Origin of the sequence: Acidilutibacter cellobiosedens, from assembly GCF_004103715.1 — a bacterium.
GTDB classification, from domain to species: Bacteria; Bacillota; Clostridia; order Tissierellales; family Acidilutibacteraceae; genus Acidilutibacter; species Acidilutibacter cellobiosedens.
In genome coordinates, this window is record NZ_CP035282.1 from 3,639,215 (window position 1) to 3,696,885 (window position 57,671).

Below are 57,671 nucleotides of genomic sequence, written 5' to 3' on the forward strand. Positions count from 1 at the left end.
TGCTCCAATATCACCTCATCTCCATAACGATATTTTTTGTCCTTTGGTATATGGAAATCTCGCCCTTTATTAACCTTTTCTGCTTTTGCCAGAAGTTCATCTTTTGGCAAAGCAAACATTTTTTTGAAACCCATCATTTTTCCTATACTTTTTGCTATTTTATAGCGAATACTCATTATGACTCCTCCCCGTACAAATGCGGCGGATAATCTATACCACAAACATAATCGAAGGTTACCACCGTCAGCTACGTAAAGTAACCAAAACTAAGATGCCTATCCAACTGACGATGCTTTAAGAAAAATCATCTATCTGGCCACTGTTGATATCTCAAAGAAGTGGACCATGCCAGTGCGAAATTGGGCCATCTGCCTTTCGCAGTTTATAAGTAGCTAGTTCTTACGAATGTACACTCTCTTGAAAGTCTTGATTTTATTGGCTTTTTGAACATGAAATTTGCTCTATAAGTTTTTCTAATGCAACTAAATTATGTTCCCATTTTAAAGTATCTTTTGCCTCTTTATATGTACACCATTTATAGTACTCATGCTCATCAGATAATTTTATATCTTGAACGCTGGCAATCTCAGCAGCAAAACATATATCTCTCATATCCATTAATTTACCATTTTTTGTTTCTCTATAAGTAAACGTATAATTTAAATCCATTATTTTTTTTATATTGTCTATTCCAGTTTCCTCAAATATTTCTCTAGCTACTGCTTCTACTGGTTTTTCATTATGTTCAACACCGCCACAAACTGGTTGCCAATAGCCACTCCTTTCCGGTATTCTTTTTAGAATTAAAGTTTTAAAAGGATTCTTTACAAAAACAAAAGCTTGTACATTTGTTCTATCTATCATTATTTTCCCTCGTAAATAGACTTTGTTTTTATGAAACATTCTAAAAAATATAGCACAATATTATTGCATGAATGAAATATTATCGCCAACAGTCACAATTTTTCGCATATCCGCAAATAGACTTACAAAAAACAGAGTTTTCATCCACAAAGGATATACCATATGCTGGTACTAAACCATAGGTCAGCAGTTTTACTACAAACGGTTTTTCAGGTGACAATTCATCAACCGAGGACAATATATATACCCAACATAGCTTTATAAATAGTAAATTATCACCTATAGCGGTAAAATATTCCCAGAGAGTAGAAATCCCCGAACGGTAATTCTTCAGATAAAGCACTACTTTCTGCCTTACAAATTTCTATTTGCTGTTATACTCATTTTATCATATAAATAAATACTTGTCATTTTCGTTTCTTCCTACACTTTTTTTTATTATACCACCGGCAGGGGAATCACAGCCATGACACCGAACTTCGAACCAACTTGCCCTGAAGTTGAAGGATAGCGTGCTAATGCAGGAATACGCCGCAGAAATGGGGCGGGACTGTACTTTAATAAAAACTAAACTATTTTTAGATATAATTTATTTTAAAAAAATATTAGTTAAAAATAAAATTGACTGTTATTTGACAAATTAATGTTCTATTAATACTATCTTTTACATGGTTTTTTTATAATTGCTCTAAATTCTAATGAAATTTTAATGTTTCACTAATGCTCCTCTAATTTTATTATACTATCCTATATATAAAGAAGAAAATAATTAATTGGAGGAATAAATATGAATATCACTCTTGAACAAATTGACATATTAAGAAAAAGGGCTAATGTAAGTTACAAAGAAGCCAAAGACGCATTGGAAAAGAATAACGGCAATATGGTTGAAGCTCTAACGTATCTTGAAGAGCAAAATAGAATCAAACCTGAAGGCATAAAAATCGGAGATTCTTCTTTTATCAACAGTATTAAAGAAGTCATACAAAAACTGAACAAAATCAAATTCGTTGTATCAAAGGATGAAAAAACAGTATTAAACATTTCTTCTCTTTTAGCAATATTGATAGGAATTTTTACCTTCCCCGTGTCCTTAATAATATTAATATTAATTATTATCACCCATCATAAAATACGTCTTGAAAAAGGCGATAATAAGGAATGGGGGATAAACAGCAAGATTGATAAAGTTAGTAACACTGTTAGTTCCACTACAGATAAAGTTATAAAAGAATTTAAAGAACTATAATAAGGATATAAACCTGCTGAATAAATATTCAGTGGGTTTATTTGTATGGTTTTAATATCACAAAAAAGTTATAATAGAATAGTAAAGAGAATCGTTTCTTGAGGAGAGGAATAGCATGGCAAAAAAAAGGATATTTATTATAGAAGATGAAATAAAAATCAGCAGATTTATTCAATTGGAACTGGAACATGAAGGATATATAACTTATATTGAACAGGATGGAAGAATAGGATTGGAAAAAGCTATAAATGGAAATTACGATTTGATTATACTTGACGTTATGCTTCCTTCATTAAACGGTATGGAGATATTAAGAAGACTCAGACAAACCTCTGAAACTCCTGTAATTATGTTAACTGCCAAAGATGATATAACGGATAAGGTGATGGTTCTGGATATTGGAGCCGATGATTATATCACAAAACCTTTTGCAATAGAAGAACTTTTAGCAAGAATCCGAGTAATATTCAAACGAAAGAATATTGTTCTACCATCAAATCCAAATATCATTCAAATTGATAGTTTAATTTTGGATACGGAAAAGTACCTTGTCACTTACAGTAATATTCCTATTGATTTAACTAAGAAGGAATTTGATCTGTTGAAATATCTCATGATAAATAAAGGACTGGTGCTCACCAGAGACAATATACTTGAAAAAGTCTGGGGATACAGCTATGCCGGAAATACCAATATAGTTGATGTATATGTACGTTATCTGAGAAGCAAAATTGATGATAAATATAACAAAAAATTCATTCATACTATACGTGGAGTGGGGTATCAGCTAAAAGATGAATAATCCGAAATCTTCTTTTAAAAATATACACGATATAATTTTAAAAATTATATCAATAATAAAATTTATATTTAACGCTATTAAACTCGCTATAATCGTATTACTGTTAATATTAAAATTTATGTCCAATTTGATATTTAAATTTATAGATAAGATCACCAATAAGCTTAGGTTTTCCATTAAATTTAAACTAGTCTTTACTTACGTATTTATATTCATACTGATATCAATTATAACAGATATGATAACTCTGGGAACTTTTAACTATTATGTTAATAGTGGAAAAATGCTTAATTACAGTAATTTCCTCTTTGGAATTTTGATTTTTTCTAATATAACAGGAATTATAATAGTTATAATGCTTAGTACAAAAAACAGCGAAAAACTTATTTCTCCTATAGAGAATTTAACTGATATGGCCAAAAAGATATCAATAGATGATTTAGACAAAAGAATTGACGTAAAAGGTTCTAAGGATGAATTAAAAGAGCTTGCTATAACTTTTAATAACATGCTGGACAGAATTCAAGAATCCGTTGAAAAACAAAATCAATTTGTATCCGACGCATCTCACGAACTCAGAACTCCTATTGCTGTAATACAAGGATATATAAATCTTCTTGATAGATGGGGAAAAGATGATAAAGCTGTTTTAAACGAGTCCATTCAAGCTATTAAGGATGAATCCGAAAATATGAAACACTTAATAGAAAATCTATTGTTCTTGGCGAGAAGTGACAAACATACTCAGAAAATACACAAAGAAAAATTTATGCTTAATGAAATCATTGATGAAATTGTAACGGAGACTAAGATGATTGATACTTCCCATATAATATTAATGGAAAAAAACGAAGAATTTATGATAAATGCTGATAAAAATCTCATCAAGGAAGCTTTAAGAATATTTATAGATAACAGTATAAAATACACCCCTCCTAAAGGGACCATTAAAATAAGTTCTTGGGTAAAAAATTATACATCAATTATAACAATTGAAGATACAGGGATAGGAATTTCTAGAAAAGATCTTCCTCATATATTCGACAGATTCTATCGAGCCGATAAAGCAAGAAATAGGGAAAAAGGCGGTACAGGTCTTGGACTTTCCATTGCAAAGTGGATAATAGAAAGCCATGAAGGAATTATAAATGTAACAAGTGAACAAGATAAAGGTACAAAAATTAAAATTGAACTTCCATTGGCTGTGTAAATAAAACTTTTAAAGTTAAGTTAACTTTAAAAGTTTTATTTATAATACTTCAGTAGAAGCCTTTTTTATTAAAAATAACAATATCATTCATTTAAATCCGTATGTTCTCCGGATACCATATATATAATGCTTTCACAAATATTTGTGACATGGTCCGCAACCCTTTCTATATACTGGCTTATAAGAAGAAAATAAGTTGATTGTTTAATCTTTTTCGTATCTTCCATCATTAATACCAACAGTTCTCTAAAAATCTGAGAATATAATGCATCTACTATGTCATCTCTTTTTGATATTTCTCTTGCTCTATCCATATCTTCATCCATATATGCAGATATACTATCTTTCAACATTCCTGTTACAATTTCTCCCATTCTGGGTATATCTATTAATTCTTTAATATATTTTTCTTTATAAATTCTCTTTGTAATTTTAGCTATATCAACACCATGGTCGGCAACTCTTTCTAAATCGGTAATTATTTTAAATGTTGCGGTAATTAATCTTAGATCCTTAGCTGCCGGCTGTTGAAGAGCAATAAGTCTCGTACAAGCTGTCTCTATTTCTACTTCCATTCTATCAATTTCATCATCTAAATTTATCACTTCTTCAGCCAACTTTGTATCCTGGTCTCTTAATGACTTAATGGAATCGTTTAAAGATTTTACTACCAATTCACACATTTTTAAAATCAAATCATGTAAATTTGCCAAATCCTTATCTAAATAATTTCTCGTCATGAATTTTCACCTCCATCTCAATTTTATCCGAACCTTCCTGTTATATAATCTTCGGTTCTTTTATCTTTAGGATTAAAAAATATATTTTCCGTAGAATCGAATTCAACTATTTCTCCCAGCATGAAAAAGGCCGTATCATCAGAAATCCTTCCTGCTTGTTGCATATTATGGGTAACTATTACGACAGTATAATCATTTTTCAATTGTCCAATTAAATCTTCTATCTTAAAAGTGGATGCAGGGTCAAGAGCTGATGTAGGTTCATCCATCAATAAAACATCCGGCTCCACCGCTAATGCTCTTGCTATACAAAGCCTCTGCTGTTGTCCTCCGGAAAGAGCTAAAGCTGATTTATTAAGTCTGTCCTTTACCTCATCCCAAAGAACCGCTTTGTTTAAACTTTTTTCTACGATTTCATTTAATTTTTTCTTATTCTTTATCCCGTGTATTTTAGGTCCATAAACTATATTTTCATATACGGACATAGGAAAGGGATTAGGATTTTGAAAAACCATTCCCACCTTTTTTCTTAAATCAATTACGTCATACTGGTTTATATCTATCCCGTCTAATTTTAAGGAACCTTCTATTCTAACGCTGTCTATTAAATCATTCATCCTATTTAAAGTTCTTAAAAATGTGGACTTTCCACAGCCTGAAGGTCCTATAAGGGCTGTCACACTCTTTTCTTTTATATTTATATTTATATTCTTAAGAGCATGAAAATCTCCGTAATACAAATTTAAGTTTTTAATTTCTATCTTATTCTTCGTTTCATTCTCTATCATTTTTATCCTCCTATGCTTTGGAAAGTTTTTTCATTAATTTATTGGCTATAAGATTAATTATCAAAACGGTAATTATTAATACTGTAGCAGTCGCATAAGTATTCCCTTGCGATAATCCTTCCGATGCCAATATATAAAGATGAACGGCCATGGTCCTTCCCGGTCTCCATATGGATTCCGGAAGCCCAAGAGAACTTCCTGCTGTAAATATAACCGCTGCCGTTTCTCCTATTACTCTGCCGATTCCCAATATTATTCCCGTCATTATCCCGGGCATAGCAGCAGGAATTACAACTTTATATATTGTCTGCCACTTAGTAGCTCCTAAAGCCAAACTTCCTTCCCTGTATGATACGGGAACTGCTTTGATAGCTTCTTCGGAAGTTCTGATTATAGTAGGAATTATCATTAAAGTAAGAGTAAGTCCTCCGGATACTATGGAATATTTTAAATTAAGAGCCACTACAAAGAATACATATCCAAACAAGCCAAATATTATTGAAGGAACCCCTGCTAACGATTCTGTCCCAAATCTAATGATTTTTAATATAATCCCTTCCTTTGCATATTCGGTTAAAAATATGGCCGCGCAGACTCCTATAGGTCCGGCTATTACGATAGAAAACAACGTAAGATATATTGTAGTTATAATAACGGAAAAAATTCCTCCTTCTCTCCCCATATTTTCAGGCTCTTTTGTTAGAAAATCCCACGATAAATGAGGTATACCATTAATAAGAATTTTACCTATTATTGCAACTAAAATTATGATAGTTATTATACCACAAAATTTTATTATACCAAATGCAAATTTTTCCGCTCTTTTCGTAGATGCAATAGAATTTTTATGTTCCATATCATCTTTCATTTGTTTTCACCTGCCCTATTATATATCATATTCGCTATAATATTTAATATCATTATAAATATAAACAATACAACACCTGTGGCAAATAAAGCTTTTTGATGTTCTGCAGATGCATATCCCATTTCGATTCCTATATTTCCTGTAAGAGTTCTTGCAGGAGATAATATACTTTGAGGAATAATAGCGGTATTTCCAAGTACCATAATAATCGCCATAGTTTCCCCAATAGCCCTACTCATTCCCAATACAACGGAAGCGGTAATTCCTGATTTCGCAGATGGAACTATTACGCGATATATGGCTTGCCAATGAGAAGAACCCAAACCAAGGGAACCTTCCTTATATGTAGAAGGCACAGCTTTTATGGCGGATTCAGAAATATTTACTATTGTAGGCAATATCATTATGGCAAGTATTATACTTCCCGCTAAAATACTAAATCCTTGATTATTAAATACCTTTTTAATAAAAGGAACGATTACAGTAAGTCCATATAGTCCATATATTACTGATGGTATTCCGGCCAATAATTCAATTGCGGGCTTTACTATCTTCGCAAATTTTTCATTAGCGATCTCAGCTAAATATACAGCACATCCTACTCCTATAGGAACCCCTAATATTAATGCCCCTAAAGTAGTAAGAATTGTTCCTATTATCATAGGAAGTATCCCATATTCATATCTTAAAGGTGCCCATGTTGTTCCCAATAAAAACTTCTTTATACCATATTTAATCATTATGGGAACTCCTTCTCTGAAAATAAAATAGGTAATTAATGCTAAACCAAATATGGCACTTAGAGCACATAAAAATAGTATAATTTCAATTAATCTTTCGTGAAATTTCACATTTTCACCCCTCACATTTATCCTTCTATTCATAGAGTATCTTAATATTTCCATGTTATTTCTATGTTAAAATTATGTTAAATTCATGTTAAGTATGATGCCCAAATACATATAAAAATTTTCATAAAAAAAAGCAGTAAACACTGCTTTTCTCAATGTCTCTGCCTTTTTAATCAAAACCTACTATTCTACTTTTAGATAATTATTCTCCTCTATTAAATTCTGACCTTCTTCACTTAATATAAAATCAATAAAATCTTTTGCAAGTCCTGTAGGCTCTTCTTTCGTTACCAATAAAAACGGTCTGGCTAATTTATAAGTGCTGCTGTATATATTATCTTCCGTACATTCATTTCCGTCAACTTTTAAAACCTTTAAATCCTTAGAACCTTCTACGCTGCCAAAGGAAGCAAATCCTATGGAACTTTCATCTCCCGCAACTGTGGTCATAACTGCTCCCGTTGATCCTTGAGTTATTGCTCCGGCCATAGTTTTATCAACTTTATTGCCATTCTCTTCAACTTCCAATCCCGTCAATTCTATAAAGGCTCCTCTTGTCCCTGAACCTTCCTCTCTGGTTACAACAGTTATCTTTCCTGATTTTCCGCCTATTTCACTCCAGTCTTTAATTTCACCTGTATAAATCTTTCTGATTTGCTCTGTAGTAAGATCTTCTACACTATTTGCCGGATTAACTATGACGGCTATTCCATCAATAGCTATTTTATACTCTTTTAACGACTTTTCTTCATCTTTAAGTTCTCTTGAAGACATTCCTATATCAGATGTTCCGTCCATTGCTGCCTTTATTCCTACTCCTGAACCTCCGCCCTGAATATCTATTACATCATTTGGATGAGCTTCTTTATATTTTTTAACCAATTCATCAGCTAAGGGCTGTACTGACGTGGACCCATTGACTAATATTTTTCTGGATTCTCCATTTGTCTGATCTCCTGCCGGTGCAGTATCATCTTTCTTCCCACAACCTGTAAAAATTCCCATTACCAAAATAATCACACACAGGAATGCAAATATACTCTTTGATTTCATTAATATTCCTCCTCAAAATTATTATTTCCATACTTCTCACTTTTTATTTACAAGTAAATTATAATCTCCCTCTGTTAAGAAATTGTAAAGCCGGAGTTAAAGATAGGTAAAATTATGAAATACTTATATTAAACTGTTTATCAGCCATTCCGCATCCCGTGCTATATAATCAATTCTATCTTTATATCTGTCGGAGTACTCAAGGATTAAATCCTTATTGGGAGTAAATGTCTTATATAACTTTATAAATTTTTCAAAATCAAAGCTGCCTTCTCTAATCCCGTTATGAGAATCATGAATCCCATCATTATTGTGTAAATGATAAGCTATGATTTTTTCTGTATTCCAACTATTCGCATTTACATGTCCAACATCTATTAATAAAGGAATTTAATGTTTGACCATCAAAAACATGGATTTTTTCTGGGCTGAAAATAACATTTATCTGTGAGCCATATTCATATTCCATATTATCTACCAGAGCTATTATCTCCGTTTTTCCAACATCTATATAAATCCCCTTTTTATTCCCGTAATTTTCCATATATTTTATTGTCCCTTTAACAGAAAACCTGTCTTTTGCTTTTGTTAGTATGATATCTTCTGGCCTTATCCCTATATATACTACATCTGAGCTATTTTTTTCAGATATAAGTTTACACCAGTCATCATGTAAATCATAATTTATTTCATTAAACCATATATCTCCGTGTTCATATCTTCCCTTAATTATATTCATAGGAGGTGAGCCTACAAAATTAGCTGTAAATACATTTTTAGGCCTCCTATATACTTCCTCCGGGGTTGACAGCATCTGCAATTCTCCTTTATTAAATAATGCTATTCTGTTACCTATAGTCATAGCTTCTGTTTGGTCATGAGTTACATATACATATGTTTGCTGAAAAATATCATGAAGTTCAACCAAGCCTTTTCTTGCACTGACTCTTAGCTGAACATCCAAGTTAGATAAAGGCTCATCTAAAAGAAAATAGTCCGCTCTCTTTACTATGGCTCTGGCAAGAGCAACTCTCTGCCTTTGACCACCCGATAATTCTTTTGGTTTTCTGTTTTTCAACCCATCGAGTTTCAGTAATTCTATAGCCTTTTTGTACCTTTTATCTATTTCTGCGGGACTTATCTTATGAACCTTCATTCCATATTTTATATTGTCTTCAACACTCATGTGAGGATACAGAGCATAATTCTGAAATACCATGGCAACATTTCTTTGCCCGCTTGGTACTTCGTTAACCTTTTTTCCTGCCATTATCAAATATAATGTCTTTCATTTAAACCCTCCTATTACTTTATACCGGAAAAAGAAAATGTATCTATTATATATTTTTGAAATACTATATATAAAATTAAAGGAATTATCATGGTAAGTACGGAGACCGCCATTGCTATCGTAAATTCCGTTCCTCCTTCGGAACTGATGAACATCTGAAGTGCCAAAGATAATGTATAATTTTCTTTCGATTTTAAAATCAAAACCGGCCATACATATTCGTTCCAAGAATTAATAAAGAAAATTATTCCGGTAGATGTAATAGCCGGTTTTGTCAATGGTATAACAATATCCTTTATCGTCCTCATATTACCAATATCCTCTAAATGGGCATATTCAATTAAGGATTTCGGTATGGTCCTCATGGCTTGGCGTATTAAAAATATCCCTAATGCATCAGCCATCTGAGGTAAAATTACACCAATTATATTATCTCTGAAACCCATAGCCGATATCGTCATATAATTTGGTATCATGGTAACTGTAAAAGGTATAAACATGGTGCTCAACAACAAATAATAGATAAAATTCTTATACTTTAGATTAAAAAAAACCAATGAATATGCTGTCAGAATACTGGTCAGTAATTTAAACAAAGTAACTGTAAAAGCTACCGTAAAAGTATTCATTACTATTTGAAAGAAAGGTAATCTTTTAAATACATATTTATAGTTTTTCAAAGTAAACTCTTCCGGTATTAAATTAAATACATTATTCATCGCATCTGAAATCGTCTTAAATGAATTTGAAATAGCAAATACAATGGGTATCAACAAAAATATCACTACAATCCACATTAAAACATGCCATTTTATTTCTTTCCTTTCAATTTTCATAATATGCACCTACTTCTACATACTTATATTCTAAATAGAGCAACAATCCAAATATTATCAGTGTCAATACAGAAAATTTATACTAATGTAAACGAAATTTTCTTATAGACTGTAAAAAAACCTTCTGTAAAGTTTAATTTCCATTACAGAAGGTCCTAATGATTATACTCTAAATATTACTGATTCATTCTCAAACATCTTCCTCGCAAAGATTGTAGCAAGGATAATATATATTATTGCCCAACTAAATGATAAAGCTATGTGGACAGGATTGTATATCCCCACTATCAACTCCTTCATTATACTTATCTGACTGACGATAGGTATATTAAAATAGGTAGTGGAAATACTTTTCGGGTCAATCATATAAGTTGCAAAAGCCGGAATCATAACCACTATGCTCAAAGGGCTTAAATAAGTCTGAGCTTCTTTAAAGGATCTGGCATAAATACTTATTGCAAGCTCTAATGCTGAAAAAATAAGAGTTAAACATATAGCCGAAAGAGAAATCATGATTATTGACAAAAATGTAAAATTGACTCCCTCCCCTAAAAGCTCGGTATTAAATCTCTGAGCTATAAATAATCCTAAGATAGATGAAAAAGTTCCTATTATCCCGGATATGGTTATAGCAAGATATTTTCCTATAAATAATGATGTTCTGTTAACCTGGGTCGTAAGTAAAGGTTCCAATGTCCCTCTCTCCTTTTCTCCGGCTCCGTTATCCGTTGCTGAAGGAAGAGATGAAGTAACGGAATATATGGAAAGCATTAAAGGAAATAACATTGAAAAAATCATAGCTCCCGTTCCTCCTTCTTGCGCAATTCCCTCTTCTTTTATATTTATAGGATTTAAAATAGATGGATCTATTCCTCTATCCTTTAACTTGTTTGAAACAATGGAGGCCGAATATTTGGATATTGTTTCTCTTATTATGCTCATTGCCATAATAGAGGTTTGATTTGAATCATCATAATTTACCGTAATAGATGCAACTTTGTCCTTAGAAATATTATCATCAAAATTTTCGGATATATTGATCAATGCTTTAATATCTCCTTCTTCAAGGGATTTTTGGGGATTTTTTGTTTCAATAATATTAAATTCAGAATCGTTTTTAAAAAAATCCACAATTGAAGAATCTTTCGATTCCGATACTAAAGCTATATCTACTCCATGTTCTTCAATACCCTTGCTGATATTTTTCTGGCTTAATCCCATAAAGCCATATATCAAGGGAAATATAATTATAGGTATGAGTATACTGGATATAATTGTTTTTTTATCCCTAAACATGTCTACAAGCTCTTTTTTCAATATAATAGATATATGATTAAAGTTCATTCTTATCACCTACCAATTCCATAAATACATCTTCCAGATTTTCATTATTAAAATGAGATTTCAACTCGGCAGTCGTTCCCATTGCTGCTACTTTTCCCTTATGAATTATTAATATTCTGTCGCAAAGTTCTTCTACTTCGCTCATAGTATGACTTGAGAATATTATTATCTTTCCCTCGTCCCTACAGGATCTTATAAAGTTATGAATAATCCTTGAGGAAGTAACATCCAACCCTGAGGTAGGTTCATCAAAAAGCATGATATTTGGATTATGAACTATAGATCTTGCTATGGAAACTTTTTGCTTCATTCCTCTGGAAAATTTTCCTACTCTTTTATCTATATATTCTGACATTCCCAGCATAACTGATATTTCATCAATTCTCTTATCTACTTTTTCCTTTTTCATATTATTCAATTCCGCAAAATATCTTATATTTTCTCTGGCAGTTAGTCTGTCATATACTCCCACTTCTCCTCCAAATAATATTCCTGTTTCTCCTCTTACCTTATCAGGCTGTTTCAAAAGATCATAGCCGTTTATTTCCGCCGTGCCTGAAGTAGGCCTAAGCATTGTTGCTAACATTCTAAGAATAGTTGTCTTTCCGGCTCCATTTTCTCCAAGAAGCCCTAACACATCCCCTTCATTCACCTGAAAGCTGACATTATCAACAGCCATAAAATCTTTAAACTTTTTTGTAATTCCCTGAACTTTAATCATATTGCCACCTCCATCATGTTAATTTATCCCCATAGTAAAATTTATAAAATCCGATAGTTTCAGTTTCTCCACATTCCATTCTCTAAATGGACAGTCTATTATTTTCAAAGGCAAACCTGGTTCTTCTATAAATTTAAAGAACTTTTTATCCAACCAAGGAGCAGTCCAAGGCCCTGATCTGCATATATAAATTGATTTTATATCTACCCCTTGAGAAATAGAAGTTCAAGTAGGATATTTAATATTAAATCTTTCATTTATCTCTTTAAAGTCTTCGGCCCTTTCAGCGCTATAAGGACTGTAAATAATATTAGCCTCATTAATTAAACCATCCCTAAAAAGCTTTCCAAGCCAATTGGCACAATTAACTTCAAAATTCAAGGATTCAATTCCTCCATAACCCAGATCCGAATGAGCATCAAAGGAATAAATCTCTCTAAGGTCACCCTCCTTAGCTATTTCATAGGCCATTTCATGGGATTCGGAAACTACTATCTTATGAACATTCTCTAATTGAAACTTTTCAACAATATTATCCCAGAAATCTTTTTCTTCACCTCCTATATCCATAGATTTCGTTATATCTATACCTTTAATATAACTCTCGATATATATTCTATACCAATGCTTTAAGATATTAGATTTGTTTTCCGCATAAGAACCCTTCCATTCCTTCATATAAGGCATAAAATAATCCCAATCTACAGTTAATAAAACACCCCCCATTCTTACAACCTCCTTTTAATAATTTATCTATATAATAATATAAGGAAAAAAGAAAGACAATATAATTTAAAAAATATTACTAATAACACTTTTTTTAGAAAATATTTTTAGCTACAGAAAAAATTAATTAAAAAGGTTTCTGTTGAAACACTAATAAATTAAGCAAATTAGGATTTCCTCATGGATTATAAAAAAGCAATTGATAAATATTGTTGAATACGAATTATCAATTGCTTTTATGAATATATATAAAAACTTGAAAAATGAATACAATTTTATATCGAGCCTATTACATATTTAAAAATCATCCAAAAATGACATGCACTCCCTGCCATTACAAAGAGATGAAATAATTCATGAAATCCAAATCCTCTCCACTTAAATTTAGGCCATTTTAAACCATATATAATTGCTCCTACAGTATAGAAGATACCTCCTCCGATTAGCCAACCTACTCCTTCTATCGAGACAACTTCTTTTAAGGGGAAAAAAGCAAGTACCACAAGCCATCCCATAAGAATATAGATAGTTGTAGAAATCCATCGAGGTACATCCATCCAAAGAGCTTTCAAGATAATTCCTCCAACAGCAAGAACCCAAATACTTATTAATAAACCCCATCGCCATTTCCCCGAAAGAGAAATCATACATATTGGAGTATATGTTCCTGCAATCAGAACATAAATCATCATATGATCCAACTTTCTTAAGATCCTGTTTACTTTTCCTTGAGCAGGGGACCAATGATATACCGTACTTGCCGTATACAATAAAATAAGACTTATCCCATAAACAATAACAGAAATCATATCTTTATATGTTCCTATAGGCTCTACATATTTTACTAATATCATAGTACCAAAAACAGATAAAACAGCTCCTATAAAATGAGTTAATGCACTGATAGGGTCCTTAATTTTTATATTCATAAAACCACTCCTTAATCTATTTATGTAATTTAATAGTTTTAAAAACCACTTTATAATATATATGTATTATAATATATTGTTATTGATACTTCAATATATTTTTTTATTTCAAAAAAAATTAATTTATTATATTGATATACGGTAAGGGAGACTTTATAATATAATAGAGGTGATATATATGACTTTTGAAAGAGAAGAATTGATAAATTTGATTAAGAAAAATATTTCTTTAAAACAAATAGATTTATCGGAAATTCCGGATATTGATTTATATATGGACCAAGTGACAACTTTTATGGAAGATAAATTAAAAGAATTCAAAAGGACGAAAGAAGATAAGATATTAACCAAAACCATGATCAATAACTATACAAAAAATAAAATACTTCCTCCCCCTGAAAAGAAAAAATATTCTAAAGATCATATGATGCTTTTAATATTAATTTATCATTTAAAACAGATTTTATCTATTGGTGATATTCATTCCCTACTATCTTCCGTAAGTGATATCTCCATTGAAAATTTATATAAAAACTTTACTGATATTCAATCAATAGAATGTAAAAATTTTTCTGAAGAAATGCCAAAAAAAATAGATGAATTGCAAAAACAAATTCATCCTAATGAAGAAAACTTTGATAAATTAACTTTATTTTCAATGATTTTTTTCTTGATAATACAATCTTCTTTAGAAAAGAGACTGGCAGAAAAGTTAATAGATACATTTTTTAATGATTAAAAATACTCTATACGGACATTTCCAATACTATGGGGCAATGGTCGCTTCCCATAATATCAGAATGAATGATGGAATCTTTTAAAAAGTCCTTCAGTCTTTCAGATATTATAAAATAATCAATTCTCCATCCGGAATTTCTTTCTCTTGCCTTTCTCATATAGGACCACCATGTATAAGCTTGTTCTTTCTGTGGATATAGATATCTAAAAGTATCAATAAATCCGCTTTCCAACATATTAGTCATCTTCTGTCTTTCTTCATCTGTAAATCCTGCATTTTTTCTATTTGTTTCAGGATTTTTTAAATCTATTTCTTCATGGGCTACATTAAGATCCCCACATAAAATAACGGGTTTTGAATTATCTAATCTCTTCATATATTTTAGAAATATATCTTCCCAGCTCATCCTATAATCAAGTCTCTCTAATTCTCTGCGGGAATTTGGAGTATAAGCATCAATTAAATAAAATTTTTCAAATTCTAAAGTTATAACTCTACCCTCCTGATCGTATTCATCAATTTCAATTCCATATTTAACTGATATAGGCTTGGACTTTGTAAATACAGCCGTACCTGAATAGCCCTTTTTCACCGCATAATTCCAATATTTATAGTAACCTTCTAATTCCAGATTTACCTGCCCTTCTTGAATCTTAGTCTCTTGAATACAAAATATGTCTGAATTCTCTCTATTGAAATAATCCATAAATCCTTTCTTCATACACGCTCTAAGTCCATTCACATTCCAAGAAATAAGTTTCACAATATTACCTCCTATCTATTCTGCATCTCCCTCTCTATCCGTAATAATTAAGAATAGCCTTCTTTATATAAATATTATAGCAACTATTATAACTTATTTGAAATAAAAAAAAGAAGTATCATGAAATTATTCTTAAGTAGATAATGATACTCCTTTCACGAAATAAAATTGTTATATTTATCTAATATCCCTTATTTAAATCAACTAAGTTAATAATTTTCTCTCCGGAAATATATCTTTTAAAATTTTCATATACTATATAAAATCTTCTTTCTTTTACCATTTCCGATACCCATGAGTTATGAGGAGTGATTATTACATTTTTCATATCCCAAAGAGGACTTTCTTTCTTTAGCGGTTCTTCTTCAAAAACATCCAATGCCGCTCCCCCAATTTTACCTTCCTTTAACCCCAATATCAAATCTTGCTCATTAATTATATTTCCCCTGGATATATTTACAATATATACTCCGTCTTTCATGCTCCCAATCACATCTTTGTTTATTAAATGGTAAGTCTTATCTGTATAAGGCATAGATACTACTACCACATCACACATACTTACCATTTCTTTAATATTCTCCGTTTTATAACATTTATCAAAATGTTCTACATCTCTCCCCGTAGTATTAAGGCCCAATACAGTTGTTCCAAAACTTTTAATTCTCTTCGCCCCTTCTTTGGCTATATCCCCTGTGCCGATAAAGCCTATTGTCTTGCCATATATTTCCGATAACCTAGTATTGACTTTCCATTCTTTTTTGTGCTGATTTTCATAAAATTCTCTGCTCTTTTTAACCATCTCAAGAATTTTAAGCACTATCCATTCCGATATAGGAATGCTGTATCCCCCTCTGTTATTAGCTAATAATATTCCCCTGTCCCTTATTAAATCCAAAGGCACTTGATTTATTCCTGCACTAAAAAGCTGTATAAATTTTAAGTTCTTCAACAATGAAATATCAAGAGATTGGAAAACAGCAAAACATGAAAGAACTTCTATGTCCTTAATATTCTCTGAAAATTTTACATCGTCTTCTTTTTCTACAATTATGTCATATCCTAAACTTCTTAGTTTATTCAATTTCTCCTCATCAAATTTTTCGGTTATTAAAGCTTTCATCCTTATCCCCTCCCATAATAATCTTTTTATAGCCCATAGAAAAATCTCATTCGTCTTAATTCATTAATGCTCCAATAGAAACCTTTTTTAATATTTACCCAATTACCTTCTTCATAATTATAGTTTATATATTTATATTTTTGTTTTCAATTAATTTCTCTTAACCATTATTGTGACCAATAGAAGTAATCTACCTTATATGAGCTACAATTTTTATGTAATAAATCCAATTAAATTTTTTAAATAGATATTAAAAAAAAGGGTATTTATAATAATACTTAAAAACTATAACAATGAGGAGGGCAAGATATGAAATTAAATAATAAAGTAGCAATAGTTACTGGAGCCGCTGCAGGTATGGGCGAAGCAATAGCCAAGGAATTTGCTAAAGAAGGCGCAAAAGTAGTAGTAAACTATTCTCGTAGTTCACAAGAAGCCGAAGCCATCGTTGATGAAATAACAAAAGATGGAGGAGAAGCCATAGCAGTAAAAGCTGATGTTTCAAAATCCGAAGACGTAAAACAAATGATAGAGAAAACCATAGATAAGTTTGGAAAAATAGATATATTAGTAAATAATGCGGGAATACTGGATGATTATACTCCAGTAGTAGATACATCAGAAGAATTATGGAACAGAATAATAGGAGTAAATCTAAAAGGCCCATTTTTATGCTCCAAATATGCAATTCCCTACATGCTAAAGGAGAAAAAAGGAGTAATAATCAATTTATCTTCAATTGCAGGGTTTGTATCCGGAGGAGGCGGGGCAGCTTACACTTCTTCCAAACATGGAGTAATAGGGTTGACGAAACAGATTGCTTATGATTATGGAAAACTGGGAATAAGAGCAAATGCCATATGCCCCGGAGCCATAAAGACAAGAATGACAGAAGAAATATTGAAAAACGATGACGCTCCTGTCATGGAAGCGATAAAATCCGTTCCCGCCGGAAGATACGGATACCCCGAAGAAATCGCAAAGTTAGCATTATTCCTTGCAAGTGATGATTCGGATTTCATCCATGGAACACCTATTCTTATTGACGGAGGATGGGTTGCAAGATAAATATAAAATTATAGGGATTGGTTAGCTAAAACTAACTAATCCCTATCTTAATTAAAGCTCTCAAATCGATGCCTGGAAATATCATATAACAAGTCATAGCGCCTTCCCCTGTGGCATCTTTCATTTTATATACAGTACAATCTTCACATTTCTTTATTGCAGTAATATTATTCCCGTAAAATACCTTATCTTCCAATGTAGTTCCTATTTATTTCACCTCCTCTTTCCGCTCATGAGAAAGCTAATCCTCATCATAAAAATCCAGATATGAATATTTCTTTTCGCCTTTTTTCCATCCTAATATACAATCCATATTCACGTTTTGTGCTGCTTTAAATATAGAAATATCTGCATTTTTGTAGTTTTCTTTAAGATGCTCAATTAATTCTTTTATTTCATAACGCTTATTTCCCGTCCTTTTGGCAGCCACCATACAAGCACAGTTTAAGGGCCATATTCCGCTATTCTGGATAAACCTTTTTATATATTTTTCCTCTATATAGTACATGGGCCTTATGAGTTCCATTCCCTCATAATTTCTTGATTTAAGTTTGGGAAGCATTGTTTTAAAATTCCCCGAACATAAAACATTTAACATAATGGTTTCTATAACATCATTGAAATGATGTCCCAAAGCTAATTTATTACATCCCAGTTCACTTGCTCTTCTATATAATGCTCCCCTCCTCATTCTCGCGCACATATAGCAGGGATAATCCTTAGCTATTTTATCGGTTATTTTAAATATGTCTGATTCAAATAAATCTATTGGTATATTTAAATATTTACAATTATCTATTAATAATTTTTTTATATCCGGATGATATCCCGGGTCCATTGCTATAAATTTCAATTCAAAATTAGCGTTTCCGTTTCGTCTCAGTTCCTGGAACAATTTAGCCATAAGCATACTGTCTTTCCCTCCGGAAACAGCTACCGCGATTTTATCTCCGTCTTTGATTAAATCAAATTCTTTAATAGCTTTTATAAATTTGCTCCATAAATATTTTCTGTACTTTTTAATTATGCTTCGTTCTATTTCAACTAACGGTTTTCTTTCACTAAAGGGAACCAATATTTCACACCCTTGTCCCGCTAATCCTTCCTCTTTATCCTTCACGATATTCTATTCACCTCTTGTTTTTAATCCAGCCTACTATTAGTTTATCTCAAAACAATAATAAAAACAAGATTCCTATCTGTTGTCTACCTTTTCAGGATACATGTCATGATAGAATAGTCTCTTTTCCGCTACCTCTTCCCATTTAGTTCCCTTTCTTCCATAATTACAATAGGGATCAATGGATATTCCGCCTCTTGGTGTGAATTTTCCCCATACCTCAATATATTTTGGATCAAGTAAGTTTATCAAATCTTTCATTATCATGTTAATACAGTCTTCATGAAAATCTCCATGATTTCTAAAACTGAAAAAATAGAGTTTTAAAGATTTGCTTTCAACCATTAACTTTCCAGGAACGTAGGAAATATATATAGTAGCAAAATCCGGCTGTCCTGTTTTGGGACAAACGCTTGTAAATTCCGGGCAATTAAACTTTACAAAATAATCATTCCCTTGGTGCTTATTTTCAAATGTCTCTAATACTGACGGGTCATAATCGTATTTATATTTAATTCCTTGATTCCCCAGCAATTTTATATCCTTTAACTCCTTTTCACTTCTTTCGCTCATTTATATCAACTCCCTCATTATTTTAATCTCTTTTTAAATTCTTTAACCATTATAACTCCGACTATTGACGGAATAACCTGACCTGTACATAAACTTACCGCCAATATTTTATAAGGTACGTTCAGTATAAAGGAAAGCCATATAGGCACAATTAGCCCCGGACCAAATATTATGGGAAGGGCTATAAACCAATCATTTAAATTAAAACGTTTAATCATATAAATTCCCGATGTAGTAACAATCCCAACTATTAGCCCTCCTATTATATCAAATATTCCTAATCCTCCCATAATCATATTACTTACCATATTTCCTATTCCCATAGGCAGTATAAGGAAAGGATACACTCCGGCAAAAGCATAAAGGGATGTTGCTATCCTGATCTGATATTGGCCGAAGGCAAAATTCTGAGTAAAGTACATGAGCACGATATAAAGGGCCATAAAAACTCCCGATATAGCTATTTTTTGAGTATTCGATTTAATTTTCATTTTTCTCCTCCTTAATTAAACAATAAAAAAAAGGCGCTTCCGCCTTATAAACAAAAATAAAAGATCATAAAATAATCTTTTGGTTCCTTAGTTTTGTTTAGAGACAGGATGGTTACGAACTGTCCTATTCAATTTTAAATATATCTTATTACTTTATAGTGAATAAGTCAAAGAAAAAACTCTCAATAAATATTTTTCTTTGAAAACTCATATATTGCAATTCCAACTGCAATGGGAAGATTCAAAGAATCTATATTATTAGTATGCTTTATGACAACACTTGTCCCTTCCTTTAAAAAACTATCATCCAAACCTTTAGCCTCATTTCCAAAAACCAAGGAAAATTTCTGATCGGCATTATGCTTTATATCCTTTATTGTTGAAGCTCCGTTAAGCATAAATGTATATATATGATGGCCGGGAAAAGAATTTTTATATTCGTCAAAGGAATTATAATATTTAAAGTTTAGTTTAAAAAATGCACCCATAGATGCCCTTATAACTTTAGGATCGAATATATCAACCCCCGGACTTACAATTGCTAAGTTATTTATTCCAAACCCTACCATAGTTCTGATGATTGTTCCCATATTACCCATATTACTTGGATTTACTAATACAATATGGGATTTATCTTCTTGCAAAAATAAATCATATTTTTCAAATATTCCTATAACATAACAATTTTCCTTAGGGCTTATTCTTGTAAAAAATTTATCGTTTGTTTCAGTTTGTATATCCTTATCCTTACAAAAATCATATATATCCGGCTGCCCTTTACTTCCTTTATAATTTGAATTTACCAATACTTTAATGGCCTTATCCGGTTTTGAATTAATTAATTCGATAGTGGGAAACTCTCCCAGGGCATAAGAATAACTATAATCTTTTTTATATTTTTTCAAAGCTATTGTCATATTTTTTCTCCCATTTATTAAAATCGAAAATAATATTCTTTCCTAAAAATCAATCATCTTCCGAAAATTTTAAAGTTCTTGTCAGCCTGTCATACCCTATTATAGAATTGGGGAAAACAGATTCCGCATTATATTTATATAATTCCGGTTCACTCATGGAAGGATTAAAGTGAGTGAGCAAAAGCTCTTTCACGTTTCCCCTAAGTGCTAATTTGGCTGCCTCTTCAAAAGTCATATGTTTATTCTTTATGGCCTTTTCCAAATCCTCTTTATCTCCATAACTTCCTTCACATATAAACAAGTCACTTTCCCGTATAAAATCAGGTATAGCATCAATTGGTCTTGTATCAGTAATATAGCTTATTTTAATTCCTTTCCTCTTCTTGCCCAGAACCATATTGGGTTCGTATACTTTATCGTTGTAAATTGCAGTTTCCCCATCTTGGAGAATTTTCCACAGATTCTTCGGAATTTCGTTTTTTATCGCTCTCTCCGGTTCAAATTTCGGTTTTCTTTTTATATAAAAGCTGTATCCTATACATGGAGACGAATGATCTAATTTTAATACCTCGATTGTCATATCTTTAATAATATTTAATTTTCCGTCAGGATTTTCTATTATGTTTATTTTATAGGGTAAATAAGGAACTACGGTTCTTAAGCCATTTATTATATGGGTTATTCCTTCCGGACCTATTATGGTCATAGGCTCCGTTCTTCCGCTGTTTCCTATGGTTGCAAGAAGTCCAGGAAGCCCTATTATATGGTCCCCATGACCGTGGCTTATACATATGGTGCCAATAGTTTTAAAACCCCATTTTAATATTTTCATGGATACCTGAGTTCCTTCTCCGCAGTCCACCAAAATTTTTTCTCCGTTATAATTCATAAGAACCGAAGAAAGATACCTGTTCGGTATGGGCATACTGCCTCCGCAGCCTAATAATGCTATATCTATCATCAAAAAACACCTCTTAAAAAGAAGTTTACTAATCATACTTACATTATACACAACATTTAACGAATTTACTATGTAAATAACAAAAAAACCTACGGGATCAACCATCCCATAGGTTTTTTATTGTTTACTATTTAACAGATTCCGCAGCTTTTATTATTTCACTTCTTGAGATATCTTTTCCATGCATATGCATTGAATAAAGCACTCCGTTATTTTCCCAATCAATATTTCCTCCATCGGAGATTATAGCATCTATGCCATTGATCTTCACTTTTTCTATCTTATCACCAGTAGACATTGAATAAGCGGTTTCTTCATCGGCAAACCTCTGCTGCATAAAAATCTGTTTCCCCGTTTCCTTATTGACAAAATATAGATCGATATATTTGCTGTCTTTTACAACTCCGTTTTCACCTTTATAGAATTCTGCCCTGTCAAATTCGTAGCCTTCCGGCAAATACTGTGGAAGAATAACCTTAAAGCAGGTATAATCATTTAATTTTTCTTGATCCTTAACTATCATATAGTTATCTTCTCTATTATTAACTTCATCAGATTCAGTTATTATCTTTCCGTCTTTAAAGTCAACAATTTTTTCTCCATCAGCCGTATATACTCCATCATCAGCATAAGATTTTGAAAACTCTTTTATAGGATTTCCGTCTTTATCAAAAATTTTGCCTTTTAATTCTTCCGGGATCTGGTATGTCTCCGGTTCTTCGATTTGTTCAACATTAATATGTTTTAAAGATATGCTGTTTACTATTTTCGCCAGCAGATCTTGAGCAAAGGATGTCTGCATCAAGGAAAAACATATTACCGCAACTGATGCTGCAACGGCAAATTTTTTAGTTTTATTTGATTTTCTCATTATTCTATCTCCTCCACAATTATTAATATTTTTTAAGGTCTTGATATAAACCATTCTTTTATCACTCTTTTTGCTGAAGTCCTTGTTTTCTAAAATACTGCCCAGCTTCAAAAGTTCTTTGTACTCATCATCATTAAATCTGACTACTTTTTCTGAACCAAAATAATTTTTCATACTTAATCCTCTCTTTCCATTTCCGCTCTTAATTTCTTCATAGATCTATAAAGCATTACCCCTACGTTAGTTTCCGTTATATTCAATATTTCCGCAATTTCTTTATTTTTTAAACTTCCTCCGAATTTAAGGGCTATAATGTTTCTCTCCTTTGAATTTAGGCCCTGTAAGGCCTCTAAAAGCTTATCATTAGTTTCTGACACTTCTAATATCTCTTCCGGAGTTTTTTCCTTCGATATCAGTTCTTTTATAGAATCAAGAGAAAAAAACTTGTGTCTTTTAAGACTTCTAAAATAATCATTTACTATATTTCTCGCTATTGAAAATAGCCATGTTTCAAAGGGTGATTTCTTTTCAGAATATGTATCTATCTTGATCATCACCTTTTCAAACACCTGACTTGTTAAATCTTCTGCTGAGCATTTACAATTAATTCTGTAGTATATATAGTTGTAAACCCTTTTATAATAGGTTTCAAAGATATATTCAAAATCTCTCTCTTCACACAATTTCTCTTTCATTTCCCTATTATTTAAAGTATTAGCTAAAACGGATTGTTGCATCTCTTTAAAATCCTCCTAAACTTTTTACTTAGCTAAGTAATTTTGTTCCTTGTTACATATGTTAATACGTACAATCTTTCATTCCATTACATATATTTTATATTTTTTTATTTTAATATGAAAGGATTCATATTTTAAAAATGAAATGAGCCCAACTGTTTATAAGTTAGGCTCATTTCATAAGTTATAAGTAATCTTCTACTATTTTACCTTTTTTAATAATTAAAAATATTTCTTTTAATGCTTCAATATCCTCAACAGGATTTCTTTTCAATATAATCAAGTCCGCAATTTTTCCTTTTTCTATTGTCCCTATTTCATCTATCCCGCAAGCCTCTGCGGCTCTGCCGGTTACTGCTTTGATTCCCTCTATATTTGAAACTCCCAAATCTGTAACAAATTTTACCTCCTCAGGCAGGCAGCCATGCATACTGTCCGTACCTAAAACAAAATTAATCCCTGAACTTACTATTCTGCTGTAATTTTCTTTTGCTATATCTCGGACTTTTTCCAATTTTTCTCGTATCTTAGAATTATTTCTGTCTCCATATCCCACTCCTTTATCGGAAAATATTATAAAGGAAGTTATTGTAAGCCACATATTATTTTTTATCATTTTTTCAATCTGTTTATCCGTCAACAGTGTTCCATGCTCTATACTTTTAACTCCCGCTTTAATGCACAAATCAATTCCTTCTCCCCCATGGGCATGTGCACAAACATATTTACCTGCTCTTTCACTTTCATATACGGCAGTTTCAATTTCCTCAAGAGAATAACTGGATTTGTTTAACACACTTCCTTCACTGCTTACTCCCCCTGTAACAAATATTTTCAGTTGATCTGCCCCTTTATGAAAATTTATTCTTGCCCTTTTTCTTATCTCTTCCAACCCATCCGTCGATGTAAGAGCATACCCGTGTCCGTTAATAGATGTCAAACCTATGCCGGATGCAAGTATTGAAGGTCCGTTTATCAATCCTTCATTAATTGCGTTTTTTATTTCGATATCTATATAATTTTCTTCTCCCATCACTCTCATAGTAGTTGTTCCTGCCTTAAAATCAGCTTTGATATTATTCAAACTTCTTAATATATTTCGAGAAGCCGGTATCTTCAATTGTCCTATCTGGTCACCAAGTTCCGGTATTACAGACAGATGAGTATGACAGTCTATCATACCTGCCATGGCATAGTAATTCCTTAAGTCCATTACTTGAACATCATCCAATTGTCCAAAATCATCAATTGTTCCTACATGTTCAATTCTTTCGCCTTCTATAAGTATGCAATCCTTTTCTATTAAATTGTCGGATTTTCCGTCAATTATTCCCTTCAGTTTTAATAATTTCAATACCATTCCTCCTCTTTAATTCAGATATACCAATGTTCTTCCTCATTATTATTTTTTATTATACCACTCATAATGTATTTTTGATTCAACATCTATTTTAGGTCTCTTTATAGACATACCATTGGGATATCCCACAGGTAAAATCCCTATGGGAATAACATTTGCCGGCAATTTTAAAATTTGTGATAACTCCTTTTCTCTAAATCCGGAAACATAACAACTTCCAAGGTTCAAATCGACTATTGTTATAAGCATATTTTCTATACATGCTGAACAATCAAGATATATTAATGTCTTCAACGATTTCTCTCCATATTTATTATATGATCTGTCAACATCTGCGCATATTACTATAAAAATCGGTGCTAAAAGCATCCATTTCTGAGGAATACCTTTTTGTTCATCTTTTCCAAGAAATGTCGTATTTACTATTTCCTTTTTTGTTAAATGCTCTCTAACAATAATAAATTCCCAAGGCTGAATATTTCCTGCTGTAGGCGCACAATTGCCTGCTCTTAAAATTTCCAAGATCATCTCATTTGACACTTCTCCTTTAGTAAATGACCTTATGCTCATTCTGTTAGTTATCGCTTCCTTTACATTCAATCATTTCACCTCCAAATTTATACGTTAAAAACAATTAGGAATAGAAGCAATTATACCTCTATTCCTAATTTCATAAAAATCATATTACTAATCTATATCCACACTTCATTAAGGGCTCTCAAAATATTTCCAGAAAGTATTTTCTCAATATCACTGTCAGAATAATTTTCCTTAACCAACCACCTTAAAATATTTTTTGAAGTTTCCGTAGGATTTTCTAACCCTTTTACATATTCTACTTCATTATAGTCATGAGTGCCTTGAGTACTCTTTGTTGACAGATGACCCGCATAGGCATGATGAAGCCCAACATGATCTCCATATAGAGTATCCGGCCCAAAGGCTACATGATCAACTCCCACAAGATTCTTTACATATTCAAAATGCTCCATAAAGGAAACTATGGAGTGTTCCCTGTTGTTATAAGTTAAGGTAGTATGAGGTGCCGCTTCAATTCCTATTACTCCGCCCTTTTCAGCACATGCTTTTAATACTTCATCCGGAAATAACCTTCTGCTCTCCCATAAAGCTCTTGCCCCTACATGAGTTAAAAATATGGGTTTTTGGCTTGCCTCAATTACATCAAGAGTAGTCTGCACTCCGCAGTGAGAACAATCTATGGCTATTCCAACCTTATTCATTCTCTCCACTGCTCGCTTTCCAAAAGCAGTCAATCCTCCGTCTCGATCCTCTTTAAGCCCGGAACCCAAACCGTTAGCTTCACTATATGCAACTCCCATGAGCCTAACCCCAAATCCATAGAGTATATCTATTCTATCAAGCTCGTTTTCTATCATGGCGGCTCCTTCAATACTTGGTATAAGAGCTATTTTTCCTTCTCTATGAGCCCTAATTATATCATCTACTTTTTCACACCTTATTACAAAATCCTGGTGGGCAAGGTCGCAAAGCCTTATTCCTAAGTCATAAAGCACTTCGTCCCATTTCCATCCGCTTTTAGATGTTATTGTACATGTACCGTCCATCATATTATCAAATACGGCATCCAAATAAGAATGAGATAAGGCTTCATAAGCAGCTCTTTCTCTTCCTTCTCTGGCGTATTCATCTAATTTGGTTAAATCCTTTGGAAATAACACCGGATGTTCATGTAAAGATATAATGATAAGATCTTTTGCAAGTTTTTTTACCCTTTTTTCCTCATCTTCCGAAAGAGGCACCAAATATTCTTCAACTCTGTTTAGTCCGTCACAAAGCTCAAAGTGTTTATAGTCTTCAGGTCCAAGGTAGTCGTATGCCTTGTAACCCTTGTATGCTGACTTAATACCCATTTATCCTTCCTCCTTGTTGTTTTTTATATCTACTTTTTATATACCTGACAAAGTGACTGAGGATCCACAAGTCCTTTTAAATCACTTGGGAATAACTTAAAACCATCAAAGGCATTGGAATATGCAAAATTATACTCCTGAACATATAAAGGAACAACTGGAACTTCCTTGATAAATTCTTCCTGGAATAAATCCATATTCTTATCAATATCTGCTTGAGTCGCAGCAAATTTTGATCCTTCCATATATTCATCCAGTTTAGGATTGTTGAGGCCCATGAAGTTAAGCTGAGCTGTTGAATGGAACAGTGTATACATGCTATCAAACACATCTTCGATTATTCCCCAGCCGCCCAAGTTAATATCAAATTTCTTTTGATTAAATACAAGATCGCTGTAAGTTGATTTTTCAAGAGGTTTTAATTTCAATTCAATTCCTACATCCTTTAAATTTGATACCAATATTTGTGCCGTCTTATCCAAATACATGTCATTACCATCATACATAAGTTCAAGAGATACATTTTTACCTGATGGAGAGTTTAATATTCCATCTCCGTCCGAATCCTTATACCCTGCATCAGATAGTGTTTTCTTAGACGTTTCCACATCAAACTGAGGTAATACAAATTCATCTTTTTGATATTCTTTATATACCGGCGAAATTGGTCCCGGCATTGTCATGCCATCACCTTCTAAGGCCATAGTAATGATTTTTTCACGATCAATTGCTTCCGAAATTGCTTTTCTTACTGCATTATCCTTTAAGAATTCATTCGTATAGTTAAACCCTATATACACGTATCCTAAGCTCGGTGTCTTAGCTACAGTAAAATCTTTATTGTTTGATAATTCTGCAGCAGCAGAATGAGGAATATCCTTGGCAGTCAAATCTATTTCACCTGTTTTTAATGCAAGTACCATTGTGTTTATGTCCGGATATATTCTGAAAGTAACTTTATCAAGATATGGTTTCCCTTCCGGGGAACCAAACCATTCATCCACTCTTTCTAAAGTATAATATTGACCCTTTTCATAGGATGAAAGTTTATAAGGCCCTAACCCTACAGGTTGTTCATTTGCATAAGTTTTAGGATCCTCTACTTTTTCCCAAATATGTTTCGGCACTATTCTCTGCCAAAATCCGAGAGTCGTAATAAAGCCGGGGTAAGGTTGCTTCAGCTGATAAACTATTGTCAAATCATCTGGAGTTTTAACTGATACAACTTGATCAAACACATCTGCCTGCCATTGTAATTTATACTCATACAATATATCTCCTGTAAATTTCACATCTGCTGACGTAAGAGGCTCTCCATCCTGCCATTTCAATCCGTCTTTGAGCTTAACCGTAACTGTTTTGCCATCTTCAGAAGTGGTTATACTTTCAGCAATATACGGTACTTTCTCTGCCTTTTCATTCATTATCATTAAAGTAGGATAGATGTTGTTAAGAATCCATGATCCTACCCTGTCATTAGATACTAAAGGATTAAGCATATCTACATCCGTAGTTATACCTACTTTCAATTCTCCTCCAAATTTGCTTTCTGCTTGTCCCCCATTTTCAGAGCCCTCAGTATCAGGCGGACTGTTATCTTTAGAACAAGCAGTTATAGAAAATATCATTACAAGTATCAACAAAAGTGCAACTAATTTTTTCATATTTTAATCTCCTCCTCATTTTTTAATATTACTTTACCTGGATATGATTCCAGTACTTTACCTTTATTTAATGCTATTTTACCGTTTACAATAACATATTCCACACCGTCGGCAGTTTTTAAAGGATCCTTATAATCTATCTCATCAGGATTGGGATAATAATATTTACCTATATTTATTATAGAGATATCAGCATCCTTACCTTCCGTTAACAATCCCTTATTCTTGATCCTGAACTGCTGAGCAGGCAGACTTGTCACTCTTTTTACTATTTCTTCTATTTTAATGCCTCCTTCTAAATACATATTAAAGAATATTGGAAAGGCTCCTCTTCTTTGAAGCTCATACCATGCATAGGGATCGTCTACTTCGCCAAATATTGTATCTGAACCAACCATTACTAAAGGGTTGTCAAGAATATTTTTTTCGTGAGTCTTATATGGAAAATCTCCCCTTACAGGGCCTCCCAACCAAAATGTGATGTTATCATTGTCATCTGCCAAGAGATCCAAAACCAAATCATCGGAATCTATCCCTTTTTCTGCAGCTATATCCTTAACGCTTCTATTCTCCAATTCCGGATTATCAGTATTTATAATTATGATGTTGCTCTTATCTTCTCCAAACAGGGATTCATCTTTCATGATTTCTTTTCTTCCTTCTTCCGTCTTCAAGGCAGCTTTTACACCTTCAATTCCCAAATCAAACAGTTTTGACGATGTTGCCATAATAAATTGTATAAGTCTGTCTTTTCTTGTACAATGTCCCGTACTTCTGGGAATAGTATCAGCAGCTATTTCTACCTTATTGTTCCTTGCCTCAAGGATTAAATCAAAGGCTTCAGGAACTGTAGGAGTCAAATGGGACACCTGAACTCTTACTCCCGATTCTTGTCCAATTTTTATTGCTTCTTTTACTGCTTCTTTAACTCCTAAATAATACCTGATATGAGATGCATATATACCATCGTATTCTTTTATAATCTTTGCGACTTCTATTAGCTCCTCCGTATCCGCATATCTGCTTGGTATATAGGAAAGACCTGTCGATATCCCAAAGGCACCCTGCTCCATCCCTTCTCTTACTAATCTTTCTATTTCTTTTCCTTCTTCGAGAGTGGGCTTCCTATCCTTTGAACCGCCCATAACACTCCATCTGATAGTTCCATGACCCAATAAGAAACCCATATTTATGTTTGTGCCTTTTCTGGTTACGCAATCAGCATATTCGGAAAAATTGTTCCATTTGGGATTATCTCTATTGTATTTTTCAACGGTTTCTTGAGCAATCAGTCCGTTCTTATACATATATTCATATATATTGCTTGAACTATAGGGAGTTATGGAATGACCGCAATTCCCACTAATAATCGTCGTTACTCCCTGTTTCAAGAAAACTTCAAATTTATTATCATTCAACACTATAAGCTCTTCATGGACATGAGGATCAATAAACCCGGGAGACACAAGATTTCCTTCAGCATCAATGATTTTATCGGCATCTCCCGAAACAGTACTTCCCACTTTTATAATTTTTCCGTTTTTAATACCTACATCTCCATAAAATCCCGGATTACCGGAACCATCCACTATAAAACCGTTCTTTATAATCAAATCATATTTCATTCTTATCGCCTCCTGGGAAATCCCTTAACAGCACCGTAAGTCTTGGGACTAAAAAATAATTTCGATTTAATTAAGGAATATAAATTATAAAGAGAAACTTTTGCGGCATTTACCACAGGGATATCGAGTTCTGAACTAAGTTCTTCGCTTATATCCATAAATGCCATAGACATACAGCCCAAAAGGAGGGAATCTGCTCCGTCTTTTTCCACTGCTTCCCTGCAAAGTTTTAATATTATTCTTTTAGATTCTTCATAATTGGTATTGACATCCATTACCGTAAGGTTTGAACTTTTTATGGAAACTAATCTGCTTTCCAATCCCGCATCTCTTACCTGCTTTATATAACCATAATTAAATTCACTTCCTACTCCGATTATGGAAAACTTATCTCCTAACATTGCAGCAGCATGTATAGATACTTCCCCGGGACCTACTACAGGTATATCTACCATTTCCCGTGCTGCAATAATACCGGGATCTCCGAAACATCCTAAAACGACTCCGTCATATCCATCATTCTCAGCTTTGGCAATTCCCTTAATTACTCCAGGTATAGACAAATATTCATCATAAAAGGATTCAATAGAGTCCGGTCCTTCATCTACTTCTCCGATATCCACTTTCATATCCGGCGGTGCTATTTTCCTTAAAATCCCCAACCTTCTGTTAAGTTCTTCGGTACCCAATTCCGTTTGGGAAAGAGTTCCCGGTACAATATACAAGACTTTCACTATTTTTACCTCCCATCATACATATACAATTAAATCTTCTAATTTTTTGCTGTATTTCGTAAGCAATAAAGGTTCTCCATCTGTTACAGCAACTGTATCAGAATGTCTAAACCCGGAGAGACCTTCTATATATATTCCCGGTTCACTGGACAACACCATTCCCGGTTTGATAATTGTAGGATCTCCTTCATCAACCCAGGGAGTCTCGTGTTCGCCAAGGCCTTTGCCGTGACCGGTTCTATGCCTTATATAATCCCCATATCCATTTTCCCTAATGAAGTCCATTACAGTTCTATCTATTTCACTGCAGGATTTTCCGGGAACCATCATGGTTGTAGCTAACTTTTGAGCTTGATATATTACATTAAATGCTTTTATTTTATCCTTTGAAGGCTCTCCTACAAAACAAGTTCTTTCGGTTTCAGTTCTGTACCCCTTTACATTAGCGCCACAACTAAGCATTACTGTATCTCCTTTTTCGACCTTTCTATTGGAAGGAAGTCCATGAGGTAGTGCAGTCCGCCATCCTGTAGGCAGCAATGCTCCAACGGGTCCTCCTGGCACATATATCACTTCATCAAGTTCATCAATCATTTTTTCTGTGGTCTTCTTTTCTAATTCACTTAATATCTCAAGTTCCGATACGCCCAATTTTAATGCCTCAAAACCTGCAGATACTGCATAATCAGAATAATATCCCGCAGATTTCAATAATTCTATTTCATAGGGAGATTTTATTATTCTCATATCATAAATTACATCTGAAACTTTTACTTCCTCAAATACTCCTGATAATTTCTTAAATAATTTGAAGTCGGTATTATCTACTCCAATTTTTTTTGTGTTGTTACCAAATTTTAATTCTTCTCCAATAAATTCAAATACGCCCTTCTTACCGGGATATTCAAAATATGTTTTTACACTATCAACATTAGGAACTCGGGTTGCTTCATCTTTCTCAAGCATAGGAACAAATAATTCAACCTTTCCGTCTGAATAAATAATATATGCAACAGGTCTTTCAGTCACAACATGATAAAATCCCATATAAAAAATATTGTAAGGATCTAATATCATAAAAGCATCTAATAAATTATCATTCAGATATTTAACTATTTTCTCTTTTCGTTGTTTTATTTCATTTACAGGTATGCCCACCAAATCATCTCCTTTTTTACTCTATCTTTCTCTTAACTTTGGATTCAACGCTTCTCTTATTCCCATTCCCAGAAAATTAAATGATATTACGAAAAACATTATAGCCAAACTTGGAAAAAGGGAAAACCACCAAGCCGATACAAAAGCTCCACTTCTATGAGCATTCTGTAATATTCTCCCCCAGCTCCATGTAATGGGATCCCCCAGCCCAAGAAAGCTGAGTCCTGACTCCGTCAATATTGATGTAGCAATTATTAGAGTCAAATTAACTAATATAGGCGCACTTGCATTAACCAAGACATGTTTTATCAATATTCTTCGTGTTCTTATTCCCAGAGATTTTGCTGCTTCAATATATTGCATATTTGAAACCTCTAACGTAGCAGCTTTCGTAATTCGGGCCAATGAAGGCCAACTGAATAATCCTATAACAACTGCCACTTTATTAATTCCATTCCCCACTACGGCCGCTATTATTATCATCAGCGGAAGTACAGGAATGGTAAGGAAAATGTCGGTAATTCCCATAGCCACAGTAGATATAGGGCCTTTAAAATATCCTGAAACAAGGCCTATGGGAACTCCGATGAATATTGAAACAATAACTGCAATAAACCCAACTTTTATTGAAGATCTTGCTCCCCATACAACTTCGGAAAAAATATCCAAGCCCATTGAATCAGTTCCAAATATATGTTGAGGAGAGGGGGAAAGAAGTATATCCTCAGCATTTCCATAACCTTCTGCAGGCTCAGCTATATAAGGAGCAAGTATTGCAACCATAAAGACAATCATAACACCTATAAATCCTATTACTCCTATTTTATGTTTAAAGAATATCTTCAAAGTCTTTTTCCAGTTGCCACTTTTCTTTGAAGAAAATCCTTTGATCTTTTTTTCCTTTATACATTCCATCTCTTTACCTCCTACTCCAACTTAATTCTTGGGTCTAAATATGCACATACAATATCAGCAATTATATTCATCATTATTACACTAAAGGCAAGTACAATAAACGCGCCCTGAAGAACTGGAAAGTCCTGCTGGCCAACTGCATCATATATCATTCTTCCTACTCCCGGATAAGCATATACTGTCTCTGTAAGGACAGCTCCTCCAACCATGCTTCCAAAGAGCATTCCCGCAACAGTTACAGTAGGAATCATCGCATTCCTTGCTGCATGTTTCCATATGGTTCTTCTTTCTTTCATTCCCTTGGACCGAGCTGTCCTTATATAATCTTCACTCATTATATCCACTATGCTTGCCCTGGAATAAAGAACATAGTTTGCCAAGTTAATCAATGTGAGAGTAAGAACAGGAAGTACCATGTGCTTTATTATATCTACATATAATTCCTTTCCGCCTAACCCCGGAGTAAATGCTCCTCCTATAGGGAATATAGGTATTTTGTATCCAAATAAATATAGTAAGGATATGCTTAGCCATGGAACAAATATGGATACACCCAGTATTGTAATTGCATTCACAATTTGATCAAATATGCTTCCCTTTTTATATCCCGAATAGATTCCCAATGGTATTCCTATAAACATTGTTATTATTTGAGAAGCAATCATTAATATTAATGTCCATGGTAATCTGCTCATTATAATTTTCGATACGGGCTGTTTATATATAAAGGACATCCCTAAATCTCCATGAACAAGATGTTTAAGATATAAAAAGTATTGAACTGTCAGCGGTTTGTCAAGACCAAAGTCTTGCAAGAGTCTTAATCTTGCTTCCTCAGTCATCCTTGGATCTATAAGCATTGTAGTAGGATCTCCAGGCATCAACCGTAAAATAAGGAAAGTCAAACTAACTGATATAAAAAAAGTTATAAATCCTTTAAAAAGTCTCTTTCTAATATACCTCAGCAATTTTCTCCCTCCCCTTTAGAATAAATATGGCATCGTATTAAATGTCCATCGTAATTTTTTAACTTCGGGTGAACTTCTCTACATATATCCATGCATTCAGGACACCTTGTACTAAACTTACAACCTTTAGGAGGATTACTGGGACTTGGTATATCTCCCTTCAGTATTATTTTATCTCCTTTAAAAGTAGGATCAGGTATTGGTATAGCAGATATCAATGCCTTCGTATAAGGATGCATAGAATTGTTAAATATATCATCCTTTGAAGCAAATTCCATTATTTCACCCAGATACATTACTAATATTCGGTCACTGAGATACTTAACAATACTAAGATCATGAGCAATAAATATATAAGTAAGGCCTAATTCATCCTTTAAATCATTAAAAAGATTTAATATCTGAGATTGTACTGAAACATCTAAAGCTGATACAGGCTCATCCGCAATTATTATTTCCGGATTTAACGCTAATGCTCTCGCAATTCCAATCCTCTGTCTTTGTCCTCCGCTAAATTCATGAGGATATCTATAAAAATAATTTTGGTCTAATCCGACTTTATCCAATATTTCTTCAGCCATTCTTTTTCTACTGTTTTTATCAAATAACTTATGTTCATTCATAGGTTCTATTATGCAGTCACCAACAGACATTCTTGGATTTAAAGATGCATAGGGATCCTGAAATATCATCTGCATGTCTCGTCTTATCTTTCTCAGGTTTTCTCCTTCCATCTTCGTAATATCTTTGTTTCTATATATTATTTGTCCCGAAGTAGGCTCAATAAGCCTTAATATACTCCTTCCTGCAGTGGATTTTCCCGATCCGCTTTCTCCCACAACTCCAAGAGTTTCACCTTTGTAAAGGTCAAAAGAAATATCATCAACGGCTTTGATATTTCCTGAAATTCTTCCAAACATCCCTTTCTTTATAGGAAAATATTTTTTCAAATTTTTGACTTCAAGTATTTTTTCCATAAATTCCACCTACCTTCAACTGATTTTCATCCAACAGGAAACTTTATGATCATTCCCCAAATCTACATAGGTCGGCGGTTCATTAAAGCATTTATCCTGAACAAATTCACATCTACAGGCAAACCTACATCCGCGAGAGAATTCTTCCGGTGAAGGGACTGTTCCCGGTATTGTATATAATCTTTTTCTATTTTCATTAATTGTGGGTAAAGACCTTAAAAGTCCAACCGTATAAGGATGGGCCGGATTTTTAAATAAATCATATACATTAGCACTTTCTACGGTTCTTCCAGCATACATCACCACAACATCGGTACACATTTCTGCTATGACGCCCAAATCATGAGTTATAAGAAGTACAGAGGAAGACAATCTGTCTTTCAGATTTTTCATTAAATGGAGAATTTGAGATTGTATTGTAACGTCAAGAGCCGTAGTAGGTTCATCCGCAATTAAAAGCTGAGGAGAACAGGCCATAGCCATTGCTATCATGATCCTCTGTCTCATTCCTCCTGATAATTCATGAGGATACTGATAAATTACTTTTTCAGGGGAGGGAATAGAAACAAGTTTTAACCTTTCTATAACTATATCCATTGCCTCCTTCTTCTTGATTTTTTTATGGAGCATTAGCATTTCACATATTTGATCCCCAATTCTATATACAGGATTTAATGATGTCATCGGTTCCTGAAATATCATAGCTATTTTTTCTCCCCTAATATTTATAATTTCATCCATTGGGCACTTAACTATATCCTTACCCTTAAAATTAATTTCTCCTTCCGTTATAACCGCATTTTGAGGGAGTAATTTCATAATGGACAAAGATGTAAGGCTTTTGCCGCATCCGGATTCTCCTACTATTCCTAATATTTCACCTTTTTTCATATTAAAAGAAACTCTATCTAATACATTGATTATCTTCTTGTCCTTTTTAAATCCTACGCTGAGTGAATTTACGGATAATAAATTATCACTCATTTTATTCCCTCCTTCATAAAGCTCTTAATATCTATTCATAATTTATTGAAATAAGATAATAAGCATAAATCATGCCAATCGTATCCTATAATATAAAAAATATATTTATTGACCAATCTATATATGTTAAAATAGTGGTTATATTTTTTGTAATAAAAATTGTCAGTATATTCGTTCATTTTTTCTGACTATTCAGAATACGTTTTCTCAATTTTATGTTTAAATATTTAGGTTCTCATTAAGGGGATTTTACATAAATAATTATCTAATTCCTCCCCTATATATTTATAAAAACTAAAAAAATTGCTCTATCTATTAAAGAATATATAAACCTTTAAAATATTTCATCTTTCATAAACAAAAAAATATATAAGGCCAATATGGAAGTATTGGTCTTATATATTTTTTTGTTATGATTTTTATTTAATGAAATTTAGGAATTCCTTTCCTTTTTCAGTTATAGTACTGCCTTCTTTGGTTTTCCCTATTGAAATCAATCCGCTATTTTCTAAATATTTCATTCTTATCCTTACTTTATCATCAGTAATATCCCTTCCTTTATTTTTTAAGTTTTTAAATATTCTATTTCTTCCGACTTTTTTATTTAAACTTTTATATTTAAGTAATTCTTCTAAAATATATTTACAGTCCTCAGCCCATTCTTTTTCTTTAAGTAAGTCTAATATATAAATAAATTCACTATTATCCTCTTCGCCATTACGGACTTCTTCGATAAACTCATCAGATAAATCACCTATAACGACTTCATCATGCTCTACTATGTTTTCGATATAATATACCATATTTTCAAGTTCTCTAACATTTCCCGGCCAAGAATGTTTATTAAACAAGTCTAATACTTCTTTAGTTAAATGCTTTTTACTTCCGTCTTTTTTAAAAAAATATTTAACAAGATATGGTATATCCTGCTTTCTCTCTCGCAAAGGTGGCACTCTAAAGCTAAGGACTTTTATTCTGTAGTATAAATCCTTTCTGAATTTTCCTTCTTCAACAAGCTTTTTCAGATTTTTATTGGTTGCGGCTATAATTCTTACATCTACAGGAATAACTCCGTTTCCGCCCAGCCTCATTATTTCTTTTTCCTGCAGAACCCTAAGTAACTGAACTTGTATATTTGGAGAAATGTCCCCTATTTCATCAATAAATAAAGTTCCATTATGGGCATATTCAAACAAACCGGATTTCCCTCCCTTTTTCGAGCCTGTAAAAGAACCTTCTTCATATCCAAAAAGTTCAGTTTGGGCAAGAGTTTCGGATAATGAGGAAAAATTAACGGCCACAAAGGGACCATCTTTTCTTTTCGATTCATTATGTATAGCCTGAGCAAATATTTCTTTCCCAGTTCCATTTTCTCCTTGTATAAGAACTGTCAAATCCGTTTTGGCAATCTTTTTTGCAATATTAATGGCATTTATAAGATTTTCATTTACTCCCACCAGGTCATCAAAAGTATATTTCGATATAAAGCCTTTTTTTCTATTATTTTTTCTTATTTCATATTCTAATCTTTGAATACGTGTTATATCATTTAAGCTCAGCACTATTCCATTTGCATTGTCCTCAGATTTGAGAAGTCTTTTGTTAAACATGACCTTTTTTGAACCAATTTTTATAATCTCATTACAATATTCTTTCATATTAAGAAACATCTCTGCATTTTTTCTTTCAACAGATAATTCAGAAATATTTTTCAAATTAAAGTCATTTTCTATATCCAATATCCTTTTGGAACCCTCATTAAAGAATAATATGTTCCCTGATATATCCATTACCACTATTCCCTCATTAATGACATCAATAACCGTTTTTAAAATGCTATTAATTTCGCTGATATATTTGTTATGCCTTAAAATTTCTTTCGCATACCTGGCTGTCAACAAGTTAGTTTCCTCAAGAGGCAAGCCAAGATTAAAAAATATTTCAACTAACGAAGATATATCTATAATTTTCACGCCTAAATCTATTACTTTTTTAACTCCACCGGGAACCAAATGGCTTCCTCCAGGAGTAATTGCTATTTTGGCATCTTCAACTTTGCAGCCAGGGTAATAAGGTATATACTCTAAATAATCAATACCGAGTTCTCTTAAAAGCTTTATGGTTTCTTCAGCCGTATAAGGATGGTTGCTGACTAACAGAACTTTTTCTCCCACTTTTATTTTCATGACTTCATTAAGCTTATCCAGGTTTATGGCTCTCCTCACTACTACAATTTTCTTGCCCGGAGGAACTAATTTTTCCACATCTTTAAATATAGCTTTACTGGAACATACTATAAGATCATATGCAGATAAATTAAACTCGTTTTCCCCATTAAGGTCAAATTTAAATGAATCGATTACAACTTCACCTTTAAAAACTTCATTTAATTGTTTCATAAAAGAATTCATAACTTTTGAATCAACGGTTATTAAGGCTATTTTTTTCATATACACCACTCCTGCTTCTCATTGGACTTAATCTTTATTTAATTATTATATCCTTCTTCAATATTTTTCATTTAATAGCCAATTTAATATTAAATTACTGTTTGTCATGTCAAAATACAAGCTTGTTTAAATTATTTTTATTATACATTTTTTCTATTATATGAACAATTGTAAAATTTACAAAAAAGAATGTTGTTTTTAGTATTTCTTTTATGGAAAGTTATAATATATTTAACTGTAATATAAAAATAGTCTTTTATGGGAGGCATATGATGAATATACTAAATTTATTTATTAGTTCTTTGGTACAGGCAATATTATTTTCAGCAATACCTTTTATTTGGTGGGCTATTACTTTAAGAAAAAATATTTCGTTTTTTCAATGGATAGGTTTGAAAAAAATATCTATTAAAAATAAAAAGAGGTATATTCTAATATTTGCAGGAACAATCCTAATATTTATTCCATCACTTGTTATTATAGCATTTGTAGGATCGGATAAAATGGCAACATCAAGATTTTCTGGGAAAGGCATATCTGCTTTAATACCGGAAATACATTACAAGGGCTGTTGTTTGGATTAATGCACGGAATAATGTTCTTTTCAACAGTCGGAATATTTTGGGCTTTTATCATTACTGTTATTACGGGAATATCAGGATATCTCATGGGATATATTAATGAAAGATATTCAGATGGTTCTATTATATCAAGCTGGATGTTGCATGGTACTGTGAATACATTAGCATCCATTATATCCATGTTTAATGTTTTAGAAAAGTTATAGCTGCTACACCTTAATCGGTATACACAGCTTTTTTGCTTTCCTATAAAGTTCTATTTATTAAATCCGTTAAAACATTTTTAGCTAAATTATAATAATCCGGTGCACTTTTAAATGCCCAACTACTTACTTCCAAACATAATGCTAAAAGATAATATATATTCTTTTCATAAAAATTCTTAGTTACTTTCCTATGACTTGTATATCCATTCAAATAGCTGTTCTTAGAACTTTTAAAATAATTATAAATCAACATCCTGGCCAAATCAGATTCGGGATCATTAGGATAGCTCATCTCAAAATCTACTATGCCACTTATTTCCCATGTGTTTTTACTATTTTTTTTTACTAAAATATTTCTTTCACTAAAATCATTATGGCATAAAGAAAAAGATGTAGGCTCATCGATATATCTTTCAAAATCGATTAATTTATTATAGGATTCCTTGAATAATTCTGTATCAGGATGATTTTTCGATATTGTTCTTTCGGCATATTTTCTATTTTTATCAATTGTAAACTCTCTGTAAGAAGAACCTCTATTTAAAATTCTTTGGTTAATATCCCAATCTCCGAAATAGCTCAATCTGCACATCTCATGATAATAGGCCTGGTATTCTCCAAGTTGATATAATAAGTTTTCATTCTGAATCTCATTCATTTCTTCTAATACATTTTCCAACGTTTGTCCCTCAAGCCTTGTCATCATAACCCAAGGTTTCCCATCGCTACTTATTCCATACCTTTTGACTATTGGTGTCATTAATGTCTTTGACTCCATATATTTTAATGAGGCTATTTCCCTTTCCCATCTCTCTTTTTTGCCGTATAACTTTAGTATGATATTATAATCCGGCAAAAGCATCACTTTATTCCGACCAAGTTCATCATTTCCCAAGGATATGTAGTTCTTCTTCCCTTTTAAAACTTCTTTTATCAAGTTTTCATTAAGTTCATCTATATTCTTCATATGTAACAATCCTCTCGTAATTGTTCATCAAAAATAAAAAACAAATTAAAATAAAATTGTTAATATTTTTTCATCAGCAAAATTTAGTTCATTTATGGTAAACTTCCCCTTTGCTTATTTTCATTCCTCTATATATTTGTTCCAATAATATTAGCCTCATCAATTGATGAGGAAATGTCATCTTAGAAAAAGAAAGTTTAAAGTCGCTTTTCTCCAGCACTTTTTCAGATAAGCCCAAAGAACCTCCTATAATAAATATAATGCTGCTCTTACCATCCGATAAGATATCATCGATTTTCTTCGAAAATTCTTCACTGGAAATATTTTGCCCTTGTATTGCTAAAGAAATTATATAGGAACTATTTGAAATTTTATTTAATATTCTATCGCCTTCTCTGTCTTTAATTGCTTTTATTTCCTTCTCACTTAACTTTTTAGGTATTTTCTCATCATCTATTTCCGTTATCTTAAGATTACAGTATCCAGAAAGGCGTTTAGAATATTCTTGAATGCCTTCTTGAAGAAATTTTTCTCTGACTTTACCCACTGCTATTATTTGTATATTCATATTTCTCTTAAAACCAGCTTTCTACTTCTCCCAATAATCCAAAGTTAGTTAAATCATAAGTAATGGGAGTAACCGTCACATAGCCTTCTTTTACGTAGTATCTGTCCGTATCGTTGCCTATACTTGATTTCTTCTCATCTCTTCCTTCAGTTTGGATAACAAATTTTTCTTCATTTTCGTCCTTTTCTTCAACATAATAATCATAAATAACTCCACCAATTCTGCAAACCTTTATTCCTTTAATTTTCTCATCTTCAATATTAGGAGTATTAATATTTAAGACTAAATTATGCTCAATCAATCTATCTCCTATATTCCTAATTATTCTACTTGTGTATTTTGCCGCTGCTTGAAAGTTACCATGGTTATCTTTAACCTGCGCAGATGTCGCAATAGAGGGAATTTTATACATATTAGCTTCAATGGCAGCAGAAACCGTGCCGGAATAAAGAACATCCGCGCCTAAATTAACTCCTACGTTAATTCCCGAAACAACCAAATCCAAAGGATCTTTAACTATTTTATCCAAGGCTACTCTCACGCAGTCAGCCGGAGTACCAGATATAGTATAAGTTTCTGATTTAATTCCTTCAATTTTTACTCTCTTCACAACAATAGGCTTTCTCAAAGTTATAGAATGACCCGAAGCACTTCTCTGATCATCGGGTGCAACTATGGTCAACTCATATTCTTTCTCCAATTCCTTGGCCAATGTTTGAATTCCTTCAGCATTAATTCCATCATCATTAACTAAAAGCAATCTCATATTTTTCCTCCTTGATATTAATTACTATACCTAATAATTTATCACGAAATTCACAATTTTATTATAACCCATAGGGAAAATCTATTCTACCTTAATATAAACTATACTAATATAATACTAAACTTTTATTATAATGTCCAAAATAAAAAATAAAGCTCCATCATTTTAAGATGGAGTTACTATCTTTATACCACCAGATATTTAGGCAGTCTGTCGCAATAATAACAAGCATGGGGACTTTGCCAGTCCGTAAAACTGACTTTATCAAGTTCGTATATGTCAGGAGATTGTTCATAAATTTCAATAAACTCATCTATGGCAATTTCTAAATGCTCATTACATACTACGTACACAAAATCATCTCCCATCCTTCATTATTATATTTAGAAAAGTCTCCTTCGTCTCACTCTTAGAATCAAATTTTAATAATCTATTTTAACTTAGTAAACTTTATCTCTTTTTTTATTTCTTTTCCATCTCTTATTATTGTAAGAGTAGCTTTATCATTTTTTTTATATTTATACAATAGCTTTCTCAATTGATTCATGTTTTCTACAGTTTGATTATCTATTTTTATAAGCACATCTCCATTTTTCAGTCCTGCTTTGCTCCCTGGAGAGTTAGAGGATACTTCTAATATTATTAGACCCGAATCCACATTTAAATCTATTCCCAGCTGATTTTCATATCTCTCTACCTCAACTCCCGTTATTCCCATATAAACTGTCTGGTAATCACCTTCCTTAATTACCTCTTCAAGTATAGGTTTGGCTAAATTTATCGGAAGAGAAAAACCCAGACCCTCTGCGGTTTGAATTTTAGCTGTATTTATTCCAATTACTTCTCCCTTTTCATTAAGAAGAGGCCCTCCACTGTTCCCAGGATTAATAGATGCATCTGTCTGTATCAAATCTTCAATTACAGTAGATGAATCAACTTTAATAGTTCTATGAAGACCACTTATTATTCCTGAAGTTACAGTTCTTTGAAAATCTAAACCTAAGGGATTTCCTATGGCAACTGCCAATTGTCCTACCTCTAAATTATCAGAGTCCCCTAAAGTTGCTTCCGGCAGTCCTGTAGCATTAACCTTTAATATGGCAAGGTCCAAGGATGGATCATACCATAATACATTTCCAGACTGTTTATCGCCATTTTCAAATAGCACCGTTATTTTTTTAGCTTGGCCGTCTCCTATAACATGAGAATTGGTAAGTATATATCCGTTGCTGTTAATAATTATCCCTGAACCTATCCCTTCAACTTCTCTTGCCCAAAAAAAGTCTCTTACTACTTCAACTGTGGTAATTCCCACTACACTATCCATGCCTTTCTTAACAACAGCACTTACTGGGGTTATATCATAATCAGGCGTAATATTCACATTCTGAGGAACGCTTATATTTTGTTGAGCTTTATAGATATCAGGAACAGGAATTATATTCCCATACAAATAATTAGGTGCAATATATGCGGTAATTACTCCTCCTATAACGGCTGCAATTAAAGCCACAACAAAATAAGAAAAAAATCCCCCTCTTCTGGGCGGTTTTCTATTATATCCTGAGTAATATCTAATGGGGGAGTCTCTATCATCCATTAATTTGCCTCCTTTATCACAAATTATATACCTTAGTTGTTCTGTCTCTGTAAGTAAGATCCAAAATAATATCTTTATGTATATTTATTCCCGTACTTTCTATTATATTTTTAACAGTATTATAAGCTAATAAAGGAATATTATTCTCCTTGCTTAAATGTCCGAGAAGCACAACCTCCCTTTCTCCCTTCAAAACCTCCTTAAGAGTAATCCCTGCCGCTTCATTTGAAAGATGGCCTTTCTTACTTAGAATTCTTTGTTTCAACGGCCAAGGATATTTTCCTTCCTTTAGCATCTTTATATCATGATTTGATTCGATTAGATATAACTGAGAATCCCTGATTTTTTCTTTCATATTATCATTTACCCATCCCGTATCTGTAATAATACTTATTTTTGTTTTTTTATTATATATACAATAGCCTACAGGATCTACGGCATCATGAGATGTGGAAAATGTACAAAAATCCAAATCCTTCAGTTGAAATTCCTCTCCCGTTTCAAATACCTTTATATTTTCATCTTTTAGTTTTCCTAATTCCCCATCCATAGAAATCCACGTTTTCTCGTTGGCATATATGGGAATGTCATATCTCCTTGATAATATTCCTATTCCTTTTATATGGTCAACGTGTTCATGGGTCACAAATATACAATCAATAGTACTGGGGTTGACTCCAATTGAAGAAAGGAGCTCTTCGATCCTTTTTCCGCTGAAACCTGCATCTATAAGAATTCTTAAATTTTCAGTTTCAACATATTGGCAATTTCCGCTGCTGCCACTAGAAAGAGAACAAAATTTTATACTCATAATTTTTCCTCCAAGTTAACCTTCCTTAATATCTGCGCCTAAATTCAGTAATTTATCTATAATATCCTCATATCCTCTTTCTATGTGATATGCCTTATTTATTTCAGTAACTCCATTAGCGGATAATGCTGCTACTATTAGTGCTGCTCCTCCCCTTAAATCTTTGGCTTCCACGCGAGTTCCCATAAGGTTTTCAACACCTTTTATGACAGCAATTCTACCGTCTACCAATATATTTGCTCCCATTCTTTTCAGTTCATCTACAAATTTAAATCTTCCGTCAAATATAGTTTCCGTAACTACGCTGGTTCCTTTTGTCTTTGAAAGAAGAGCAGACATCAGTTGCTGCAAATCAGTAGGAAATCCCGGATATGGCAATGTTTTAATATCAACACTCCTTAATTTCTTATTTACAGTAACTCTAATAGATTCTCCATATTCCGTTACTTCTACCCCCATTTCTCTCAGCTTTGCCGTTACCGGTTCTAAATGCTTTGGAATAACATTATTTACAATTATATCTCCCTCTGTGGCAACTCCCATAATCATATACGAACCTGCTTCTATCTGATCCGGAATTACGGAATAATTACATCCCTTAAGCCTTTCTACTCCTACTATTTTAATAATATCCGTTCCTGCTCCTATTATTTTCCCTCCGCAAGCATTTATAAAATTAGCAACATCTACTATATGAGGCTCTCTTGCTGCATTTTCAATAATGGTTATTCCTTCTGCTAATGTTGCTGCCATCATAATATTAATGGTAGCTCCAACACTTACTACATCTAAGTATATTCTATTCCCTCTTAATTTATCAGCCTTACATTTTATAATTCCATGATCTATTTCAACTGTAGCGCCAAGAGCTTCAAATCCTTTAATATGCTGATCAATAGGTCTCACCCCTATATCACAGCCTCCCGGATATAATACTTCGGATTCTTTAAACCTTCCCAATCCCGCTCCTAAAAGGTAATAGGACGCTCTCATTTTTCTATTGATATCATCTGTTAATTTGCATTTTTCTATATTAGTTGTATCTATCTCCATAGCACCTTTTTCGATTAATTTTACCTTTGCCCCAATCTTAATCAATATCTCTTTTAAACAATCCACGTCTCGAATCATAGGTAAATTTTCAATTATGCATTTGTCTTTAGTCAGAATCGTCGCTACCATAATAGGTAAAGCTGCATTCTTAAAACCGCTTATATTAACTGTACCTCTTAATTTATTTCCACCTTTTATGATTATCTTTTTCATAAAGTTAAAACCCACTTTCTTATAAGGAATATTGTTAATTGACTAATAACATTATTATATCTCTTAAGAACAATAAAATCTACAAAAAGTTAAAAGCATTTTCTCGAAGAAAATGCTTAAAAATTCTCATCTCTTTTTAATATTCATCCAATATGACCTCATTACCGTCACTGAATTGAATTCTCCATGCAGGTACTGCCTTTCCTTGTTTGGTTTTTTCCGGTTCATCTACTTCCTTATGTTTTACAGGATCAAAATAATAGCAAAGAGATATATCGTCTATAGTTTTTCCATAAATATTTTCCATAGTAAGCAATGTAAGTATTGCTTTAGGGGCAGTGCTTATATAAATTTTGTTCTCTGAAAGCTTCTCTTCATTAAGCCAAAGTCTTTCAAATCTTTTAACTCCCCTTTTATCTATCTGAAAATTAGTATATGATTTTTCTATATATATTCCGTTGTAAACCTTAGAATATTCTAAAAAAAATACTCCATTACTTTCTTTTTGAAAAGTCAATTTCATATCATCCTTAGAGAACCCTTTTTCTTCTAAAAATTTCTTGCTGATATAAATTGCCTCTTCTTTATCTAAAGAAGGATACTTCTCCTCTTCATCATCATTTAAGTATAAAATATTTTTCCCATCCGTAACAATAAGTTTTTCCTTTCCTTTCTCAAACAAAACTACCCCTTCGTTTACAGTAACACCTTCTGCCGTGTTGTTAAAAAAACTTTTGTTTAAATCCCCCGGAGTTCTTTGTTCATATTCCACAGTCATTATACCTAAAGAAGGTATTTCTTTAGGGATAGCGGTATTTAAAGTGATATCCTTCTCCTTTAACAATTTTGCTACGTCTGTTATAAAATCTTCTTTTAGCGTAGGCTCATCTATTCTTTGGCTATTGAACAGTGCATATCCTAAAACAATATTCGTAACTATAAAAGCTATTATTAATATAGTTTTCGCCTTTGACCAGTCCATTTTTACTCACCATCCACCTACTCCTTAGAAAATTTCTCATAAACCACTTGACCTGTATAAACATCAAAAGCATAAATTCTTCCGCTTATTTTTATTACCCAAACCGCTGTAAGTTTTTCTCCCCTTTCAGCCTTACATGGATCTAAATAAGCTAAATATACATCATCTATGGAATTCATAATTTTTATATTTAAATTCTCTTCTATTTTGTTTTTTGTTTTTAAATCATTATCTTCTATATATTTTCCTTCTATATAAGAATAATTTAAATCCAAAACATCAAAAGCAGAGAGCATTTTGTGATCTGATTTAGAACTTGAGACAGATATATTCATATCCTTTCTGATTAAACTCTTATACGTTCTTACATAATCATTAAAAACTTCCATATAAATAAAACCATTCATATCATCTTTTTCTAACAAAACAGGATAACCTTTTAATTTGTATTTAAATGTAAAACCATAGCCCGAATTCCCATCAGATTTTATCTCGTTAACTTTAGAGAGATAAATGCCCTTTGGAGAAGATACATGAGCAGAAATAAAATCTGCCGCTGAGTTTAAACTTATATATAAATTTCTTTTCTTAACCGTCTTTTCTAAAGGACAAAAATATTCAAGAACTCCATCTTTATAGATCTTCAAAAATTTTTGATTATCTATATATATCATGGAGCCATTATCTTCTGTTATTTCCCTTATGTAATCAATATTTTTGTTAAAAAATCCCTCTACAATATTTTTTATTTCTTCTTCGTCTTCAATATTTATTTCATTTTCTACATACAATACAGGTAATTCATTGATCATCTCATAAGGCATATATATATTATTATCTATCTCTAAAGTATCTCTCATAGAATAATAATAAGTATAATCTTTGTTTTGCTCAACTCCATTAAATAATTCCCTTAAGTTTTTCATCTCAATATTAAAGTTATAAATTTTAAAATAATTACCGTCTTTACCTAAGATAATAAAAGGAGAATTTTTTTCCATACTCAAATATATACTGTTAACTTCTTCTACATTTTCTGTAATATCATTAGGTTTGTTTATATCCAATACCTTTGCCAATATATAAACATTTATATCTTCGGGGAAATAGAAAACCAAGGACCTTTTATTAAAATCAGAAACATATTCCTCATCAGATACCTTTACAATTTCAAAATTTTCAGAAGATAAGACCTGCTTTAATATTTCTTTGGAACTTGCCCATAATTTATATTCCTCATCAGAATAAAAAACAGTATGGTTTTTTTTATTAAAATTCAAAACATATTTAGTGGGATTTAGCATATCAGGAAAAATATAATTAACTTTTGCCGATTCGTCACTTTTAAAAGAAGATACAAAATTTTCAGGAACAGTTATCCATAATTTCCGAGTGAAAAAAAGGCTCATACAAACTAATGACGCAAGGAGAAGAGTTTTAAGTCTCTCTTTTATCATATAATCATCTCCTGATATTATGACTTACTTTCCCTGAACTATAATATCAGTTATATTTTCCCCACCGATCTTTTCTAAAGATTCTGCTGCCTGAGAAACATCGCTTACGTAAATTATTTTTTCTACTTTATGGTCTGAATCTATTTTAAAGGTAACAATTATTTTGTTAACCCCTAATATTAAATCCAATTGTTTACTAAAAAGTCCCATATCTCCGACTTTAATAGTATCACTAAATAAAGATACATAATCCTTATCCTCTGGTAATTTATTCAAATTGAAATTCTTTCTGGTCAAATCTGTAGTAGCCAGAACTTTTATCTCCACAGTGGTTCCTGCGGGAGCTTTCCCAGATAAAAGCACTACTTTCTCGGTAGTTGCAAAAGAATTTTCTTTAGGCTCAATTACTTGATAATTATGAACTTGCTGGTTGGATTTTGCTTCTATTATAATATTATTATTCGTATCTATTCCACTTGCCATTACTACTACATTCATTGAAAGTATTCCTATTAAAATTAATATACTTACTATTGATTTCTTTATCATCATTTTTTACCTCCCTTGCATCAATTTTATTTCACTATCGTTTTAATTATAAAATAATAGTATTACAATTGTATTACAGCCTAATTAAAATTGAATTACACATCTTTATTTAATGGTAATATTATATCTACTTCCGTTCCTTCTTTATATTTGCTTTTTAATATAATGTTCCCCTTATGTTCTTCTATTATTTGCTTAGCAATGGAAAGTCCCAATCCTGTTCCTCCCAATTCCCTGCTTCTTGCCTTATCTACTCTGTAAAACCTTTCAAATATTCTTTTTTGATCCTCGTCAGGTATCCCTATTCCATTGTCTTTAACGCTTATAATTACTTTATCATTTTCCTGTCTCGCTTTAATTCTAATTTCCCCATTATTAGGAGTATATTTTATGGAATTTGACAGCACATTCAATATTACCTGTTCAATGCCGTCTTTATCAGCAACAATATCTGATATATCTTTTTCAATATCAATCGAAAGAGTATGACCTTTATCCTCAATCAAAGGTTCTAATTTTAGACAGACATCATCTATTACCTTTTTAACAGATAAATTAACTTTCTTCCATTTTGTTTTGTTATAATCAAGATTTGATAATTGAAGTAAATCGCTTACAATCCTTGCCATCCTATCACATTCATTATCTATTACAGAAAAAAATTTGTTAGAAAGCTCTCTGTCCAAATCATAACCATTCATTAAAGTTTCCGTATAGCTTTTAATAGTAGTGATAGGAGTCTTTAATTCATGAGAAACATTTGCCACAAATTCCTTTCTCATATTATCTAATTTATGTTCCTTAGTTATGTCTTGAAACACTATAATCAATCCTGCAATATTATTTTTTTCATTTTTAAAGGGAGCATATCCCATTTTATATACTTCATCGTGTATTTCAATTATTTTATCGCCTTCAATTTTATCGGTTTTTCCTTTCTCAAACATTTTAATACTTATTTTATCTTCAGGAAAAGGTATTGTTTTTTTAGAATCCTGAATATCATCATAATTTAACCCCAAAACTTTAGATGCTATAGGATTGACATGGATTATATTTCCGTCTGTATCTATTGCCACTACCCCATCTGTCATATATTTAAGTATGGTGTTCAGTTTACTTCTTTCTACATCCATTTCTTCAATAGTTGATTTAAGTTTCAATGTTAAATAATTAAACATATTAGCAAGTTGTCCTATCTCATCATCGGATTTAACTTGAACAAATTGTTCAAAATCTCCCTTAGCCATCTTTTCTGCCTTCACAGTAACATCCTTAATGGGTCCTGTGATACTGTTTGCTATTAAAAATCCTAAAAATATCGTTATTCCTAATGCAAGAAGGGTAGCATTAGTCAAAATAGTCTTAAACTCATCTATCGTTTGATATACATCTGACAAATCACTGGTCATATATAATATTCCTTTGACTTTACCCACTTCATTAAACACAGGATAAGCAATATGCTTTGTTTTGATATTCTCATTAAAATCGGTTTTTAATCCTTCATTCTTCTTCCCATCTAATGCCTTAAGTATTAATGTTGGATCAAGGGATTTATACGATAATGCGTTTTGAACATTTGCCGTATCATAGTTTTTAGATGTAGATGCAATTATAGTCGGTACATCTGCATTATTTATTACATATAAAGTTTCTCTTCCGTCTAATCTCCATTCATTGATAGTCTTTTGAATTTCTCCTCTTACACTTGTCCAATCATCTTCTGTAATATAGCTGGAAGCTGAAATAATTGTTTCTACATGCTGGTTCATAGTATCAGTAATATGTTCCAATTGCTTGGTTTCGGTTCTTTGAATTATAAATACTGCTACTATAACCATAGCAATAAATACCAATAAAAAATATACTAATATAAATTTCCATTTAATGCTTGAAAACATTTATTAGCCCCTCCTGAAGTAGTATCCTATCCCTCGTTTTGTAAGTATATATTTATAATCTCCATTTCCATCCTCTATTTTTTCTCGCAATCTCCTCACCGTTACATCAACAGTTCGTATGTCCCCATAATATTCATATCCCCAGACCTCTTGCAAAAGTTGCTCTCTCGAAAATACCTGTTCACTTCGTTGAGCTAAAAATTTTAATAGTTCAAATTCTCTTAGGGTTAAATCTAAAACTTTCCCATTTTTTTGAACTTCATATTTGTTTAAATCTATATATAAATCTCCGGATACAATAATTTCTCCCCCGTTTCCTTCGCTACTTGAAAAATCAACTCTTCTTAGATTTGCTTTAACCCTAGCTATAAATTCTCTCATACTAAATGGCTTTGTAATATAATCGTCTGCCCCCAATTCGAGGCCCAATACCTTGTCCACTTCTTCTTCTTTAGCGGTAAGCATAAGAACAGGTGTTTTTAAATCCTTCCTTATTTCCTTCAATACCTGAAATCCGTCCTTCTTTGGAAGCATAATATCTAATACTATCAAATCAGGGCCACGTTTATATGCTTTATCTACTGCCTCTTCTCCATCATAGGCTGTTTCTACCAAAAATCCTTCTTTCTCTAAATTAAATTTTAAAATATCCGCAATACTTTTTTCATCATCAACTACCAATATCTTTCTACTCATTAAAATCACTCCAAATTATCAATATTTAAGTTATTCTATATCTTTGATATTAACTTTAAGAACAGTATTAACCGAAGAATTAATATTGTGCCCCTGGGAGAGATCGTCTAACAAGGCATTAAGTTTATCAAATCCGTAATTATCTATTATATCTTTTAATACTTCATAAGATTTTCTGTAAGCAATTTTTTGATCTATTCCTTCAAAGTTTTTATTTAAATCCTCTAATGTAATTCCTTTTGTTTGACCTTTCCCCATTTCCCATGAAAACCCTATAGTTGCCTTCTCCATATAAAGAGCAATTCCCTCTGTAAGCCATTCAGGATAATTTCCCTTGGTCTTACCGTCTATTATAAAATGAACAAACTCATGAACTGCAGGAGTATTTTCTCTATATATATCCTCCATATTCTCTCGTTCATCAATCCATGCTCTTGGAGAAAGAATACTTATTATTCCGCAGGTATATGCTCCTACCGGGGGCTGCCCCTTATTTAAGCCTATTATATCCATCAGCGTTTTCCCATCTTCATAAATAATCACCGTAACCCTCTCCTGAGGATAATACTCGAACTGCTTACAAATATAATTATAATTTTCTTCTAAAATTTCCCCTGTAGTTTTTGCCCATTCACTGTCTGATTCTTTAAATTTAATATTAAAATTTTTTGTATATAAAACGTTATATTCTTCCGTTCTTCTAAGTATCTTTTCACTTATAGCCATTTTCGTTAGAGGATAAAACCATATTTTAAAATAGCTGTTGCAAATGAAAACAAGAAACATAAATATTAAAAAAACCGAAGTATAAAACAGAACTTTCTTCAATGGAAATTCCCCTTTATTTATCATATTATTAAAAAATTTATATATATTATTGAAATATCCAATTAAATAATATATAATAGTTAAAGAGGGGAGTAGCTTAAATCAATCAGTCGTCAATACGGTTAAAACCCGGCTAATTGTCCTACTTTATTAGGTAGCAAGACCTTTGTTTAAATAAATTTTCCGTTTGAACAAAGGTCTTTTTATATGCTCTTATATAGATTTTATCAGTTTATTCAAAAAGGTTCAACCATATTCCACAAACTGTTATATTTAATCTTCTCTCACCAAAACTATACTATATTATATTAGAAAGGGATGAATTTATGAACTGGTACAAGGAAAGTATCGAAAGTACCCTGGAAAAATTGGATACTGATCGATACAAAGGATTAAGCGAAGAAGAAAGTAAAAAGAGAATAGAAAAATACGGTTTAAACGAACTAAAAGAAAAAGATAAAAAAAGCTTTCTATCCAAGTTAATCGCTCAATTTAATGATTTTTTAGTTATTATATTAATTGTTGCCAGTATTGTATCTATGCTGGTAGGTGAAAAAACAGACGCATTAATAATAATTGCTATAGTTATTGTCAATGCCATATTAGGTCTGGTGCAAGAAGGAAAGGCAGAAAAGTCATTAGAAGCTCTTAAAAAGATGGCTTCTCCTTACGGAAAAGTATTAAGAGATGGACATGTCATCCATATTCCTTCAAATAAAATTGTTCCCGGCGATGTTGTTCTTCTTGAAGCCGGAGATATTATTCCCGCTGATTTGAGACTTATAGAAAGTTATAATCTCAAAGTTGAAGAAGCTTCCCTTACAGGAGAATCCGTTCCTGTAGATAAGGATGGGGAGAAAGTTATATCTGAAGATGCCGGCATCGGAGACAGAACAAATACAGCCTATATGAGTACAGTAGTAACTTATGGAAGAGGAAAAGGTATAGTAGTGGGAACAGGAGAAAATACAGAAATAGGAAAAATCGCTACAATGATACAAACCTATGAGGAAGAAGCAACTCCTCTACAGAAAAAACTGAATCAATTGGGTAAATATTTAGGAATGGGATGTATAGTTATATGTGCATTAGTATTTTTAATGGGAATAATTGAGGGAGAAAACATCTTAGATATGTTTATGGTCTCCGTCAGTTTGGCTGTCGCAGCTATTCCTGAAGGACTTCCTGCAGTAGTAACCATAGTCCTTGCATTGGGAATGAACAAAATGGTTAAAAGGAATGCTATAGTAAAAAGGCTCCTTGCAGTGGAAACCTTAGGGTGTACTACAACTATATGTTCAGATAAGACAGGTACTTTGACTCAAAATGAAATGACCGTAGTAAAAACTTATACCATTAATAATTTAACTTCTGTAACAGGTAAGGGATATGCTCCTGAAGGAGAATTTATATCCGAAAAAGCTAAAATTGTTCCTCAGGAAAATAAAGATTTAAATTTACTTTTATCTATCAATGTTTTATGTAACGATGCTACCCTTGAATTGTCTCAGGATAATATCTATAAAATAGTAGGTGATCCAACAGAAGGGGCATTGGTTACTCTTGCTGAGAAAGGTAATCTCAAAAAGAAAGACATGATGGATAAATATCCCAGAATAGCAGAAATACCTTTTGATTCAGATAGGAAGATGATGACTACATTCCATGAAAATTATCCTATTGGAAAGATAGTATCCTTCACAAAGGGTGCTCCCGACATAATTGTTGACAGGTGTAATAGGGTTTATATAAATGGAGAAATCAGACCTTTAACGGAGGAAATCAAAAAAAATATACTTGAAATGAACAATTCTTTTTCAAGAGATGCATTAAGAGTCTTAGCTTCCAGTTGCAATATTTATGATGAACTCCCCAAGGATTTAAGCTCAGAAAATATAGAAAATAACTTGATATTTGTAGGTCTGGTTGGAATGATCGATCCGCCGAGAAATGAAGCTATAGAATCCATTAAATCATGTAAAAATGCCGGAATTAACACCATAATGATTACGGGGGACTATAAGGAAACTGCCTTTGCAGTGGCTAAAGAACTGGGATTGGCCGAAAATATAGAAGAAGCCGTAACAGGTGAAGATCTAAATAAAATGAGTGACGAAGAATTAAAAGAAAAAGTAAAGAATATTAAAATATATGCCAGAGTTTCGCCTGAACATAAAGTAAGAATAGTTAATGCTTTAAAAAGCAACGGAGAAATTGTTGCTATGACCGGAGACGGAGTAAATGACGCATTAGCTCTTAAAAAAGCCGACATCGGGGTTTCCATGGGAATTACAGGAACCGATGTGGCAAAAAACACAGCGGATGTTATACTTACTGATGATAATTTTGCAAGTATCGTTTCAGCAGTAGAGGAAGGAAGAATAATATACTCTAATATTAGAAAATTCGTCTTCTTTCTGTTATCCTGTAATATTGGTGAAATACTCATAGTATTCTTAAGCCTATTATTTAATGTTCCTGTACCTCTAATTCCTATACAGCTTTTGTGGCTAAATTTAGTTACCGATAGCTTCCCTGCATTAGCATTGGGAGTAGAAAGAGGAGAACCGGATATAATGAACAATTCTCCAAGAGATCCTAAAGAGTCTATACTGAATAAGTCCATGATTGTAGGAATTGCAATTCAAAGTATAGCTATAACTGTTGCAGTACTTTTAGCATACAGATGGGGGTTGAAAGTTTATGGATATGACAATTTAATTATGCCAAGAACCATAGCCTTTACAACCCTTATACTTTCTGAACTGATAAGGTCATTTTCAAGCAGGTCGGAAAGATACACCCTGTTTAAAATAGGTTTCTTTACAAATAAGACCATAATATATGCAAATTTGATTTCTTTATTGCTTCTGTTTGTAGTATTATACATCCCATTCTTGCAGACTGTATTTAAAATCGATACAATGGCTTGGAGAGAATGGAGTGTTGTATTAAGATTCTGTCTTATACCTATTATAGCCGGAGAATTAAATAAAGTCACATTAAAAAGTATACATCAAAAAAATTAACTGACTTTAAGCCAATGAATAAAAATTTCATTGGCTTATTTTTTATACTTTATATAGGAATTACACTCCGCTTAATATAATTTATTAAGCTGATTTTAAAAGGGCTATTTAATTTATTTTTTTATACATTTTTATTTTTTTATTATCATATTATCAAGTAAAAGCACATTTTATTTTTTTCAGCATAAATTAGAACAAGGAAGGTGGTTCTAATTATGGAAAAAACGAATAAACCTAAACTTTGTCCTATATTGAGCGCAAAAATATCATCTCAGTCAATAGAAAAGCTGCCTGTTATAATTCAGATGAAAGACAATAATGCTGATAATATAAACAATTTGGCTTATGGACTGGAAGGTGAGAAGAAGAAAGAATTGCCCTTGATTAAGGGAATTGCATGTAATTTAACCACAGACCTTATATACAAATTAGCGGAAGACCCAAATATTGAGTATATAAGTTTTGATTCAAAAGTTTTTGCTCTTCTCGATGTTGCTACAAAATCAATAGATTCTAAATATCCCCATGACCAAGGATATTTAGGTCAAGGAATCACTATTGCCGTAGTAGATACAGGGGTTGCTCCTCACAACGATTTAATTAAACCTAATAACAGAATTGTTGGCTTTAAGGATTTTGTGAACAATAAAACCACCCCTTATGATGATAATGGTCATGGAACCCATGTTTCCGGTATATTAGCAGGCAATGGATATTCTTCGCAAAAAAAATATCAAGGTGTCGCCCCTGAAGCATCCATATTAGGAGTAAAGGTTCTGGATGAAAGCGGAAGTGGAAATACTTCCGATATAATCGATGCAATTTCCTGGATAATAAAAACAAAGAATGAATATAATACAAAAATAATAAATTTATCTTTAGGTAGCCCTGCAAATAATCCATGTTCCTCAGATCCTCTTTGTAAAGCCGTAGAGCAAGCTGTAAATAATGGAATATGCGTTGTTGTCGCAGCAGGAAATAGTGGTCCTGCCTCTAAAACCATATTATCCCCTGGAATAAGTCCTAACGTCATTACGGTAGGAGCCATGAATGATAGACGAACTTCTGGTACTCCTAAAAATACTATACCCTCTTTCTCAAGCAGAGGGCCTACAAAAGAAGGGTTAAATAAACCCGATCTTGTAGCTCCGGGAGTAAATATAATGTCTTTATCAAATACACGTCTTGATGGATATATTTCCTTAAGCGGAACCAGTATGGCAACTCCTCTTGTATCTGGAAGTATAGCTTTGATACTGCAAAAACAAAAAAATTTATCTCCTAAAGAAATCAAAAATATACTTATGGATTCTTGTGTTGATTTAAAAGATAATCAAGAAAATCAAGGCTCTGGAATGGTCAATTTAAAGAAAATATTTCATTCTTCGCAGGAAAATAATCTCGAAAATTCATTAGAAAAGGAAACTCCTTTTTCTAATTATCCTCACAAAGACAATTTTACAGAAAAAATTATCATTTTATTGATAATATTCTTACTTCTTGACAGGAATGTTTAAAGGCGCATAAATATTGGTACGGTATGAGTTGAGATATTAGGGATGAACCCTTAATACCTCAGCTTTTTTCATTAAATCTACATTCAGAAAACAGCCTAAAGATAAAAAAATGAAATTCATTAGGTCAAGTATAAATCAGGGTAAATAAGGCTTTCCTATGGGTTATAATAACAAAAGGACACAGGATAACTTGTTTATCCCGTGTCCGCTCTTTAAAAAAACTCAAAGCTTTCTTTTTTAATTTAAATAATTCAAAGGATTTTTATTAACCCCATTTTTAAGTACTTCAAAATGTAAATGAGGTCCGGTAGTTCTTCCTGTACTTCCTACCTGGGCAATTTTTTGTCCTTTATAAACTTTATCACCCTTTTTAACAAGTAATTTACTACAATGCCCATATTTTGTTATATAACCGTTTCCGTGATTTATTATAATCAAATTACCATAATCACCACTATAACCACTAAAGGTAACTTTTCCCCCATCAGCAGCAACAATAGAAGTTCCAGTCTTAGCTGCTAAGTCTACTCCTTTGTGCATTCTTCCATTTCTCATACCATACCTTGAAGAAATAAATCCTCTTGTAGGTAATCGGAATACCCCCGTCGCTATAGTCTTAGGAACTTCTTTTGTACCTTTAACTATTACTTCATCCAATGGTTTTTCTATTACTTCTTCTTTTATTATTTTCTTTTCTACTTCTACTCCGTTATGTTTTATAATTTGTGCTACAACTTGGCTCTTTCCTTCTTTTCCTTCTACCTTTGTCTTCTTTTCATTTTTATACATAGAACTATTTAATTCTATCTTTGTATCATAGTTTAAACTTTCAGTATAGTTCACCTCTTCTACTGTAACTGCCGTAAGAAGGGGTTTTGGAACTATCAAATTAACTTTATCGCCTGGGTAAACTTTTTCCGGATCAACGCCAGGATTTGCCTTTATCAAATTATCAACAGTCATATTATACTCTTTAGCTATAGTCCAATAGCTCTCTCCAGCTTCTACTATATGTTCTTTAACCTCATCCGTTCCCTTCTCTATAACAGCCAAAACTTCATCTTCGGTTTTTATCTGAGGCATAAATGTCATAACTTTAGTAGTCTTCACATTTTCCAACAAATTAATTTTTTCAATATTGGAATTTTCATTCTTTGCATTATTGAAGCTTTCTTTAAATCTCTTTATAATATTTTCTGCTTCCTGTTTTGATTTTAAAACTCCTACTTCTTTTTCATTAATTAATAGAGCATACCCTCCGACAAGAAAAGTTAACTTAGAATTTATAGCCTTTCTTAGATCATCATGAGAACTTAATTCTTTATCCTTTGAATGGACATTTTGAAAATCCAAATCTTTATTTATCAGCACATCCATATTATATGTATTTTGAAGTTTATTCTGGATTTCATTCATTATATCCGAAACTTCTTCTTTTGTTCTAACTGTTCCTATTTTATCCTCTCCCAAATATACTGCATAAGCTCTTGTCCTCACTTCATTGATCTTATAAATTGTTAATCCAAAAGTTGAAATGACAATTACCATAAAAATAGGAAGAACTTTTTTTAAACTAATATGT

59 protein-coding genes and 1 pseudogene (2 of these 60 running past the window's edge) are annotated in these 57,671 nt (G+C 32.3%); 10 read left to right on the forward strand and 50 right to left on the reverse strand.

Translation table 11 applies throughout. From position 1 onward, the window contains the following. On the reverse strand, positions 1-176 hold the beginning of the coding sequence (locus EQM13_RS17560; RefSeq protein ID WP_206172756.1) for an alpha/beta hydrolase. 736 nt of this gene lie to the left of the window's left edge; 176 of the gene's 912 nt are visible here — the first part of the coding sequence; it begins with the start codon at positions 174-176; its stop codon lies off the left edge, out of view. 11 nt (positions 177-187) lie between these two features. Between EQM13_RS17560 and EQM13_RS17565 the strand changes: the two are divergent. Further along, positions 188-396 (forward strand): annotated as a pseudogene (locus tag EQM13_RS17565) (transposase); the annotation flags it as partial. A 36-nt stretch (positions 397-432) separates the two neighbouring features. Here the strand turns inward: EQM13_RS17565 and EQM13_RS17570 are convergent. Both EQM13_RS17570 and EQM13_RS17575 read right to left on the reverse strand, forming a co-directional pair. Then, the gene (locus EQM13_RS17570) at positions 433-864 is read right to left on the reverse strand and encodes an NUDIX hydrolase (protein WP_161567307.1); all 432 of its coding nucleotides are present in this window, start codon (positions 862-864) and stop codon (positions 433-435) included. Positions 865-943: 79 nt separating this feature from the next. Beyond that, positions 944-1,207, reverse strand: coding sequence for a hypothetical protein (locus EQM13_RS17575; protein ID WP_128753387.1), 264 nt, complete (start codon positions 1,205-1,207; stop codon positions 944-946). A 444-nt stretch (positions 1,208-1,651) separates the two neighbouring features. Between EQM13_RS17575 and EQM13_RS17580 the strand changes: the two genes are divergently transcribed. From EQM13_RS17580 to EQM13_RS17590, 3 genes are all read left to right on the forward strand, one after another. After that, positions 1,652-2,113, forward strand: coding sequence for a DUF4342 domain-containing protein (locus EQM13_RS17580; protein ID WP_128753388.1), 462 nt, complete (start codon positions 1,652-1,654; stop codon positions 2,111-2,113). 115 nt (positions 2,114-2,228) lie between these two features. Then, positions 2,229-2,915, forward strand: coding sequence for a response regulator transcription factor (locus EQM13_RS17585; protein ID WP_128753389.1), 687 nt, complete (start codon positions 2,229-2,231; stop codon positions 2,913-2,915). Between the two features lie 355 nt (positions 2,916-3,270). Beyond that, positions 3,271-4,125 (forward strand): HAMP domain-containing sensor histidine kinase, encoded by an 855-nt coding sequence (locus EQM13_RS17590; RefSeq protein ID WP_240662962.1) that lies wholly within the window; start codon positions 3,271-3,273, stop codon positions 4,123-4,125. A gap of 83 nt (positions 4,126-4,208) precedes the next feature. Here the strand turns inward: EQM13_RS17590 and phoU are convergent, their stop codons facing one another. The 11 genes from phoU to trhA form a co-directional block, all read right to left on the reverse strand. Beyond that, positions 4,209-4,865, reverse strand: coding sequence for a phosphate signaling complex protein PhoU (phoU, locus tag EQM13_RS17595; protein ID WP_114219108.1), 657 nt, complete (start codon positions 4,863-4,865; stop codon positions 4,209-4,211). A gap of 23 nt (positions 4,866-4,888) precedes the next feature. Further along, the gene (gene pstB, locus EQM13_RS17600; protein ID WP_128753391.1) at positions 4,889-5,653 is read right to left on the reverse strand and encodes a phosphate ABC transporter ATP-binding protein PstB; all 765 of its coding nucleotides are present in this window, start codon (positions 5,651-5,653) and stop codon (positions 4,889-4,891) included. Positions 5,654-5,663: 10 nt separating this feature from the next. Next, positions 5,664-6,521, reverse strand: coding sequence for a phosphate ABC transporter permease PstA (gene pstA, locus EQM13_RS17605; RefSeq protein ID WP_240662963.1), 858 nt, complete (start codon positions 6,519-6,521; stop codon positions 5,664-5,666). Beyond that, positions 6,518-7,372, reverse strand: a complete 855-nt coding sequence (pstC, locus tag EQM13_RS17610; protein WP_240662964.1) for a phosphate ABC transporter permease subunit PstC — start codon at positions 7,370-7,372, stop codon at positions 6,518-6,520. Before pstC ends, pstA begins: the two co-directional genes overlap by 4 nt. 183 nt (positions 7,373-7,555) lie before the next feature. Further along, entirely contained in the window at positions 7,556-8,425 is an 870-nt protein-coding gene (locus EQM13_RS17615) for a phosphate ABC transporter substrate-binding protein (RefSeq protein WP_128753393.1), read from the reverse strand. 349 nt (positions 8,426-8,774) lie between these two features. Beyond that, positions 8,775-9,695: an ABC transporter ATP-binding protein gene (locus EQM13_RS17620; RefSeq protein WP_071139455.1), complete on the reverse strand. Its 921-nt coding sequence runs from the start codon at positions 9,693-9,695 to the stop codon at positions 8,775-8,777. A 35-nt stretch (positions 9,696-9,730) separates the two neighbouring features. Further along, entirely contained in the window at positions 9,731-10,552 is an 822-nt protein-coding gene (locus EQM13_RS17625; RefSeq protein WP_128753394.1) for a carbohydrate ABC transporter permease, read from the reverse strand. Positions 10,553-10,714: 162 nt separating this feature from the next. After that, positions 10,715-11,896 (reverse strand): ABC transporter permease, encoded by a 1,182-nt coding sequence (locus EQM13_RS17630; protein ID WP_071139457.1) that lies wholly within the window; start codon positions 11,894-11,896, stop codon positions 10,715-10,717. Next, a complete protein-coding gene (locus EQM13_RS17635) occupies positions 11,886-12,617 on the reverse strand; it encodes an ABC transporter ATP-binding protein (protein ID WP_071139458.1) in 732 nt (243 codons plus the stop codon). Before EQM13_RS17635 ends, EQM13_RS17630 begins: the two co-directional genes overlap by 11 nt. A gap of 225 nt (positions 12,618-12,842) precedes the next feature. After that, the gene (locus EQM13_RS17640; protein WP_200796045.1) at positions 12,843-13,343 is read right to left on the reverse strand and encodes a hypothetical protein; all 501 of its coding nucleotides are present in this window, start codon (positions 13,341-13,343) and stop codon (positions 12,843-12,845) included. Positions 13,344-13,618: 275 nt separating this feature from the next. Then, on the reverse strand, positions 13,619-14,272 hold the full coding sequence (gene trhA, locus EQM13_RS17645) for a PAQR family membrane homeostasis protein TrhA (protein ID WP_128753395.1): 654 nt from the start codon (positions 14,270-14,272) through the stop codon (positions 13,619-13,621). A 178-nt stretch (positions 14,273-14,450) separates the two neighbouring features. Between trhA and EQM13_RS17650 the strand changes: the two genes are divergently transcribed. Then, the gene (locus EQM13_RS17650) at positions 14,451-15,011 is read left to right on the forward strand and encodes a DUF1836 domain-containing protein (protein ID WP_114219103.1); all 561 of its coding nucleotides are present in this window, start codon (positions 14,451-14,453) and stop codon (positions 15,009-15,011) included. Positions 15,012-15,018: 7 nt separating this feature from the next. Here the strand turns inward: EQM13_RS17650 and EQM13_RS17655 are convergent, their stop codons facing one another. Further along, on the reverse strand, positions 15,019-15,774 hold the full coding sequence (locus EQM13_RS17655) for an exodeoxyribonuclease III (RefSeq protein ID WP_071139469.1): 756 nt from the start codon (positions 15,772-15,774) through the stop codon (positions 15,019-15,021). Positions 15,775-15,955: 181 nt separating this feature from the next. Next, entirely contained in the window at positions 15,956-16,897 is a 942-nt protein-coding gene (locus EQM13_RS17660) for a phosphoglycerate dehydrogenase (protein ID WP_128753396.1), read from the reverse strand. Positions 16,898-17,206: 309 nt separating this feature from the next. Here EQM13_RS17660 and EQM13_RS17665 point away from each other — a divergent pair, with 309 nt between their 5' ends. Further along, complete coding sequence (locus EQM13_RS17665) at positions 17,207-17,965, forward strand: SDR family NAD(P)-dependent oxidoreductase (protein ID WP_128753397.1); 759 nt, start codon at positions 17,207-17,209, stop codon at positions 17,963-17,965. A 31-nt stretch (positions 17,966-17,996) separates the two neighbouring features. On the opposite strand, the gene EQM13_RS18355 is transcribed toward EQM13_RS17665, so the two are convergent. From EQM13_RS18355 to EQM13_RS17760, 20 genes are all read right to left on the reverse strand, one after another. Further along, complete coding sequence (locus tag EQM13_RS18355; protein ID WP_159429073.1) at positions 17,997-18,161, reverse strand: hypothetical protein; 165 nt, start codon at positions 18,159-18,161, stop codon at positions 17,997-17,999. Positions 18,162-18,206: 45 nt separating this feature from the next. Next, positions 18,207-19,043 carry a tRNA 2-thiocytidine biosynthesis TtcA family protein gene (locus EQM13_RS17670; RefSeq protein WP_373419522.1) on the reverse strand — a complete coding sequence of 279 codons (837 nt, stop codon included), beginning with the start codon at positions 19,041-19,043 and terminating at the stop codon, positions 18,207-18,209. A 117-nt stretch (positions 19,044-19,160) separates the two neighbouring features. Beyond that, positions 19,161-19,658 (reverse strand): preQ(1) synthase, encoded by a 498-nt coding sequence (gene queF / locus EQM13_RS17675; protein WP_071141226.1) that lies wholly within the window; start codon positions 19,656-19,658, stop codon positions 19,161-19,163. A 17-nt stretch (positions 19,659-19,675) separates the two neighbouring features. Beyond that, positions 19,676-20,149 (reverse strand): QueT transporter family protein, encoded by a 474-nt coding sequence (locus EQM13_RS17680; protein ID WP_071141225.1) that lies wholly within the window; start codon positions 20,147-20,149, stop codon positions 19,676-19,678. A 182-nt stretch (positions 20,150-20,331) separates the two neighbouring features. After that, the gene (locus tag EQM13_RS17685) at positions 20,332-21,066 is read right to left on the reverse strand and encodes a TrmH family RNA methyltransferase (RefSeq protein WP_200796179.1); all 735 of its coding nucleotides are present in this window, start codon (positions 21,064-21,066) and stop codon (positions 20,332-20,334) included. 49 nt (positions 21,067-21,115) lie between these two features. Continuing rightward, the gene (locus tag EQM13_RS17690) at positions 21,116-22,027 is read right to left on the reverse strand and encodes a ribonuclease Z (RefSeq protein ID WP_071141224.1); all 912 of its coding nucleotides are present in this window, start codon (positions 22,025-22,027) and stop codon (positions 21,116-21,118) included. Between the two features lie 127 nt (positions 22,028-22,154). Continuing rightward, positions 22,155-23,072 carry a DUF4367 domain-containing protein gene (locus EQM13_RS17695; RefSeq protein WP_128753398.1) on the reverse strand — a complete coding sequence of 306 codons (918 nt, stop codon included), beginning with the start codon at positions 23,070-23,072 and terminating at the stop codon, positions 22,155-22,157. Between the two features lie 2 nt (positions 23,073-23,074). Continuing rightward, entirely contained in the window at positions 23,075-23,635 is a 561-nt protein-coding gene (locus EQM13_RS17700; RefSeq protein WP_114219096.1) for an ECF subfamily RNA polymerase sigma factor, BldN family, read from the reverse strand. A gap of 184 nt (positions 23,636-23,819) precedes the next feature. After that, positions 23,820-24,989 carry an amidohydrolase family protein gene (locus tag EQM13_RS17705; protein WP_071141221.1) on the reverse strand — a complete coding sequence of 390 codons (1,170 nt, stop codon included), beginning with the start codon at positions 24,987-24,989 and terminating at the stop codon, positions 23,820-23,822. A 48-nt stretch (positions 24,990-25,037) separates the two neighbouring features. Beyond that, positions 25,038-25,595, reverse strand: coding sequence for a nitroreductase family protein (locus EQM13_RS17710; protein WP_071141220.1), 558 nt, complete (start codon positions 25,593-25,595; stop codon positions 25,038-25,040). 92 nt (positions 25,596-25,687) lie between these two features. Next, positions 25,688-26,887: a dipeptidase gene (locus EQM13_RS17715; protein WP_071141219.1), complete on the reverse strand. Its 1,200-nt coding sequence runs from the start codon at positions 26,885-26,887 to the stop codon at positions 25,688-25,690. Positions 26,888-26,916: 29 nt separating this feature from the next. Beyond that, complete coding sequence (locus tag EQM13_RS17720; RefSeq protein ID WP_071141218.1) at positions 26,917-28,551, reverse strand: ABC transporter substrate-binding protein; 1,635 nt, start codon at positions 28,549-28,551, stop codon at positions 26,917-26,919. Then, on the reverse strand, positions 28,548-30,176 hold the full coding sequence (locus tag EQM13_RS17725) for an N-acyl-D-amino-acid deacylase family protein (protein WP_071141217.1): 1,629 nt from the start codon (positions 30,174-30,176) through the stop codon (positions 28,548-28,550). Before EQM13_RS17725 ends, EQM13_RS17720 begins: the two co-directional genes overlap by 4 nt. A 2-nt stretch (positions 30,177-30,178) precedes the next feature. Next, positions 30,179-30,910: an aspartate/glutamate racemase family protein gene (locus tag EQM13_RS17730; RefSeq protein WP_071141216.1), complete on the reverse strand. Its 732-nt coding sequence runs from the start codon at positions 30,908-30,910 to the stop codon at positions 30,179-30,181. Between the two features lie 15 nt (positions 30,911-30,925). Next, on the reverse strand, positions 30,926-32,068 hold the full coding sequence (locus EQM13_RS17735) for a M24 family metallopeptidase (RefSeq protein ID WP_071141215.1): 1,143 nt from the start codon (positions 32,066-32,068) through the stop codon (positions 30,926-30,928). Positions 32,069-32,089: 21 nt separating this feature from the next. Beyond that, entirely contained in the window at positions 32,090-32,983 is an 894-nt protein-coding gene (locus tag EQM13_RS17740) for an ABC transporter permease (RefSeq protein WP_071141214.1), read from the reverse strand. 11 nt (positions 32,984-32,994) lie between these two features. Then, a complete protein-coding gene (locus tag EQM13_RS17745; protein WP_071141213.1) occupies positions 32,995-33,951 on the reverse strand; it encodes an ABC transporter permease in 957 nt (318 codons plus the stop codon). Beyond that, a complete protein-coding gene (locus tag EQM13_RS17750; protein WP_071141212.1) occupies positions 33,945-34,928 on the reverse strand; it encodes an ABC transporter ATP-binding protein in 984 nt (327 codons plus the stop codon). Before EQM13_RS17750 ends, EQM13_RS17745 begins: the two co-directional genes overlap by 7 nt. A 15-nt stretch (positions 34,929-34,943) precedes the next feature. Then, on the reverse strand, positions 34,944-35,912 hold the full coding sequence (locus EQM13_RS17755) for an ABC transporter ATP-binding protein (protein ID WP_128753399.1): 969 nt from the start codon (positions 35,910-35,912) through the stop codon (positions 34,944-34,946). A 419-nt stretch (positions 35,913-36,331) separates the two neighbouring features. After that, complete coding sequence (locus EQM13_RS17760; protein WP_071141210.1) at positions 36,332-38,362, reverse strand: sigma 54-interacting transcriptional regulator; 2,031 nt, start codon at positions 38,360-38,362, stop codon at positions 36,332-36,334. A 272-nt stretch (positions 38,363-38,634) separates the two neighbouring features. On the opposite strand from EQM13_RS17760, the gene EQM13_RS17765 reads away from it, so the two are divergent. Together EQM13_RS17765 and EQM13_RS17770 are read left to right on the forward strand one after the other, a co-directional pair. Beyond that, positions 38,635-38,946, forward strand: a complete 312-nt coding sequence (locus EQM13_RS17765) for a hypothetical protein (protein ID WP_071141209.1) — start codon at positions 38,635-38,637, stop codon at positions 38,944-38,946. After that, complete coding sequence (locus EQM13_RS17770; protein ID WP_128753400.1) at positions 38,934-39,149, forward strand: hypothetical protein; 216 nt, start codon at positions 38,934-38,936, stop codon at positions 39,147-39,149. The genes EQM13_RS17765 and EQM13_RS17770 overlap by 13 nt, the downstream gene beginning before the upstream one ends. 40 nt (positions 39,150-39,189) lie before the next feature. Here the strand turns inward: EQM13_RS17770 and EQM13_RS17775 are convergent, their stop codons facing one another. From EQM13_RS17775 to EQM13_RS17835, 13 genes are all read right to left on the reverse strand, one after another. Further along, positions 39,190-40,116, reverse strand: a complete 927-nt coding sequence (locus tag EQM13_RS17775; RefSeq protein WP_071141207.1) for a phosphotransferase family protein — start codon at positions 40,114-40,116, stop codon at positions 39,190-39,192. Between the two features lie 88 nt (positions 40,117-40,204). After that, a complete protein-coding gene (rlmH, locus tag EQM13_RS17780) occupies positions 40,205-40,684 on the reverse strand; it encodes a 23S rRNA (pseudouridine(1915)-N(3))-methyltransferase RlmH (RefSeq protein ID WP_071141206.1) in 480 nt (159 codons plus the stop codon). Between the two features lie 7 nt (positions 40,685-40,691). Then, positions 40,692-41,450 (reverse strand): 5'/3'-nucleotidase SurE, encoded by a 759-nt coding sequence (gene surE / locus EQM13_RS17785; RefSeq protein ID WP_071141205.1) that lies wholly within the window; start codon positions 41,448-41,450, stop codon positions 40,692-40,694. 185 nt (positions 41,451-41,635) lie between these two features. Further along, complete coding sequence (locus EQM13_RS17790; RefSeq protein WP_240662965.1) at positions 41,636-41,818, reverse strand: CxxH/CxxC protein; 183 nt, start codon at positions 41,816-41,818, stop codon at positions 41,636-41,638. A 62-nt stretch (positions 41,819-41,880) separates the two neighbouring features. Next, the gene (gene htrA / locus EQM13_RS17795) at positions 41,881-43,050 is read right to left on the reverse strand and encodes a serine protease HtrA (RefSeq protein ID WP_071141204.1); all 1,170 of its coding nucleotides are present in this window, start codon (positions 43,048-43,050) and stop codon (positions 41,881-41,883) included. A gap of 16 nt (positions 43,051-43,066) precedes the next feature. Beyond that, positions 43,067-43,861, reverse strand: coding sequence for an MBL fold metallo-hydrolase (locus tag EQM13_RS17800; RefSeq protein ID WP_200796178.1), 795 nt, complete (start codon positions 43,859-43,861; stop codon positions 43,067-43,069). 15 nt (positions 43,862-43,876) lie between these two features. Further along, positions 43,877-45,127, reverse strand: a complete 1,251-nt coding sequence (locus EQM13_RS17805; protein WP_071141203.1) for a UDP-N-acetylglucosamine 1-carboxyvinyltransferase — start codon at positions 45,125-45,127, stop codon at positions 43,877-43,879. A 136-nt stretch (positions 45,128-45,263) separates the two neighbouring features. Beyond that, a complete protein-coding gene (gene yycI, locus EQM13_RS17810) occupies positions 45,264-46,109 on the reverse strand; it encodes a two-component system regulatory protein YycI (RefSeq protein ID WP_071141202.1) in 846 nt (281 codons plus the stop codon). Between the two features lie 17 nt (positions 46,110-46,126). Beyond that, positions 46,127-47,566 (reverse strand): YycH family regulatory protein, encoded by a 1,440-nt coding sequence (locus EQM13_RS17815; protein WP_071141201.1) that lies wholly within the window; start codon positions 47,564-47,566, stop codon positions 46,127-46,129. Positions 47,567-47,590: 24 nt separating this feature from the next. Beyond that, on the reverse strand, positions 47,591-48,115 hold the full coding sequence (locus EQM13_RS17820) for a hypothetical protein (protein WP_143037701.1): 525 nt from the start codon (positions 48,113-48,115) through the stop codon (positions 47,591-47,593). A gap of 95 nt (positions 48,116-48,210) precedes the next feature. Next, positions 48,211-50,019 carry an ATP-binding protein gene (locus tag EQM13_RS17825; protein ID WP_128753401.1) on the reverse strand — a complete coding sequence of 603 codons (1,809 nt, stop codon included), beginning with the start codon at positions 50,017-50,019 and terminating at the stop codon, positions 48,211-48,213. Positions 50,020-50,022: 3 nt separating this feature from the next. Then, positions 50,023-50,715, reverse strand: a complete 693-nt coding sequence (locus EQM13_RS17830) for a response regulator (protein WP_071141198.1) — start codon at positions 50,713-50,715, stop codon at positions 50,023-50,025. A 30-nt stretch (positions 50,716-50,745) separates the two neighbouring features. Further along, positions 50,746-51,543: a peptidase MA family metallohydrolase gene (locus EQM13_RS17835; protein WP_071141197.1), complete on the reverse strand. Its 798-nt coding sequence runs from the start codon at positions 51,541-51,543 to the stop codon at positions 50,746-50,748. Positions 51,544-51,869: 326 nt separating this feature from the next. Between EQM13_RS17835 and EQM13_RS17840 the strand changes: the two genes are divergently transcribed. Next, entirely contained in the window at positions 51,870-54,572 is a 2,703-nt protein-coding gene (locus EQM13_RS17840) for a calcium-translocating P-type ATPase, SERCA-type (protein WP_128753402.1), read from the forward strand. Positions 54,573-54,787: 215 nt separating this feature from the next. Then, positions 54,788-56,089, forward strand: coding sequence for a S8 family peptidase (locus EQM13_RS17845; protein ID WP_071141195.1), 1,302 nt, complete (start codon positions 54,788-54,790; stop codon positions 56,087-56,089). Between the two features lie 237 nt (positions 56,090-56,326). Here the strand turns inward: EQM13_RS17845 and EQM13_RS18945 are convergent, their stop codons facing one another. Next, positions 56,327-57,671, reverse strand: partial view of a peptidoglycan DD-metalloendopeptidase family protein gene (locus EQM13_RS18945; protein WP_128753403.1) — the 3' portion only. Its footprint extends 200 nt past the window's final position; the window shows 1,345 of its 1,545 coding nt (coding positions 201-1,545); the start codon falls outside the window, past its right edge; the stop codon is at positions 56,327-56,329.

What these genes read in the sequence shown, in the direction of transcription:
- EQM13_RS17620 (WP_071139455.1), bottom strand. Translation starts at nt 9,695, where the DNA reads ATGGCAGGAAAAAAGGTTAACGAAGTACCAAGCGGGCAAAGAAATGTT.
- trhA (WP_128753395.1), bottom strand. Translation starts at nt 14,272, where the DNA reads ATGAATATAAAAATTAAGGACCCTATCAGTGCATTAACTCATTTTATA.
- EQM13_RS17570 (WP_161567307.1), bottom strand. Translation starts at nt 864, where the DNA reads ATGATAGATAGAACAAATGTACAAGCTTTTGTTTTTGTAAAGAATCCT.
- EQM13_RS17715 (WP_071141219.1), bottom strand. Translation starts at nt 26,887, where the DNA reads ATGGGTATTAAGTCAGCATACAAGGGTTACAAGGCATACGACTACCTT.
- EQM13_RS17685 (WP_200796179.1), bottom strand. Translation starts at nt 21,066, where the DNA reads ATGACAATAGCTTTGAAAAAATATAAAAAAGATTATAGTTATTCTTAT.
- EQM13_RS17695 (WP_128753398.1), bottom strand. Translation starts at nt 23,072, where the DNA reads ATGAAAAATTATTTTGGTTCAGAAAAAGTAGTCAGATTTAATGATGAT.
- EQM13_RS17840 (WP_128753402.1), top strand. Translation starts at nt 51,870, where the DNA reads ATGAACTGGTACAAGGAAAGTATCGAAAGTACCCTGGAAAAATTGGAT.
- EQM13_RS17625 (WP_128753394.1), bottom strand. Translation starts at nt 10,552, where the DNA reads ATGAAAATTGAAAGGAAAGAAATAAAATGGCATGTTTTAATGTGGATT.
- rlmH (WP_071141206.1), bottom strand. Translation starts at nt 40,684, where the DNA reads ATGAATATACAAATAATAGCAGTGGGTAAAGTCAGAGAAAAATTTCTT.
- EQM13_RS17825 (WP_128753401.1), bottom strand. Translation starts at nt 50,019, where the DNA reads ATGTTTTCAAGCATTAAATGGAAATTTATATTAGTATATTTTTTATTG.
- EQM13_RS17635 (WP_071139458.1), bottom strand. Translation starts at nt 12,617, where the DNA reads ATGATTAAAGTTCAGGGAATTACAAAAAAGTTTAAAGATTTTATGGCT.
- EQM13_RS17680 (WP_071141225.1), bottom strand. Translation starts at nt 20,149, where the DNA reads ATGAAAATTAAATCGAATACTCAAAAAATAGCTATATCGGGAGTTTTT.
- EQM13_RS17725 (WP_071141217.1), bottom strand. Translation starts at nt 30,176, where the DNA reads ATGAAATATGATTTGATTATAAAGAACGGTTTTATAGTGGATGGTTCC.
- EQM13_RS17750 (WP_071141212.1), bottom strand. Translation starts at nt 34,928, where the DNA reads ATGGAAAAAATACTTGAAGTCAAAAATTTGAAAAAATATTTTCCTATA.
- EQM13_RS17580 (WP_128753388.1), top strand. Translation starts at nt 1,652, where the DNA reads ATGAATATCACTCTTGAACAAATTGACATATTAAGAAAAAGGGCTAAT.
- EQM13_RS17755 (WP_128753399.1), bottom strand. Translation starts at nt 35,912, where the DNA reads ATGAGTGATAATTTATTATCCGTAAATTCACTCAGCGTAGGATTTAAA.
- EQM13_RS17820 (WP_143037701.1), bottom strand. Translation starts at nt 48,115, where the DNA reads ATGATAAAGAAATCAATAGTAAGTATATTAATTTTAATAGGAATACTT.
- EQM13_RS17700 (WP_114219096.1), bottom strand. Translation starts at nt 23,635, where the DNA reads ATGCAACAATCCGTTTTAGCTAATACTTTAAATAATAGGGAAATGAAA.
- EQM13_RS17800 (WP_200796178.1), bottom strand. Translation starts at nt 43,861, where the DNA reads ATGAGTATAAAATTTTGTTCTCTTTCTAGTGGCAGCAGCGGAAATTGC.
- EQM13_RS17585 (WP_128753389.1), top strand. Translation starts at nt 2,229, where the DNA reads ATGGCAAAAAAAAGGATATTTATTATAGAAGATGAAATAAAAATCAGC.
- EQM13_RS17640 (WP_200796045.1), bottom strand. Translation starts at nt 13,343, where the DNA reads ATGGGGGGTGTTTTATTAACTGTAGATTGGGATTATTTTATGCCTTAT.
- EQM13_RS17815 (WP_071141201.1), bottom strand. Translation starts at nt 47,566, where the DNA reads ATGATAAAAGAGAGACTTAAAACTCTTCTCCTTGCGTCATTAGTTTGT.
- EQM13_RS17790 (WP_240662965.1), bottom strand. Translation starts at nt 41,818, where the DNA reads ATGGGAGATGATTTTGTGTACGTAGTATGTAATGAGCATTTAGAAATT.
- yycI (WP_071141202.1), bottom strand. Translation starts at nt 46,109, where the DNA reads ATGGACTGGTCAAAGGCGAAAACTATATTAATAATAGCTTTTATAGTT.
- EQM13_RS17690 (WP_071141224.1), bottom strand. Translation starts at nt 22,027, where the DNA reads ATGATAGATATAGCATTATTAGGCTGCGGAGGCAGTATGCCCATACCG.
- EQM13_RS17660 (WP_128753396.1), bottom strand. Translation starts at nt 16,897, where the DNA reads ATGAAAGCTTTAATAACCGAAAAATTTGATGAGGAGAAATTGAATAAA.
- htrA (WP_071141204.1), bottom strand. Translation starts at nt 43,050, where the DNA reads ATGGATGATAGAGACTCCCCCATTAGATATTACTCAGGATATAATAGA.
- EQM13_RS17720 (WP_071141218.1), bottom strand. Translation starts at nt 28,551, where the DNA reads ATGAAAAAATTAGTTGCACTTTTGTTGATACTTGTAATGATATTTTCT.
- EQM13_RS17775 (WP_071141207.1), bottom strand. Translation starts at nt 40,116, where the DNA reads ATGAAGAATATAGATGAACTTAATGAAAACTTGATAAAAGAAGTTTTA.
- queF (WP_071141226.1), bottom strand. Translation starts at nt 19,658, where the DNA reads ATGAGCGAAAGAAGTGAAAAGGAGTTAAAGGATATAAAATTGCTGGGG.
- EQM13_RS17650 (WP_114219103.1), top strand. Translation starts at nt 14,451, where the DNA reads ATGACTTTTGAAAGAGAAGAATTGATAAATTTGATTAAGAAAAATATT.
- EQM13_RS17830 (WP_071141198.1), bottom strand. Translation starts at nt 50,715, where the DNA reads ATGAGTAGAAAGATATTGGTAGTTGATGATGAAAAAAGTATTGCGGAT.
- EQM13_RS17760 (WP_071141210.1), bottom strand. Translation starts at nt 38,362, where the DNA reads ATGAAAAAAATAGCCTTAATAACCGTTGATTCAAAAGTTATGAATTCT.
- EQM13_RS17845 (WP_071141195.1), top strand. Translation starts at nt 54,788, where the DNA reads ATGGAAAAAACGAATAAACCTAAACTTTGTCCTATATTGAGCGCAAAA.
- phoU (WP_114219108.1), bottom strand. Translation starts at nt 4,865, where the DNA reads ATGACGAGAAATTATTTAGATAAGGATTTGGCAAATTTACATGATTTG.
- surE (WP_071141205.1), bottom strand. Translation starts at nt 41,450, where the DNA reads ATGAGATTGCTTTTAGTTAATGATGATGGAATTAATGCTGAAGGAATT.
- pstA (WP_240662963.1), bottom strand. Translation starts at nt 6,521, where the DNA reads ATGAAAGATGATATGGAACATAAAAATTCTATTGCATCTACGAAAAGA.
- EQM13_RS17590 (WP_240662962.1), top strand. Translation starts at nt 3,271, where the DNA reads ATGCTTAGTACAAAAAACAGCGAAAAACTTATTTCTCCTATAGAGAAT.
- EQM13_RS17740 (WP_071141214.1), bottom strand. Translation starts at nt 32,983, where the DNA reads ATGGAATGTATAAAGGAAAAAAAGATCAAAGGATTTTCTTCAAAGAAA.
- EQM13_RS17615 (WP_128753393.1), bottom strand. Translation starts at nt 8,425, where the DNA reads ATGAAATCAAAGAGTATATTTGCATTCCTGTGTGTGATTATTTTGGTA.
- EQM13_RS17805 (WP_071141203.1), bottom strand. Translation starts at nt 45,127, where the DNA reads ATGAAAAAGATAATCATAAAAGGTGGAAATAAATTAAGAGGTACAGTT.
- EQM13_RS17765 (WP_071141209.1), top strand. Translation starts at nt 38,635, where the DNA reads ATGAATATACTAAATTTATTTATTAGTTCTTTGGTACAGGCAATATTA.
- EQM13_RS17630 (WP_071139457.1), bottom strand. Translation starts at nt 11,896, where the DNA reads ATGAACTTTAATCATATATCTATTATATTGAAAAAAGAGCTTGTAGAC.
- pstB (WP_128753391.1), bottom strand. Translation starts at nt 5,653, where the DNA reads ATGATAGAGAATGAAACGAAGAATAAGATAGAAATTAAAAACTTAAAT.
- EQM13_RS17665 (WP_128753397.1), top strand. Translation starts at nt 17,207, where the DNA reads ATGAAATTAAATAATAAAGTAGCAATAGTTACTGGAGCCGCTGCAGGT.